The following is a 56253-nucleotide window of genomic DNA, read 5'->3' on the forward strand; positions in this document are numbered from 1 at the left end:
TCTATCACGCTGGATCGGCAGACCCCGGCCCACCGATGGCGCGGGCTTTGTCCAAGCACACCGACCAAAACACCCACAAATTACCCCCCGTATTTCCGCCAGATCGCGCCATCCCCGATATCCTGCACAAATGCCGCATGCGCGGCGCGCTCTTCCTCGGTCAGGCGCGGGGGCAGGGGACTGGGGCGTTTGGGCAGGGGCTGGCGGGACTGGTTCGCGCTGACATTGCCAGAGGACGAGCTTAGCCCGAAATCCGGCTGCTGCCCGCCCAGAAGTTCCAGATACACCTCTGCCAGAATTTCACTGTCCAACAGCGCGCCATGCAGGGTGCGCGACGAATTGTCGATGGAGAACCGGCGGCACAGTGCATCCAGCGACGCGGGCGAGCCGGGAAATTTCTTGCGCGCCAATGTCAGCGTATCAAACGCGCGGTCATCGGGCAGGGGCGGCAGGTTCAGCCAGCCCAGTTCGGCATTGATGAACCGCATATCAAAACTGGCATTGTGGATCACCAGCCGGTCATCCCCGATAAAGGCCAGAAAATCCTTCACAATATGCTTGAACACCGGCTTGTCGCGCAGAAATTCATCTCCCAGCCCGTGCACGTCAAACGCCTCTTTCGGCATGGGGCGTTCGGGGTTGATATACTGATGATAGGTGCGCCCCGTGGGCATCAGGTTCACCAGTTCGACCACACCGATTTCAACAATCCGGTGCCCTTCGCTGGGTTCAAACCCTGTGGTTTCGGTGTCCATTACCAGTTCACGCATCACCTGCCCCCAATTTGGCAATCACGTCCCGCACTTTGGCGCGGGCGCTGTCCATATCAACTGTTTCAATGATAAAATCCGCGCGCGCGCGTTTATCTGCATCGGACATCTGGCGCGACAGGATCAAGTCGAACTGCTGCGCCGTCATGCCATCGCGGGCCAGCACGCGGGCGCGCTGCACCTCAGGCGGGGCGGTGACCACCAGCACCCCGTCAACGGGTGTGCCCCCTTCCAGCAACAGCGGCACATCCAGCACAACCAAAGGGGCATCCGTGCCCGCAATGAACGCGGCCCTGTCGGCGGCAACCAGCGGGTGCACCACCCCCTCCAACTGGCGCAGGGCTGTGCTGTCCTGCGCAATCCAGTGTTTCAGCCGCTGTCGGTCAATCGCGCCGTCGACCACCGCTTGCGGGCATAGCGCGCCGACAGGGGCCACCGCCGCACCGCCTTTGGCATATAGCGCGTGCACGCTTGCATCGGCGTCCCAGACGGGCACCCCTTCGTCGCGGAACATTTGCGCGGTGGTCGATTTTCCCATACCAATGGACCCCGTCAGGCCCAGCACATAGGGTGTCATTGACCCAACACCAGCGCACGCAGATCAGCGGTGACCTGCGGCCTGTGCCCGAACCAGCGTTCAAACCCCGGCACAGCCTGATGCAGCAGCATGCCCAACCCGTCAACAACGGCGTTGCCACGGTCCTGCGCCTGTTGCAGTAGATCCGTCATCAGCGGCGTGTAGACAATATCGGTGACCAATGCATCAGCGGCCAACCCGTCAAGCGGCATGTCCAGCGCAGGGTTGCCCACCATGCCCAGTGACGATGTGTTCACCACCAAGCCCAGATCGTCCAGCCCCTGCGCACGTTCGGACCAGTCCCGAACAACCACCTGCGGCCCGAAGTCGCGTGCCAATGCCGCAGCGCGCGCATGGGTCCGGTTGCACAGGCGTATTTGCGGAACACCCGCTTCCAGCAGCGCCACAATAATGGCCCGCGCAGCACCGCCCGCCCCCAGAACCAGCGCCGGACCACCATCCGCCCGCCAGTCGGGCGCGGATTGCTGCAAATTCGCCAGAAAACCATAACCGTCGGTGTTATCCGCATGGATACGCCCGTCCGCACCAAATGTCAGCGTATTCGCCGCCCCGATACGGGCTGCGACAGGCGACACGTCATCTGCCAGCGCCAGCACCTGTTCCTTATGCGGAATGGTCACATTTGCGCCCACAAACCCCATATGCGGCATGGCCCGCAAGACCTGTTCCAAGGCGTCCGGTTCAACATGCAAGGGCACATAATGCCCGCGCACCCCGTAGTCCTGCAACCATGACCCGTGCACCAGCGGTGATTTGCTGTGCCCGACCGGACTGCCGATAACGCCTGCCAGTGGTATTATACTCATCCCTCGATCACCCCGCGCAAGGACAGATAGTTCAGCAATTCCAGCAGGGGCAGGCCAAGTATGGTGAAATAATCACCCTGAATCTGGGCAAACAGCCGCACGCCTTCCTCCTCCAGCTTATAGGCGCCGACAGACTCGGAAATACCGGGCCAGTTGCGCGTAACATAGCTGTCCAGAAAGCTGTCGGAAAACGGCCGCATCGTCAACCGCGCCACGCCCACATGCCGCCAGACAGGTTCACCGCCATGATACAACACCGCCGCGGACAGAAGCTGATGTGTCTGGCCCCGCAAACGGGCCAGTTGATCGCGGGCATCCTGTTCGGTTTCCGGCTTGTTCAGGCAGGCACCTTGCAAGGACAAGACCTGGTCACACCCCAAGACATAGGCATCAAACCGGCGGCCAGCGACCTTGCGCGCCTTGGATTCGGCCAGCGCGTCGGCAATGTCACGCGGCGTTGCCCCCTCAAGAAGCAGGGCATCGCGAATAGCGGATTCATCGACACGCGCAGACTGCACGTCAATATCAAGTCCGGCATTTCGCAACATCTGCGCCCGAATGGCCGAACCGGAAGCCAGAACAAAAGACATGTGGATAACCTTGTGTGAATCCCGCCTTGAAACAACAGTACAATGTCGGGGTAACCCCGTCACTGCGGCTGTGCTGTCACTTTACCCACCCTCGTGCAAGGGTCCATGCGAAAAAACCCACATGTGGAAACGGCTTTTTCGCGCATGTGGATAAATATTTTCATGTTCTGGAAAAATCACGATATTCCATTTTTGTTCTATCTTAAAGCATTGATATTATGTATATTTTCGTCCGAAATATAAAAGTGTTCTGCTGTTTTGCCTGTGTGTATAAGTGTGGATAACAATCTTATCCCCATATCAACAGGCCCTACTACATCATCATTTCCTTTCTATATTTCTTTATTTAATTTAGATGCAGGTATCGAAAGGCCCAATAATGCTCTCTACCCTCTATCCTTGGATCAAGGCACTGCACATCATGGCTGTTATCAGCTGGATGGCAGGGTTGTTCTATCTTCCACGATTGTTTGTCTATCATGTGGAACGCGGCCAAGAGGCGCAGGGCATGGCCGGCATATTCGAGACGATGGAACTGAAGCTGCTGCGCGTCATCATGAACCCTGCCATGATTGTTGCATGGCTGACAGGTTTGACACTGGCTGCCATGCCTTGGGTGCTGGATACAGGGGCAATCTGGCCCTATAGCAAGTTTATCGCGCTGATCGGTATGACATGGTTCCACATGTGGTGCGCCAGACGCAGGCGCATCTTCGCCTTGGGGGAAAACACCCTGACCGGCCGCAACTACCGCATGATGAATGAAGTGCCGACTGTGTTGATGGTCGTCATTGTCTTGTCGGTGGTTGTGAAGTTCTAGGCAGATTGACTCAACCTTGATTTGGGTATAAGGCATTCTTGCTGTGCCGTCCGGCAATAGCGTTTCACGTGAAACATAAACAGATGACCGCGCCACCCGAATAATACGGGTATGCGGGCAAGCAGGATTTCCCATGTCTGATGTCATGACCCCCGATGAAGAATTCGAGTCCGAAGAGGCTGGAAGTCTTAACCTAGCCGATCTGAAGGCGAAAAGCCCGGCTGAACTGCTGTCGATGGCTGAGGATCTGGAAATCGAGAATGCACCGTCCATGCGCAAGGGCGAGATGATGTTCTCTATCCTGAAGGAACGCGCAGAAGATGGCTGGACCATCTTTGGTGATGGCGTGATCGAGGTGTTGCAGGACGGGTTCGGGTTTTTACGCTCGCCCGAGGCGAACTACCTTCCCGGTCCTGATGACATTTATGTTTCCCCTGAAATGATCCGGCAGTATTCGCTGCGCAGTGGTGACACGATCGAAGGCGAAATTCAGGCCCCCGCCGAGAATGAGCGCTATTTCGCGATTACAAAAGTCACGCAAATCAATTTTGATGTTCCGGAAAAAGCGCGCCACAAGGTCCATTTTGACAACCTGACGCCGCTTTACCCTGATGAGCGTTTGTGGATGGAAACGAATGATCCTGCGACCAAGGATCGTTCAGCGCGCATCATCGATATTGTCTCGCCGTTGGGCAAGGGGCAGCGTGCCTTGATTGTGGCGCCGCCGCGCACGGGTAAAACCGTTCTGCTGCAAAACATTGCCCATAGCATCGAGAAGAACCACCCGGAATGCTACTTGATCGTCCTGCTGATTGATGAACGCCCCGAAGAGGTGACGGACATGCAGCGTTCGGTCAAAGGGGAAGTGATTGCCTCGACCTTCGATGAACCAGCAACACGCCACGTAGCCGTGTCCGAAATGGTGATCGAGAAGGCCAAGCGCCTTGTCGAACACAAGCGCGATGTGGTCATTCTGCTGGATTCCATCACACGCCTTGGGCGCGCGTTTAACACGGTTGTGCCCAGCTCTGGCAAGGTGCTGACGGGTGGGGTCGATGCGAACGCCTTGCAGCGCCCCAAGCGCTTCTTTGGGGCCGCACGCAACATCGAAGAAGGGGGGTCGCTGACGATTATCGCAACGGCCCTGATCGATACAGGGTCGCGGATGGATGAAGTGATCTTTGAAGAATTCAAAGGCACAGGTAACAGTGAAATCGTGCTTGACCGTAAAGTTGCTGACAAGCGCGTGTTCCCCGCTATTGATATTCTGAAATCCGGCACCCGTAAGGAAGATTTGCTGATCGAAAAGATCGATCTGCAAAAAACATTCGTATTGCGCCGCATCCTGAACCCGATGGGCACGACCGACGCGATCGAGTTCCTGATATCCAAGTTGAAGCAGACCAAGACGAACAGCGATTTCTTCGACTCAATGAACACATAAGGGGGCCGCGATGGACACGATTTTCGCGCTGGCCTCTGCCCGCGGGAAATCGGGCGTTTCGGTCATTCGCATTTCCGGCCCGCGCGCACATGCTGTTTTGCGCGCGGTGGCGGGGGATGTGCCGCCATTCAGGCAAGCTGCGCTGCGCAAGCTGGTGAATCAGGCAGGCGAATTGCTGGACCATGGGTTGGTGATTGCCTTCGCCAAGGGGGCAAGTTTCACCGGCGAGGATGTGGCCGAACTTATGGTGCATGGCAGTCTGGCGACGGTTTCGGCGGTCGAATCCTGCCTTGCGCAAGATCATGGTTTGCGGCTGGCGCAGCCCGGTGAATTTACACGCCGCGCGCTTGAAAACGGCGTCATGGACCTGACGCAGGTTGAAGGGCTGGGCGATCTGCTGGACGCCGAAACCGAAAGCCAGCGGCGACAGGCGTTGCGGGTTCTGGATGGGGCAATCGGCAAACTGGTGAATGGCTGGCGCGCGCATTTGCTAAAAGCCGCCGCACTGATCGAGGCTGGCATCGATTTCGTCGAAGAAGATGTTGGCAATTGGGATGACCAGATCCTGTCCGAACTGAGGATCGTGCAAGACCAGTTGCAGGTGGAAATCGCAGGGCAGGGCGCGCGCGAACGTGTCCAGACGGGTTTTGAGATTGCGATCATCGGGTCCGTGAATGCCGGGAAATCCACGTTGCTAAATGCGCTTGCGGGGCGGGATGCGGCGATCACATCCGACATTGCGGGCACAACGCGCGATGTTATCGAACTGCGCATGGATATTGGCGGATTTGCCGTTACCCTGCTGGATACCGCTGGCTTGCGCGACACGGATGAGCAGATCGAATCCATCGGTATCGCGCGCGGGCAGCAGCGTGCCAGACAGGCGGATTTGCGCATCATATTGTGTGATACACCAGACACACCCCCACCAGTAGATGTTTTAACAAATGATATCGTCATGTTCGGCAAGGCAGACCTGTATCCTGACCATACTGGTGGCGTGTCCGGCGTGACGGGTGAAGGGCTGGATATACTTCTGTCGCGCATCACCGATACCCTTTCACAACGTGTTGCGCGCGATGGGGTTACCGTGCGGCGCAGGCACCTTCAGGCGATGATATCAGCGCAAGCAGCGCTGACCGATGCGATTGATAAATTAACCGCACAGGATTATATCGCAGAGTTACTGGCAGCGGATATTCGACAAGCCATCGATGCGCTTGATTCGCTGATTGGCAAAATAGATGTCGAGGATCTGCTGGGGGACATTTTCAGTTCCTTCTGTATCGGCAAGTAGGAGTGTTTCACGTGAAACATTACGATGTCATTGTGATTGGCGGCGGGCATGCCGGAACCGAGGCAGCGCTGGCCGCCTCTCGGATGGGGGCGCAAACCGCGTTGGTGACCTTTCGCAAGGACGACCTTGGGGTGATGTCCTGCAACCCCGCCATTGGCGGGCTGGGCAAGGGCCACCTTGTGCGCGAGATTGACGCGCTGGATGGTTTGATGGGGCGCGCAGGCGACTATGCGGCGATACAATACAGGCTGTTGAACCGGTCCAAAGGGCCAGCCGTTCAAGGCCCGCGCGTTCAGGCCGACCGCAAGCGGTATCGTGAATTTGTCGGGCGGGCGGTTATGAATACCGACCGGCTTGATATTATTGAGGCAGAAGTGACAGCCCTGATAGTGCAGGGAACGCAGGTCACAGGCGTGACATTGAATTCCGAAACCAGCCTGCATGCAAAATCCGTTGTGTTGACAACCGGCACTTTCCTTGGGGGCAAGGTCTTTATCGGCGACGTGACCTATCCGGCGGGGCGTATGGGCAATGCGGCCTCCAGCATCCTTGCGCAGCAGTTGCGCGGCCTCGGGTTGCCTATGGGGCGTCTGAAAACCGGAACCCCACCGCGACTTGATGGCAAAACCATCAACTGGGACCAGCTTGAATCGCAACCGGGGGATGATGATCCGGAATTCCTGTCGTTTCAAACGAAGCAGGTGATCGCGGATCAGGTATCTTGTGCGATCACGCATACGAATACACAAACCCATGATATTGTTCGTGAAAATCTGTCGCGTTCCGCCATGTACGGGGGGCAGATTGAAGGGGTGGGGCCGCGGTATTGCCCGTCAATCGAGGATAAGATTACCCGCTTCGCCGATAAATCGTCGCATCAGGTTTTTCTGGAACCGGAAGGGCTGGACGATGACACAGTATATCCGAACGGTATTTCCACATCGCTGCCCGCCGAAGTGCAGGAAGCCTATGTCCGCACCATCAGCGGGCTGGAGCATGTCCGCATCATCCAGCCCGGTTATGCGATTGAATATGACTATCTTGATCCGCGCGCGCTGAAGTCGTCCCTGCAGCTTAAGGCGCTGGATGGTTTCTATCTGGCAGGCCAGATCAACGGCACCACCGGATATGAAGAAGCGGGCGCGCAGGGGCTGGTTGCCGGTCTGAACGCCGCGCTGTATGCGCAGGACCGCGCGCCAGCCAGTTTTAGCCGCACCGACAGCTATATCGGGGTTATGATTGACGACCTGATCTTGCGCGGCGTTGCAGAACCCTATCGTATGTTTACATCGCGGGCCGAATATCGGCTTTCGTTGCGTGCTGACAATGCGGATCAGCGGCTTACGCCGGTCGGGTTGACGCTTGGCTGCGTGTCGGATGAACGCAAACGCGCGTTTCAGGACAAACTTGACCGGCTGGAAGGTGCGCGGACCAGAATGCGCGGCGTCACATTCACGTCCCGACAACTAAACGCCAGCGGACACAAAGTCAGCGAGGATGGCGTTCGTCGGGATGCCCTGACATTACTGGGCCTGTCGGGTTTCGACTTTGCCGCCCTTGAAAAACTGGCGCCGGAATTGGCGGGAATCGACGTCGCGACGAAAGCCCAGCTTCAGAAGGAAATGGTCTATCATGCCTATCTTGAACGGCAGGACTCGCAGATAAAAGCCCTGAAAGCGGACGAAAACCGGCGCTTTCCGGACGGGTTTGATTTTGAGAGTGTCAGCGGCTTGTCGAATGAATTGATGGGCAAACTTCGTCGTGCGCAACCTGAAACCCTGTCGCATGCCGCCCGCATAGAGGGGATGACCCCTGCGGCGCTTGTTCTGCTGCTGTCGCGAATCCAGCAACATGAAAAGCGCCTGACAGCATGACGGCGCAATGTATCGCGGGTGTCGATGTTTCACGTGAAACAATGGACGACCTGACACAATTTGCGGACCATCTGAAAAAGTGGAACAGCAAGATAAACCTTGTTGCACCGGCCACGATTCCCGATCTGTGGTCGCGACATATCGCAGATTCAGCGCAGGTTTTCGCTACCGCCCCGCGACAGGCCAAAACCTGGGTCGATCTGGGATCGGGCGGGGGGTTGCCGGGTGTTGTTTGTGCGATTCTGGCCAAACAGTATATGCCGGAATGTGCCTTCACATTGATTGAAAGTGACAAGCGAAAAGCCGCATCCCTGATGGTTATTGCGCGCGCGTTGGACCTGAAAATGACCGTTCTGGCCGAGCGTGCGGAAGCTGTCGCCCCGTGCAATGCCGATATTGTTTCTGCCCGTGCCCTTGCGCCCTTGCCGCAATTATTGTCATGGGTGCATCGCCATGTCGCCAAGGGTGGAATAGCCCTTTTGCCAAAGGGAAAAACATGGGAAGAAGAGGTTGCCGCCGCGCGCACTGACTGGATGTTCAGCGCATCGTCCCATGTCAGCAAGACCGATCCGGCGGCACGTCTGCTAGTGATAAAGGAGCTTTCGCGTGCCTAACCCAGGAACCACCCGAATTATCGCGATTGCCAACCAGAAGGGCGGCGTGGGGAAAACCACAACCGCGATCAATCTTGCCTCTGCCCTGGCAGAACAGGGTATGCGCACGCTTCTGATCGACCTTGACCCGCAGGGCAACGCCTCGACCGGATTGGGGGTGGAGCCGGGCGCGCGGAAATATACCACCTATGACCTTATTTTTGCAGAAGTTTCCGCCGAAAAGATCATTGTCCAGACCGAACAGGACGGCCTGTATCTGGTGCCTGCCACGACGGACTTATCTTCAGCTGATATTGAATTGATGTCGCGCGCGCGGCGGTCGCATTTGCTGCATGATGCACTGCGCCAGCCGGATATCCTGCATCAGGGGTTTGATTATATTCTGATCGATTGCCCGCCATCGCTTAGTTTGCTGACCGTCAATGCGATGGTTGCGTCGCATTCGGTCCTTGTGCCCCTTCAGGCCGAGTTCTTTGCGCTGGAAGGGCTGTCGCAGCTTATGCTTACGATCAGGGAGCTAAGGGATACAGCGAATCCGCATCTGCGGATCGAAGGTATTTTGCTGACCATGTATGACAAGCGCAACAATCTGGCCCAGCAGGTGGAAGAAGACGCGCGTGGTAATCTGGGTGATCTGGTGTTCAAGACCATTGTGCCGCGCAATGTCCGCATAAGCGAAGCGCCGTCATATGCGGTGCCGGTTTTGCAGTATGACACGCAGTCAAAAGGTGCGATGGCCTATCGTCAGCTTGCTGTGGAACTGCTTGAAAAACATAACAAAACCCTGAAGGAAAGGGCAGTATCATGACTGAACGCAAGCCTGAACGGCGCGGATTGGGCCGCGGTTTGTCCGCCTTGATGGCCGACGTGGCAGCAACTGCGCAGACCGATGCCCCCAGCGCAGGCGCGAAACCCCGTGATCAGAATATGCCTGTTGAGAAGCTGATACCGAACCCCGATCAGCCGCGCAGGCATTTTGACGATACAGCGCTGGCCGAACTCGCGGCGTCCATCAAGGAAAAGGGTGTCATTCAGCCGCTGATTGTCCGGCCCAAGGGTGATATGTTTGAAATCATCGCAGGTGAACGCCGGTGGCGTGCCGCGCAGCGGGCGCAGGTGCATGAAGTGCCTGTAATCATTCGGGATTTTACCGATACAGAAGTGTTAGAAATCGCGATTATCGAAAATATCCAGCGCGCCGACCTGAACCCCGTAGAGGAGGCGATGGGCTATCGGCAGTTGATTGAACGGTTTGGCCATACGCAGGAAAAACTGGCCGAGGCGATGGGCAAAAGCCGGTCGCATATTGCGAACCTGATGCGCCTGCTGAACCTGCCAGACGATGTGCAGGCGTTGCTGCGTGACGGACGCCTTAGCGCGGGGCATGCGCGCGCGCTGATTACAGCAGACTTGCCGTCCACCCTGGCGCGCAAGGTCGTGGCCGAAGGGTTAAGCGTGCGCCAGACCGAAGCATTAGTCAAAAAACCGGATTCGCCCACTGCGAAGAAAGCATCCGCGCGCAAGTCCGAGAAGGATGCCGATCTTATTGCATTGCAGAATGATCTATCTGCGGCGCTGAAACTGCCTGTTGATATTTCCTATGATGGTGGCGGCAAGGGGCATGTGGTCATCAAATACCGCTCGATCGAGGAAATGGACCGCCTGTGCAAGGTGTTGGGGAACCCTATTGTATAAGTAGTTCGCGCAAGAGGGCGTTCAGAACGGGGCGCCCTGTTGCAGTTGCGGCGATGCGGTCGCCAACTCGGGTGATGAACCCGTCAGACACCAGCGCCTGAATACGGTTTTCGGGCAGTGAATGCCCTGCAAGTGACTGATATCGCGTAATATCAGCCCCTTCGGACAGGCGAAGTGACATCATCAGGTATTCCAGCGCCTGTTCATCGCGTGGAATGGTCTGGGGCGGGCTTTCGCCATGGCCCAGTGTGTTGACCTGATCCAGCCATGTTTGCGGGTGCAGCGGCGTTTGTGTGGCAATTCGTGCGCCACCCTTGGTCAGTCGCCCGTGCGCGCCGGGGCCAATGCCGGCATAATCCCCATAGCGCCAGTAAATCAGGTTGTGACGCGACTGCGCGCCATCGCGGGCATGGTTGGAAATTTCATAGGCGGGCATGCCATACGCATCACAAATTTCCTGTGTTATCATATACATATCGGCTGAAATTTCGTCATCAGGCAGGCCCTTCAGCCCGCCTTGTGCATGACGCGCCCCGAAGGCTGTGCCGGATTCAATGGTCAGTTGATACAGTGACAAATGGTCAACAGCCATGGACAGGGCCAGCTTCAATTCATCCTGCCATTGTGTCAGGGTCTGGAACTGGCGCGCATAGATCAGGTCGAAACTGACGCGGTTGAAGGCCGCGCGTGCAATATCAAACGCAGCGCGCCCTTCGGCCACAGAATGCAAACGGCCAAGGCGCGTCAGGTCGGCATCATTCAGGGCCTGAATGCCCATGGAAATGCGGTTGACGCCCGCGTCGGCATAGGCGCGAAAGCGACCTGCCTCGACCGATGACGGGTTTGCCTCCAGCGTGACTTCGAAATCATTGGCGGTGGTCCATCGGGCGCGGATACGGTCCAGCAGGGCAGCCACAATGTCGGGGTCCATCAGGCTGGGGGTGCCGCCGCCAAAAAACACGGTGTTCAGCAGCCGGTCGCCGGTGGTTAGTGCAATACGGTCGATTTCCGACAGATAGGCCGCCGCCCATGCGCGTTGGTTGATATGGGCGGCGACATGGCTGTTGAAATCGCAGTAGGGGCATTTCGACTGGCAAAATGGCCAATGAATATACAGGCCAAAGCCGCCATTCTGCCAGTCTTGCATTCTTCAGCCTTTCAGTGCGGTGACTTCGATTTCAATCAGCATTTCAGGCTTGATTAGACCCGCGATAACCATTGTGGCGGCGGGGCGAATGTCGCCCATCGCCTCGCCCAAGGCGGGCAGCAGGTCATCCAGCAATGCGGCATCGGTCAGGGTGTATTGCACACGCACAATGTCGGTCATGCTGAAGCCGCCTTCGGACAACGCCTTGGCGATGGTGGCGAAACAGTTGCGCGCCTGATCGGCGACGCTTTCGGGCATTGTCATGGTGGCATAATCATAGCCGGTGACACCAGAGACGAAGCACCAATCCCCTTTGACCACAGCGCGGCTGTAGCCCATGGTCTTTTCAAACGGGGACCCGGTCGAGATGCGTTTCACGTGAAACATCCTTTCAGAAGGGCGGCAATGGCTGCGCCGCGGTGGGAAAGCGCGTTTTTTTCATCAGGCGTCATTTCCGCGAATGTGCGGGTATGGCCGTCAGGTTGGAACATGGGGTCGTATCCATGGCCGGTCTGGCCACGGTAAGGCCAGACAAGCTGGCCATTGACGAAGCCTTCAAACACCTCGTCATGGCCATCGGGCCAGGCCAGAACCAATGTGCAGCAAAACCGCGCCTGCCATGGTTGCGGGGCGCCAGATCCCACAAGTTTGGCATGGGTCTTTTCCATGGCCATGATGAAATCACGCCCGTTGGGCGTTTCGGCCCAATCGGCAGTGTACACGCCGGGCGCGCCGTCCAGGGCCATGACTTCCAGCCCGGAATCGTCGGCCAGTGCGGGCAGACCCGTGGCGCGCGCGGCGGCATGTGCTTTGATCCGCGCATTGCCGATGAATGTGGTTTCCGTCTCATCAGGTTCGGGCAGGGCGTGTTCAGCGGCTGATGTCACGGAAATACCCAGCGGAGCCATGATCTGGCGGAATTCCTCCAGCTTGCCGGCGTTATGTGTGGCGACCAGCAAGGTGCTTTCGGAAAAGCCCCTCATGCGATGGCGGCTTTCTGGGCGGCGACCAGTTCGCCGACACCTTTTTCGGCCAGATCCATCAGCTTATCCATTTCCATACGCGAGAAGGTCGCGCCTTCCGCACTCATCTGCACCTCGACCAACCTGCCAGAGCCAAGCAGGATAAAGTTTCCGTCAACGCCTGCGCTGCTGTCCTCGGCGTAGTCCAGATCAAGGACGGGCTGGCCTGCATAGATGCCGCAGCTGACCGCCGCCAGATGGTCGGTGATCGGGTCCGACACGATATCGCCGGCCTTCAGCAGTTTGTTCACCGCAAGCCGCAGGGCCACCCAGCCGCCGGTGATGGCCGCGCAGCGCGTGCCGCCATCGGCCTGAATAACATCGCAATCAATGGTGATCTGGCGTTCACCCAGTGCCGAACGGTCCACGCATGCGCGCAAGGAACGTCCAATAAGCCGTTGAATTTCAACGGTTCTACCTTGTTGTTTGCCAGATGCGGATTCGCGGCGCATGCGGGTATTGGTGGACCGTGGCAACATGCCGTATTCTGCGGTCACCCAACCCAGACCGGTGTTGCGCAAAAAGGGTGGTGTGCGGTCTTCAAGGGAAGCGGTACAAATGACCTTCGTATCGCCAACAGTGATCAGGCATGACCCTTCGGCATGTTTGGTCACATTGGGTTCGATTGAAATTTCGCGTAAACTGTCTAAGTCACGTCCAGAGGGGCGCATGGCAGGTGTCCTTTGCTGTTTCACGCCACGCATACAGGGACGCATAGCCCGTGTGCAAGCCTGATACCCCTTGAATTATACGCTGATTTAAAGTCGATTTATGCTGTCCTTAACCTGTATCCGCCATAAGGTGGCCCATGCCTGAAACCCGAAACTCTGCCGAACTTCTGTCAGAAATGAACGACCGCTCTCGCGAGGTGTTTCGCAGGGTGGTGGAATCCTATCTGGGAACCGGCGCGCCTGTGGGCTCGCGCAGTCTGACCCGCGATATGAGCGAGAAAGTCTCGGCTGCGACTGTGCGCAATGTGATGCAGGATCTGGAATATCTGGGCCTGCTGGACAGTCCGCATGTCTCGGCGGGGCGGGTGCCTACAAATCTGGGGCTGCGCCTGTTCGTGGATTCCCTGTTGGAGGTTGCACCGCTGGACAATGCCGACCGCGCCAAACTTGACAGCACGATGGGCAGCAATGAACGCGATGTGGCCAGTTTGCTGGATGCGGTCGGCGGCGCGTTAAGCGGGGTGACGCAAGGCGCGTCATTGGTGTTGTCGCCCAAACACGAAGCGGCGCTGCGTCATATCGAATTTGTCAGCCTTGCCCCTGATCGGGCGCTGGTGGTGTTGGTTTTCGTGGATGGCCATGTTGAAAACCGCGTCTTTACCCCGCCGCGCGGGTTGACCCCTTCGGCCCTGAGGGAGGCGGCAAATTACCTGAATTCCATGGTCGAAGGGGCCAGCGTTACCCAGCTTCTGGCACGGTTTCGCCGCGAGATCAGCCGCAACAGGCGCGAGATTGATGTGCTGGCCGCCAGCCTTGTGGAACAGGGTCTGGCCGTTTGGGAAAATGAAGGCGAACCGCAGGAACGCCTGATTGTGCGCGGGCGCGCGAATCTGCTTGACGAAGGGGCCGGCACTGAAGATATCGACCGCATTCGGACCCTGTTCGATGATCTGGAACGCAAGCGCGATATTGCGGAATTTCTGGAACTGACAGAACAGGGCGAAGGCGTGCGCATTTTTATCGGGGCAGAAAACAGACTTTTTTCACTTACGGGTTCAAGTCTGGTGGTTTCCCCTTATATGAACGCAGAACGCAAGATTATTGGCGCTGTCGGCGTGATCGGTCCTACGCGGCTGAACTACGGGCGGATTGTGCCGATTGTGGATTATACTGCGCAGCTTGTCGGCCGGATCCTGTCCGACCGGCAGGCAGAGTGAAGGAAAGTAAACAGATGGCCGAGCCGAAACCGACACTGCATCCGGAAACCGAAACAGAGTTTTCACAAGACCAGACGCCCGAGCAACAGGCCGACCTGCCACCGGATGCGGACCCGTATCTGGCGCTGGAGGCAGAGCTGGATGCCACACGCACCGAGCGTGACGAAATGCGCGACCGCATGATGCGCGCACTGGCCGAGGCCGAGAACAGCCGCAAACGCGCCGAGAAAGACCGCCGCGATGCGCAGCTTTATGGCGGGTCCAAGATCGCGCGCGATATTCTGCCGGTCTATGACAACCTGTCGCGCGCGCTGAATGCCGTGACAGACGAGACGCGCAGCGCGGCTGGCGGTCTGGTTGAAGGTGTGGAACTGACCCTGCGTGAATTGACGAATGTCATGCAGAAACACGGCGTCGAACGTATCAGCCCCGAAGTGGGCGACATGTTTGACCCGCATGCCCATCAGGCAATGTTTGAAGCGCCGGTCCCCGATTTCAAGGCGGGCCAGATCATTCAGGTCATGGCGGACGGTTTCAAACTGTATGACCAGTTGCTGCGCCCTGCACATGTGGGCGTTTCATCGACGCCCGCGGGGTAAAGGGGCATTCTGCCCCTTGTTTGAGTATTTTTGGCAAGATGAACCCTATGTCTGGCCAAGGGCCTTCAGTTCATACAGCAGTTCAAGTGCCTGTTTTGGTGACAACTCGTCCGGATTGATCCGGGCGAGTTTTTCTGTGGCGGGGTTTGGTTTTTCCGGTTGCAGGGCAGGGGCGCGCGCGGCCGAGAATAGCGGCAGGTCATCTATCACAGCTTTGGGGTTCTTGCCGGTTTCGCCTTGTTCCAGTGCGCTTAGCACTTCGCGGGCGCGGGTGATGACGCTGTCGGGCAGTCCGGCAAGGCGCGCGACCTGCACCCCGTAGCTGCGATCAGCAGCGCCACGCTTGACTTCGTGCAGGAAGATGACGTCGCCTTCCCATTCCTTGACGGTGACAGTGGCGTTTTCCACGCCGGACAGCCGGCCGGCAAGGGCGGTCATTTCATGGTAATGCGTGGCAAATAATGCGCGCGCGCGATTCACGTCATGCAGATGTTCCAGTGTGGCCCATGCAATGGACAGCCCGTCATAGGTGGCCGTGCCGCGCCCGATTTCGTCCAGAATGACCAGCGCGCGGTCATCGGCCTGATTCAGGATTGCGGCAGTTTCGACCATTTCAACCATGAAGGTTGACCGGCCGCGCGCAAGATCGTCGCTGGCCCCCACGCGGCTGAAAACCTGACTGACAAGGCCGATATGCGCATCGGTCGCGGGCACCCATGCGCCCATTTGCGCCAGAATGGCAATTAGTGCGTTCTGGCGCAGGAAGGTCGATTTACCCGCCATATTGGGGCCTGTCAGCAGCCAGATCGCAGCGCCGTCAGTGGCGCCAAGGTCGCAATCATTGGCAATGAAGCTGTTGCCACTGCGCGCCAGTGCATCCTCGACCACCGGATGGCGCCCGCCCGTGACCGCGAAAGCGCGCGAGGTGTCAAGGCGCGGTGCGCACCAGTTCTGCGCGCGCGCCAGATCGGCCAATGCGCTGGCCAGATCGATTTCGGCCAGTGCGCGGGCGGTTTGGGCCAGATGGTCCGCGCGGGAAAGAATTGCGTTACGCAGCGTGGTGAAAAGGCGCTTCTCGATCTCCAGCGCGCGCGAGCCTGCATTCAGGATGCGGGTCTCCATTTCAGAAAGTTCGACCGTGGTGAAGCGCACCTGATTGGCGGTGGTCTGGCGGTGTATATAGCGCGCGGAAAGGGGGTCGGACAGCATGCGGTCTGCATGGGTGCTGGTCACTTCGATGAAATAGCCCAGCACATTGTTATGCTTGATCTTGAGTGACGTGATGCCGGTGTCCTGCGCGTAGTCCGCCTGCATCTGCGCAATGACGCTGCGCCCTTCGTCACGCAATTTGCGGGCCTGATCAAGGTCCGTGTCATGGCCCTGCGCGATGAAGCCACCATCGCGCGCCAGCAGCGGGGGGTCTGCCACAAGGGCGGCGTCCAGCAGGTCCAACAGCGCGTCATGTCCTGTCAGCGCGCCTGCCGCATCTGCCAGAAGGCGCGGGGCCGTGTGTTCGGCAAGACATGCGTTGATCGCAATGGCCTGTGTCAGGGTGTTGCGAATGGCGGCCATGTCACGCGGTCCGGCGCGGTCCAGTGCCAGACGCGACAGGGCGCGGTCCAGATCGGGCACTTCCTTCAATGCGGCGCGCAGGTCGGCGCGCAGGCGGTTCTGCCCGTGCAGGAAGGTCACCGCAGATTGACGTTCAAGGATCGTATCCAGCCGTGCCGAGGGCGAGGACAGCCGCCGTTCCAGCAATCGCGCCCCCGCTGACGTGACTGTGCGGTCGATCGCATGGAGCAGCGCGCCGTCACGCCCGCCGGTCAGCGATTGCGTCAGTTCCAGATTGCGGCGGGTGGCCGCGTCAATCTGGACAAGATCACCGGCGGCATCGCGGACGGGCGGGTGCAACAGCGGCAGTTTGCCGCGCTGGGTCAGGTCCAGATAATCAACCAGCCCCCCAAGGGCCGCGCGTTCTGCACGACTGAATTGGGCAAATCCGTCAAGGGTTTGCACCTTGTAGAGATCGCACAGCCGCTTTTCGGCGGCGATGCTGTCGAAACTGGCGGGTGCAAGCGGTGTCAGGGCCGCGCCCATATCATCGGCAATCGGGCGCAGGGCGTCCGCCTGTGTGTCGCTGACCAGTATTTCACGCGGGCCAAGGCGGGCCAGTTCAGGCCCAAGGCGTATTCGGGCGCAGGGCATGACGCGCAGCTGTCCGGTGGATATGTCGGCCCATGCCAGCGCGCCCTCGTCGCGCATTTCGATGAAGGCGGCCAGATAATTGTGGCGCCGCGCATCCAGCAAGGATTCCTCGGTCAGGGTGCCGGGGGTGACAAGGCGCACGACATCGCGCTGCACCACCGACTTGTATCCGCGTTTTTTTGCCTGTTCGGGCGTTTCCATCTGTTCCGCGATGGCCACGCGAAACCCCTTGCGGATAAGGGTCAGAAGATAGCCTTCTGCGGCGTGGTGGGGCACACCGCACATGGCGATATCCTCGCCCAGATGTTTGCCGCGTTTGGTCAGGGCAATATCAAGGGCGGCAGCGGCGGCGATGGCATCGTCAAAGAACAATTCATAAAAATCGCCCATACGGTAGAACAACAACGCATCGGGGTGCTGCTGTTTGACCTGAAGATATTGGGCCATCATCGGCGTGACGGTTTCGTTCACTGGGGCGTTCCTTGCGGGGCGTGTGTCGTGTGTGTGGGCGCGTTTGCGCGAAGGTAACGAAAGCTGCGTGCGGGGGAAAGGGGGCGCGCGCGCCCCCTCTTGCGCGCGGGGGCGCGCGCAATTCACCCCCTGCGGATATTTAAACCAGACTGAAACAGGTGTTGACAGCGCTAACAGTCCCGTTCCCTTTGTTTACCGCGCCCGTTCAACTGGGTATGAGGGGCGTATTCAGGAGGAGCCGCATCTATGTCCCGCAAGTCGAAATTCACCGCCGAAGAGGCCTTGGCCTATCATCATGCGCCCGCGCCCGGCAAGTATGAGATCACTGCGTCAAAGCCGATGGCCACGCAGGCGGATCTGTCGCTGGCCTATAGCCCCGGTGTGGCGATACCTGTTCAGGCCATCGCGGACGACCCGCAGGCGGCGTATGATTACACGACCAAGGGCAATATGGTGGCTGTGGTGTCGAACGGCACAGCCATTCTGGGTATGGGCAATCTGGGCGCGCTGGCGTCCAAGCCCGTGATGGAAGGCAAGGCGGTTCTGTTCAAGCGGTTTGCCGATGTGAACGCGATTGATATCTTGCTGGATACAGAAGACCCTGACGAGATTATCAATGCGGTCAAACTGATGGGCCCGACTTTTGGCGGGGTGAATCTGGAGGATATCAAGGCGCCGGAATGTTTCATTATTGAAAGCCGGTTGAAGGAAATCATGGATATTCCGGTATTCCATGACGACCAGCATGGCACGGCCGTGATTTGTGCCGCAGGATTGATCAATGCGCTGGAATTGTCGGGCAAGCGGATCGAGGATTGCAAGATCGTGCTGAACGGCGCAGGCGCTGCGGGGATTGCCTGTCTGGAGCTGATCAAGTCCATGGGTGCATTGCACGATAACTGCATCATGTGCGACACCAAGGGTGTGATCTGGCAGGGCCGGACCGAGGGGATGAACCAGTGGAAATCCGCCCATGCCGCGCGCACCGATGCGCGCACGCTGGAAGAGGCGATGGTGGGCGCGGATGTGTTTCTGGGCGTGTCGGCCAAGGGTGCGGTGACACCTGCGATGGTGGCGGCCATGGCCGATAATCCGGTGATTTTCGCCATGGCGAACCCCGATCCTGAAATCACACCGGAGGAAGCGCAATCTGTGCGTGCCGATGCGATTGTGGCAACGGGGCGCAGTGATTACCCCAATCAGGTGAACAATGTTCTGGGGTTCCCGTATCTGTTTCGCGGTGCACTGGATATCAATGCGCGCGCCATCAATGACGAGATGAAGATCGCCTGCGCGCGTGCGCTTGCCGAACTGGCGCGCGAGGATGTGCCTGACGAGGTTGCCATGGCTTACGGGCGCAAGCTGAGTTTCGGGCGCGATTATATCATTCCCACGCCGTTTGACCCGCGCCTGATCTATACAATACCGCCCGCAGTGGCGCAGGCGGGGATGGCGACAGGCGTGGCGCGGCGTCCGATTGTGGATATGGACGGCTATGTGCAATCGCTGAAGGCGCGGATGGACCCGACGGCCAGTGTGCTGCAATCCATTCATGCACGGGCCAAGCAGGCGCAATCGCGCATGATTTTCGCCGAAGGCGATGATGAACGGGTGTTGCGGGCCGCTGTGGCCTATCAGCGTGGTGGCTACGGGCAGGCGCTGGTTGTGGGGCGCGAGGATGACGTGAAGGCCAAGCTGGAGGCCGAGGGTCTGGGCGATGCGGTGCGCGAGCTGACAGTGGTGAACGCCGGAAACACGCGCCATCTGGGCAGCTATAAGGATTTCCTGTATGCGCGTTTGCAACGGCAGGGCCATGACCTGAAAGATGTTCACCGTCTGGCCGCGCGGAACCGGCATGTCTTTGCCGCGCTGATGCTGGCGCATGGCCATGGTGATGCGCTGGTGACAGGGGCCACGCGCAAATCGGCGCATGTTCTGGGCCTGATAAACCATGTCTTTGATGCCCGCGCGCAAGATGGCGCGGTGGGCGTGACTGCGTTGCTGCATAAAGGCCGTATCGTGTTGATTGCCGACACATTGGTACATGAATGGCCGTCAGAGGTTGATCTGGCCGATATCGCCACGCGCGCGGCGTCTGTTGCGCGGCATCTGGGGTTGGAGCCGCGTGTGGCCTTCGTCAGCTTTTCCACTTTCGGCTATCCGGTGTCCGAACGCGCCGAGAAGATGCATCTTGCGCCGCGTATTCTGGACAAGCGCGGTGCGGATTTCGAGTATGAAGGCGAAATGACGGTCGATGTGGCCCTGAACCCCAAGGCTGCGGCGCATTACCCGTTTTCGCGGCTGACCGGGCCTGCGAATATTCTGGTGGTGCCTGCGCGGCATTCTGCGTCGATCAGCGTCAAGCTGATGCAGGAAATGGCGGGGGCCACAGTGATTGGCCCGATTCTGGCAGGCGTGCCAAGGCCCATCCAGATTTGCTCAACCGGGTCCACAGTCAGTGACATTGTCAACATGGCGGTCATGGCCAGTTGCGAGATTGTCTGACCATGGGGCGGGGCGCGGATATCTGGTGTTTCGGGTCAATCAATATCGACCATGTGCACAGCCTTGATCACCTGCCGCTGGCTGGTGAAACGCTGGCCAGTGGTGCCTATGCGGTGCATCTGGGGGGCAAGGGGGCGAACCAGTCGGTTGCGGCGGCGCGTGCGGGTGCCACTGTGCGCCATCTGGGGGCGGTCGGTGCGGACGGGCTGGACATGCGCGATGTGATGGCGGGCTATGGCGTTGATTGCAGTGCTGTGCAGGTGCTGGATGGTGCCACGGGACATGCCATCATCATGGTGGACCAATCGGGCGAGAATGCCATTGTGCTGCATGGCGGGGCCAATCACGCGCTGGCGCTTGACCCTGTGCTAACTGCGCTGGAGGGCGCGCGTGCAGGGGATTTCCTGTTGATGCAGAATGAAACCGCATGGCAGCGTGAAACTGCCGCTGCCGCCAGCGCCCGCGGAATGAAGATTGTGTATTCCGCGGCCCCGTTTTCAGCGGATGCCGTGCAGGCGGTGTTGCCCTATATCTCCATGCTTATGATGAACGAGATTGAGGCGCAGCAACTACAGCAAGCGCTGGGCGTCACGATTGCCGATTTGCCCGTAGATGTTGTTGTCATAACCAAAGGGGCCAAAGGTGCCAGCTGGCATGAACGCGGGCGCGCGGAGGTGTTTGTACCGGCGCTGCCAGTCCGCGTGCTGGATACCACTGGCGCAGGCGATTGTTTTGCAGGCGCGTTGGTTACCGCATTATCCGAAGGCCAGGACCCTGCTGATGCGATGCAATTTGCAACACGCGCTGCGGCCTTGCAGGTGTCATGTGCCGGCGCGGCGGCTGCAATGCCCAGCCGTGCGCAGATTGACGCGCTAGCCGGTGAAGGGCGCTGAACTGCCCCAGATTTCGCGCACACGCTGGTCACGCCCGCACCCCTCGCGGTAGCTTTTGTAAGCGACGCGCCGCTCGATCCAGCCGAAACGGGTTAATGTGCGTTGCTCGGAATTGGCATAGTTCTGATGGAAGTCGTCGGCTTCATAAAAAGTGGTTGCCGTGCGGACGGGGGTGACAACGCTTGCGCCCAGTTCGGCCTCGGCCGCAGCAATGGCGGCGTTCGCCTGTTCCGTTTGTTCGGGTGTGGCGAAAATGGCCGTGGTGTAATGCGCGCCCCGGTCACAGAACTGGCCGCCCGCATCCAGCGGATCAATGGACCGCATGAACATGTGCAGGATCTGGTCGTAACTGACGCGCGCGGGGTCAAAGCTGATGATTGCCGCTTCCAGATGGTCGGTGCGCCCGCGTGCGACATCTTCATAAATGGGGTCGGGTGTTGTGCCACCTGTGAAGCCCACGCGCACATCCACCACGCCATCCACGCGCCGGAAATCTGATTCCACGCACCAGAAACAGCCGCCCGCGACAATGGCGGTTTCAACCTGTTGTGCGGTGGCGGGCAGGGCGGGGGCAAACATGGCGATCAGCCAGAATGCAAAAGCGTGCAGCTTCATATCCGAAATCCTTTTGCTTGTTCCTGCGATGATACGTCACAAGCGCGGGATTTGGTCAGTTTTGTTTATCACAAGGGGGTGAAAGCCCTGAAGGCCCTGTGCGGAACTGCCAAACGTCCCGCCTGCGCCACAGGGGGCGTGATCAACCTCAGATGGGCAATCCACGCATCAGGCGGGGCAGATCGCCCGTAAGACCGGCGGCTTCGCGGATGAACCGGCGGCGCAGCCCCGGCAGCGATTGAACAACCCCCATGCCCAGACCCCGCACGCCGCGCAACAGCGCGGAATCGTTGGAAAACATGCGGTTCACGCTATCGGTGCCAACGGCCATCATCATGGTGTCAAACCGCCGCCACTGTTGATAGCGTTCCAGCACAATCGGGCTTGCGATATCCTCGCCGCGCCGCGCGGCCAGGATCAACACCTCGGCCAGGGCGGCAACATCGCGCAGGCCGAAATTGAACCCCTGACCTGCAATCGGGTGCATGCCATGCGCGGCATCACCCACCAATGCCAGACGCGGGGCAATGAAACTGTTGGCAATGGTCAGCCGCAACGGATAGGCAAAACGCTTGCCGGCCAGCGCGATCCCGCCCAGAAAATCACCGAAGCGCGGGCGCAGGGCGGCCAGATACTCCGCATCATCCATGGCGTGAATTTCTGCGGCGGTGTCTGTGCGTTCGCTCCACACAATAGACGACCGGTTGCCGGGCAGCGGCAGAATGGCCAGCGGGCCTGCGGGCATAAAGAACTGATGTGCGCAGCCGTGATGGGGCTGTTCATGGGCAATGGCACAGACCAGTGCGGTCTGCCCGTAATCCCAGCCGGTACGTTTGATACCCGCGCGCTGCGCCACGGCACTGTCGCGCCCGTCGCAGCCCACCAGAATGCGCGCGCGCAATATCTGCCCGTCATCCGTGGTGGCGCTGGCACCATGGGCGTCCACGTCCTGTGCGATGACGCGGCGCCCCTCGATCTGGGTAATGTTTGGGCTGTTGTCCATTGCATGCAACAATGCGCGGCGCAAAAAACGGTCTTCCAGCATGTGGCCCATCGGGCCTTCTTCAATCTCGGCATGGTCGAAATGCAGGAAAAACGGTGCCGCCCCTTCGCCTGCGCGCCCGTCGCTGGCCTTGATCTGCAACATGGGCTGTGCATCATTGACCACTGCGTCCCAGATGCCGATCCCTTGCAGAACGCGTGTCGATGCCAGTGCCAGCGCATAGGCCCGTCCGTCAAATTCCGCATCCTTGCGCGTGTCGCGTGCCAGCGCATCCACCACGATCACCCGCAAGCCGCCCTGCGCCAGCGCCAGCGCCAATGACGGGCCGTTCAGCCCGCCCCCTACGATCAAAATATCAGCATCATATGTCATACTGCAGTTATGGCATGGCACACAGACTTGTCCATGCGGCAAAGCGGCAAATTTGCGGTTCCCATTTCATCTTGCCCAAAATACTCTCTGGGGGTCCGGGGGCAGACAGCCCCCGGTTGGCCACAGGATCAAGGATGCCCTGACATGACAGAAAACTGGCTGACCAGACCCGCCGCAGAACAGGGCCGCGCGATCGGTGCAGGGGATTTATGTCCGCTTGCGCTGACCGAAGCCTATCTGGCGGCCATTCAGGCACATTCCGCCGGAACGCGCATCTACGCACGCCTGACCGAAAGCCGCGCATTGGATGAAGCCATCGCCGCGCGGGACCGCGCGCGCGCGGGTCTGCGCCGCCACCTGCTGGACGGTGTGGCCCTGTCATGGAAAGATCTGTTCGACACGGCTGGCGTTGCCACCGAAAGCGGGTCTGCGGTGCTGAAGGGGCGCGTGCCCGACCATGACGCGGACCTGTTGCAGACCATGACGCGCGCGGGGACCATTTGTCTGGGCAAGACCCATCAGACGGAATTTGCCTATTCCGGTCTGGGGCTGAATCCGGTGACCGCCACGCCGCCTTGCGTGAATGACCCTGACGCGGTTCCGGGCGGCAGCTCATCGGGGGCGGCGGCGTCGGTGGCGTTCGGGCTGGCGGCTGCGGCCATCGGGTCCGACACGGGCGGGTCGGTGCGTATTCCGGCGGCGTGGAATGATCTGGTGGGGTTGAAAACCACGCATGGGCGGCTGACGCTGCAAGGTGTGGTCCCGCTTGCGCCGAAATTCGACACGGCTGGCCCGCTGGCCCGCAGTGTCGAGGATTGCGCGCTGCTGCTGTCAGCGCTGGAAAACGGGCCAGTGCCGGATTTGCGCGGCGCCAGCCTGTCGGGGCGGCAGTTTCTGGTTCTGGACGGGGCAGCGTTTGACGGCATTCGCGACCTGCCCGCGCAAGGGTTTGAAGCGGCGGTTGACAAGCTGGCCAAGGCGGGCGCGCAGATTACCCGCAAATCGCTGTCCTGTGTCAGTGATGCACTGGCGCTGTCGGCGGTCATATATACGCCGGAATGCTACGCCGTGTGGCGCGACCGGATCGAGGCCGCGCCGGACGTTATGTTCGCGCCCGTGCTGGAACGTTTCCGGTCGGGGCGTGACCATCTGGCCACGGATTACATTGCCGCATGGGATGCGTTGATGCGCCACCGCGCCGCTTATCTGGCACAAACGGCTGGATATGATGCGGTTTTGCTGCCGACTGCGCCGAACATGCCGCCCAACGCGGAACGCCTGATGCAGGACCATGCCTATTTCACCACGGAAAACCTGCTGACGCTGCGCAATACACGCATTGGCAATATGCTGGGGCTGTGTGCGTTGACATTGCCGACTGCTGTGCCCTCGGTCGGTCTAAGTCTGATGTGCCCGCCCATGGCCGAGGAACGATTATTGCGCCTTGGGGCGGCGGCAGAGTTGGCGCTGTCGGTGCGGTAGGCACGCTTGCCGCAGATCAACCGCAACAAATAGCGGGTATCACGCAAGGCTACCGCCATATATGGTGGTGCTTTTGGGTTATCTACGAAAATGCCACAATTTCGCGGGGTTATTGGCAAAACTTCAGTCGTTTTTCTGGACGGGGCGGCCCTTGCGCGTTATCCTGCGGTCAATAATGGGGCAAAAGACCCCGAGCAGTCGAGGCAGTCCATGGCATACCCAGAGCGGTTTTCGAACCTGCCTGAATACGCATTCCCGCGCCTGCGCGCGCTTCTGGATCACCACCAACCCGGTGGTGAGCCTGTCGCCATGACCATTGGCGAGCCGCGCCATGACATGCCGCCATTTTTGGCGGATGTGCTGAATGCGAATATCGGCAGTTTTGCAAAATACCCCGCGAATGAGGGGATTCCCCCCCTGTTGCAGGCAATTCAAGGCTGGATTTCAAGGCGTTATGGCGTGTCCTTGATGCCCGAGAACCTGATGGTTCTGAACGGCACGCGCGAAGGGTTGTTCAATGCCGCCCTTGCGCTGTGTCCTGAACGCAAGAACGGGCAAACGCCTGTTATCCTGACGCCCAACCCGTTCTATCAGGTATATGCCGTCGCCGCGCTTGCCGTCGGCGCAGAGCCGCGTTTTATTTCTGCAACCGAGGCTACGGGCCATTTGCCTGATTATGCCGGCCTGCCCGCTGATGTGCTGGACCGCGTGGCGATCGCCTATGTATGCTCGCCCGCCAATCCGCAGGGATCGGTTGCCGATGCGGAGTATTGGCGCACGCTGATCGCGCTGGCCGAAAAGCATGATTTCCGCATTTTCGCCGATGAATGCTATTCCGAGATTTACCGCGACACGCCCCCCCCCGGCGTGCTGGAAATTGCCGCCGAGATGGGCGCGGACAGTGAACGCGTGTTGTCGTTCCATTCGCTGTCGAAACGGTCGAACCTGCCGGGGCTACGGTCGGGCTTTGTTGCGGGGGGCGTGGAATGTATACGCCGCATCCGGCAGTTGCGCGCCTATAGCGGTGCGCCATTGCCCGAACCCTTGCAACATGTTGCCGCCGCTGCCTGGGCAGATGAGGCGCATGTGGACCGGTCGCGCGCGCTGTATCAGCAGAAATACGCGCTGGCAGATCGTATTCTGGGCAATGTGCCCGGATATGCGGGACCGGCGGGCGGGTTTTTTCTGTGGTTGCCTGTGGGTGACGGCGAGGCGGCGGCGCTGAAGCTGTGGACCGAAACCGGCATCAGGGTGCTGCCGGGGGCGTATTTGTCGCGCGATGTGGACGGGTTTAACCCCGGTCACGGGTTTATCCGCGTGGCGATGGTGAATTTGATTGATGAAATGCAGGATGCGCTGATCCGCTTGCGCACCTGCCTGTATAGTTAAACCCAAGGGGCGCGTCAGATGGCATCATACAATATTGACAAGCGCGATCCGCTTCTGGACAGCAAATTGCAGGCGATTTTGCAAAAACGCGGGCGCGAACTGGCTGGGATCGGGCTGGGTGTGCTGGCCTTTGTCGTCGCGCTGATGCTGGGGTCCTACTCGCCTGCTGATCCGGGCTGGATGGCGTCGAGTGATGCGCCGGTGCAGAATTCACTTGGGCGCATCGGCGCGGCAATCGCATCGCCCCTGATGGTTATTGCAGGCATCGCGTCCTGGGGGATTGTGCTGTTTCTGGGCGGCTGGGGTCTGCGGCTGGTTCTGGGGCGCGGGCATGATTCCGTGATGGCGCGCGGCGTGTTCCTGCCGCTGGCGATTGCCGTAACCTCTATCTGGTGCGCAAGCTTCGTGCCTTCGGCGCGCTGGGACATGCTGTATGGCATGGGCGGTGTGTTTGGCGATACGGTTCTGGGGGCGGTGCTGAACGCGTTGCCCATGTCACCTGCCGCCGGTGTCGTGTTCATGTCGCTGATGATGCTGATTGCAAGTCTGGCAGTCTGGGGTTTTGTCATGGGCGTCAACCAGCGCGAGGCGTTCACCTTCGCGCGGTTTCTGCTGACGGGCGTTATTCTAAGCTATGCGGGTGTGATGACATTGCTGCGCGGTGGTGTGTCCGGCGGGTTGCGCGGGGCGCAACTGGCAAGCGGGGCAGTTCTGCGCAAGGTGCAGGAAAACCACCATGCGCGTGCACAGGCAGCCGCCTATGACCACCCCGCGCCCGCGCATGGCGGGTATCATCACGACCGCGAACCTGTGATCCAGCGGTCGCAGGCGATGGACGAACCTGTTCTGACCCGTCGGGCCGCGCCGGTTATCCGCCCTTCGGGACATGCAAGCGCGCAGTGGCAGCACCATGATGATACGGTTCTGGTTGATCCGATGGTCGCCGATATGCCGCCCCCCGCCGATATGCGCCAGCCCGCGCCACAGCCCCAGTATTATGATGATGAACCCCGCAGTGGTGGTCTCTTGTCCAAGCTGAAATCGCTTAGCATGCGCGGTGCCGAACCGGCCCCCATGCCCGAACCCGAACTGGTCGAGCGTCACCCCCACGATGCGGCTATGGCCACACAAGCGCCTGCGCCCGACCGCATCAGCAGTCGTATCGCGGATGCCGTGCGCCACCGCAGACATGCCAAGCCCGCACAGGTGTTCAACCCGAACCTGCGCCCTGCATCTGTTTCGGGCGGACCGCGCATCGTGGCCGAACCGCCCTTGCAAGCGCCTGCGCGGCCTGCCCATGGTCCTGCGCCGGATGCGGTGTCCCCGCAGCCCCTGACTGCAAGCCTGACCGCCCAGATGGCCGCGCCGCCAATGGGAAATGTCCCGATGCCTGACTGGATGATGGCTGCCCGCCCTGCGGTGCCCGACCCCGACCCTTCGGCGGTGTTTGCCACACCGCAACCCGTCGCGCCGGTGTCGCATGACCCCGCAATGGCCGTGCGCCCCGGTCAGGTGTTGCAGCGCCGCGTTGTGGCCACCCCATCCGCAAAGCCCCAGACCTCGCGGCAGGCCCGCGCCGAGGCAGAACCGACATTCCCCTTCGATACGCGCGAACAGGTCAGCTATGAACTGCCGCCCCTGTCGCTGCTGGAAAGCCCTGCGAATGTGCAGCGCTATTCCCTGAGTGATGAGGCGCTGGAAGAAAACGCACGGATGCTGGAATCGGTGCTGGATGATTACGGCGTGCGCGGCGAAATCGTCAGCGTGCGTCCCGGTCCGGTTGTCACGCAATACGAACTTGAACCCGCACCGGGGCTGAAGGCCAGCCGCGTCATTGGTCTGGCCGATGACATTGCGCGGTCCATGTCGGCGCTGTCGGCGCGGGTCTCCACTGTGCCGGGCCGCTCCATCATCGGGATTGAATTGCCCAATGCCCACCGCGAAAAGGTGGTCTTGCGCGAAATCCTGTCGGCGCGCGATTTTGGTGACACCCAGATGCGCCTGCCGCTGGCGCTGGGCAAGGCGATTGACGGCGAACCCGTTGTCGCCAATCTGGCCAAGATGCCGCATTTGCTGATCGCGGGGACCACGGGTTCGGGCAAATCGGTGGCGATCAACACCATGATCCTGTCATTGCTGTATCGTCTGACGCCCGATGAATGCCGCATGATCATGATTGACCCCAAAATGCTGGAACTGTCGGTCTATGACGGCATTCCGCACCTGTTGTCGCCTGTTGTCACCGACCCCAAGAAAGCGGTTGTCGCGCTGAAATGGGTCGTAGGCGAGATGGAAGAGCGCTATCGCAAGATGTCCAAGATGGGCGTGCGCAATATTGAAGGGTATAACGGCCGCGTCCGCGAAGCCCTTGCGCGCGGCGAGATGTTCAAGCGCACCATCCAGACAGGGTTTGACGATGAAACCGGCGATCCGCTGTTCGAATCCGAGGAATTCGCGCCGGAACTGCTGCCCTATATCGTTGTCGTCGTGGATGAGATGGCCGACCTGATGATGGTCGCGGGCAAGGAAATCGAAGCCTGCATCCAGCGCCTTGCGCAGATGGCGCGCGCATCGGGCATTCACCTGATCATGGCCACGCAGCGCCCGTCGGTCGATGTGATCACCGGCACCATCAAGGCGAACTTCCCCACGCGCATTTCGTTTCAGGTGACGTCCAAGATCGACAGCCGCACCATTCTGGGCGAACAGGGGGCGGAACAGCTGCTGGGCATGGGCGACATGCTGTATATGGCGGGCGGTTCGCGCATTACCCGCGTGCATGGTCCCTTCGTCAGCGACGAGGAGGTGGAGGAGATCGTCAACCACCTGAAATCCTTTGGTCCGCCCGATTACAAATCCGGTGTGGTCGATGGCCCCGAATCCGACAAGGAAGCCGATATTGACGCGGTTCTGGGTCTTGGGGGCAACACCACCGGCGAAGATGCGCTGTATGATCAGGCTGTGCAGGTGGTTATTCAGGACCGCAAATGTTCCACCAGCTATATCCAGCGCAAACTGGGCATCGGTTATAACAAGGCCGCGCGTCTGGTGGAGCAGATGGAGGATGAAGGCCTTGTCACACCCGCAAACCATGTCGGCAAGCGCGAGATCCTGATCCCCGAACAGGGGTAGCCTGTGCTGATCGGCAACTCTCTGCCTTGTCAGGGCGCGTGATCAGATCGTGGCTTTGCCCTTGGCGCATCGTGCATTATTTAGGGTTTCATGAGTATCACACGCCGTTCCCTTTTCCTGTCCCTGCCAGCGCTTGCGCTGGTCCGGCCAGCCATGGCCCAGGCTATTCCGCTTGCGGAAATCTCGGCCTATTTCAACAGTTTCACCACCGCCGAAGGGGAGTTTACGCAGATAAACCCCGACGGGTCGCTGGTGACAGGGCGGCTGTATATCCGCCGCCCCGGCCGCATGCGGTTTGAATATGACCCGCCCGAAAACGCACTGGTCATGGCGGGCGGCAGTCAGGTGTCGGTGTTTGACGGGCGGTCCAATCAGGGGCCGAACCAATACCCGCTGCGCCAGACGCCCCTGAATATCATTCTGGAACAGAATGTGGATTTCCAGCGCGCGCGTATGGTCGTGGGTCACACCGTGGACGGCGATGTGACAACCGTGGTCGCCCAAGACCCCGAAAACCCGCAATACGGGTCCATCCGCCTGAATTTTTCCGCCAACCCCACGGAATTGCGCCAATGGGTCATCCGCGATGACACCGGCGCGGAAACAACCGTTATTCTGGGCAATATGCGCTTCGGCGGTCAGTTGTCGGCGCGGTTGTTTGACGTGGTGGCGGAAACGGAACAGCGGCGGCGGTGATCAGGGTTTGGTCAGGGCCTGTTCCAACGCTTCGCGGATGAGGCGCTGATAGGGAATGCCACGATCCTTGGCGCGCGCTTTCAGCGCCGCAATCAGGGGTTCAGGCAAGCGCATGGTCACACGCGCGGATTTCGGCAGTGCCTCGAATCGCATGGGTTTGAACTGTGCGAAGTCCAAACCGGACAGGTCTTGATCAAGGAAATCTTCGGCCTGCTTGTCAGTTGTCAGGACGGGGACGTATGTGGGCGAAGGCTTCGGCATAGCGTGTGACCTCTCGGGCGTGCATATAGCGGGCGCTGATGGGGCGAATTTTACCGTCCCGCCAGCAGAAAGCGATGAAGGCCGCGCGACCTTCTGGCGTCAGGCCGAGCGCGATGAAGCGCTGTTCGGCATTGGTGGAATGTTCCGGATCGGGCGCAACAGACAGGCCCGCGCGGAACATCTTCTCGATCTGGGCGCGGGTCAGGCCGTGCTTTTCACATTTGGCGCTATTGCCATGGTCCCAGTCGAAGTTGATCATAATGTATGTACAAATGTGCGGACGGTCAAGTGAGCGCTATTCGTAAGAAACAAAATTTGCTTGCCAAGAAGTTATCCCGAGAACCGTAAAACGCCAACAGATAGTTCGCTTGTCTACCTTTTGCTAACATGTATGGTATCTGTACTACGACATTGTAAGGCTCGTACGCATGCTAACGTCAGCTCAATCCTTGAACCAGATACTTGTGCAATGCGCGCAAGAAAAAGATAAAGCGAAACGCTTTGCCTTAGTTTTGGCGAAGGTTTTAGATACAGATAACCCGTCAGAAATATTTTCTGCCCAGCGTTTATTTTCAATAGCTTCAAAAGTTGAAGCTGATATTGCAGCGCTGCCACACACTGAGGACGAAAAGAAGCATCTTCAGAAACTCTATCAACCGTTTCGCAATATTCTTGACCTATCGGCATTTAGCATGAATATGCAGACAGCAAAATCACATTTCTTAAAAGCAGAAAACCTCACAAACCTTGTTTCGATTCATATGGGTTTGAAAGGGTTCGCAGACATCAACGAACCAAAGGCGGAAACAATCGAATTTTCAACGCGTTTACGCGAGATTAGAATGGAAATTTCGAGTTCTGACCTGCCTCTCGATTTGCGTTTGAATGTCTCTGAACGTCTCAGGCAAATTGAAAACGCTTTGGAGAAATACTATGCTTTCGGCGCAGATTTTATCGAGCGTGAGTTGAACGAATTAACAGGTGCAATTGTCATTCATCTGACAGAGGTGCCTAAAGATCGCAATATATTGGAAAAAACTCTGAGCGCTATCGGGGTTGTTCGACGTGGTGTTAGAGAAACAAAAGGTGCAGTGACCGAGATAAACGAGATTGCCGAAGCCACCCGTCCGATCATCGAACTTCTAGGGAAAGGAGGGGGATAACCCCCCTCACCTCGTAAACTTCTTATACTTCACCCGCTTCGGCTCCAGCGCATCCGGTCCCAGCCGCCGCTTCTTGTCTTCTTCATAGGCCGCGAAGTTGCCCTCGAACCATTCCACATGTGCCTCGCCCTCAAACGCCAGGATATGCGTGCACAGGCGGTCAAGGAAGAAGCGGTCGTGGGAAATGACCACGGCGCAGCCTGCGAAATCTTCCAGCGCCGCTTCCAGCGCTTGCAGGGTTTCCACGTCCAGATCGTTGGTCGGTTCATCCAGCAGCAGCACATTGCCGCCTGCGCGCAGCAGTTTGGCCATATGCACGCGGTTGCGTTCGCCCCCTGACAGCAGGCCCACCTTCTTTTGCTGATCGCCGCCCTTGAAGTTGAACGCCCCGACATAGGCGCGGGAATTCACCTCTGCATCGCCAAGCTGGATGATGTCCAGCCCGTCGCTGATTTCTTCCCAGACGGTTTTATTCGGGTCCAGCGCGTCGCGCGACTGGTCGACATAGGACAGTTGCACTGTGTCGCCGAACTCGATCGTGCCTGCGTCGGGCTGTTCCTGTCCGGTCAGCATACGAAACAGCGTGGATTTGCCCGCGCCATTGGGACCGATCACGCCGACAATGCCGCCCGGTGGCAGCGCGAAGGACAGGTCTTCGATCAGCAGGCGGTCGCCATAGGCTTTTTGCAGGTTCTCGATCTCGATGACCTTGCCGCCAAGGCGGGGACCATTGGGAATGATGATCTGCGCGCGGCCGATCTTCTCGCGTTCGGACTGGCCTGCCTTTTCTTCATAGGCGGCAATCCGTGCCTTGGATTTGGTCTGCCGCGCTTTCGCCCCCGCCCTGATCCATTCCAGCTCTCGTTCCAGCGACTTCTGGCGGGCCTTGTCCTCTCGGGCCTCTTGCGCAAGGCGCTTGGCCTTTTGTTCCAGCCAAGCAGAGTAATTCCCCTCATAGGGAATGCCGCGCCCGCGGTCGAGTTCCAGAATCCAGCCGGTGATGTCATCCAGAAAATAGCGGTCATGGGTGACGATCAGGATGGTGCCCTTGTATTCGATCAGGTGCTTTTGCAGCCATGCAATGGTTTCGGCGTCAAGGTGGTTGGTCGGCTCATCGAGCAGCAGCATGTCGGGCGCTTCCAGCAACAGCTTGCACAGCGCCACGCGGCGTTTTTCGCCACCCGACAGCGTGTCGACATTGGCCGTGTCGGGCGGGCAGCGCAGCGCCTCCATGGCGACATCGATCTGGCTGTCCAGATCCCACAGGTTTTCCGCGTCGATCTGGTCTTGCAGGGCGGCCATCTCATCGGCGGTTTCGTCCGAATAGTTCATCGCCAGTTCGTTATAGCGTTCCAGCTTGGCCTGTTTTTCGGCCACACCCAGCATGACATTGCCGCGCACGTCCAGATCGGGGTCAAGGTCGGGTTCCTGCGGCAGGTAGCCCACGCGCGCGCCCTTGGCGGCCCATGCCTCGCCGGTGAAGTCCTTGTCGGTGCCGGCCATGATGCGCAGAAGGGTGGATTTCCCCGCGCCGTTGACACCCACAACCCCGATTTTCACACCCGGCAGAAAGGACAGGCGTATATTCTCAAAGCATTTCTTGCCGCCGGGATAGGTTTTGGACACACCATCCATGTGGTAGACATATTGATAGGACGCCATGTGCTTTCCTTCGTGTGAAATGGGGGTTTTGCCTTCCCTAGCGCAAGGACGGGCCGTGCTGCAAGCCGGACAAGGCGGAAACGGAAAAACCCCCGCGGTTTGCGCGGGGGTATATTATGGGGGCAGGCCGTGCCTTAGTTGGCGACGGGTGCTTCGCCCTGCTGGGCACGCAACGCGGCCTGACGCTGGATCTCCTGCTTATACAGCGCCAGAAAGTCCACTGTGTCCAGATTCAGCGGCGGGAAACCGCCATCGCGCGTGACATCGGAAATGATGCGGCGCGCGAAGGGGAAGATCATGCGCGGGCATTCGATCAGCAAGAACGGGTGCAGCTGTTCGGCGGGCACGTTTTCAATCAGGAAAACACCGACATAGTCCAGCTCCACGATGAACAGCGCCTGGTCATCTTCCTTGTTCTTGGATGTGATCTTGAACTTGGTCGCGACTTCATACTGGTTTTCCACGTCACGCTTGTTCGCATCAAGGCTGACTTGCACCTGAATGTCAGGCTGGACATTGTTGCCTTGCAGTTTCTTCTGCGCGGCGACATTTTCAAACGACAGGTCGCGCACGAATTGTGCCAGAACGCGCATGTTCACTTTGGGGGTTTCGGCTGGCTGTGCGCCGTTGGTTTCTTCTGCCATGATTACCAGGCTCCTGTTGAGGGTCAGTTATTCTTCGGCGCGCTTGTAGCAGGGGGGGGCGGGTGGCTCAATCCCGCTTTTGGCGAGGGGGCAGGTGCTGTGTGTTTTGCTGCACATCGGGCTGGCGTTCATAATCGCCGTCAATAACGTCGTCACGCGCAGGACGCATCGATGGCGCGGCCCGCGCGTTCAGAACCAGACGCTGCAGGATCAGCGCCCGCACCGGCGGCAGCAACAACAACAGCCCCAGCCCATCCGTGAAAAACCCCGGCAGCAGCAGCAGAAGCGCCCCGATCATGCGCAGGGCCGAATGTGCCATGGGGCTGGCGGGGCTTGCATCGCGTGCAAGGGCCGCGCGCACGCTTTCGGCATTGCGATAGGGTTCCAGCCGCATCAGCACCAGTCCCAGCGCGCCGCTCAGGAAAACCCATGCCAGCGTTCCGATAACGCCTATTTCACTTCCAAATTGAACGAAAAGGGCAATCTCAATGACCGGAATGGCCAGTATGGCTATCAGAATCCACATCTTTCGGCCTCTCGTGGGGAATCATGTTACTTTGGAAGGTAGACTTGGCGACCAACGCGCCTTACATAAGCATTTGAACCGCCATACCAACCCCTGGCCGAGGTAACAATGGAACCCGCCGTGATCCAGCTACTTATTCTTGCAGGCATTGCTGTCTTTCTTATTCTGCGCCTGCGGGCCGTTCTTGGAACCCGCGACGGTTTTGAATCAAAACCTGTTCAGCGTGGCGATGGAACGGCAGAACCCCTGTCGAAACCGCGATTCGAGGTTATCGACGGTGGTCCAGATACCGATATTACAGACCATGTTCCCGAAGGGTCCGACATGGCAGACGCGCTTGCACGCATGAAAGCGGTCGATCCCGATTTCAGCGTGGGTGAATTCCTTCAGGGTGCCCGTGGCGCCTATGAGATGATCCTGATGGCGTTTGAATCCTCTGATATGGACTCCATCCTGCCGTTTCTGTCGCGTGATGTGTTCAACAGTTTTGACGAAGTTGTGCAGTTGCGTGAACAGCAGGGCGTTCGGGTAGACGCCTCTTTTGTGGGGCTGCGCGAAATGGATCTGGTTGGCGCCACGTTTGACGAAGACACCAAAGAAGGCGAGATCACAATCAAGTTTCTTGGTGAGCTGACATCTGTGGTGCGCAAGATCGACAGCGGTGAGGTTGTCGAAGGCGATCCGAACGAGATCAAGCGCCAGCGCGATGTCTGGACCTTTGCGCGCGACATGACAGCCGACAGCCCGAACTGGAAACTGGTCGCCACCGGCGAGTGACATTCGGAGGCAGGGGATGACCCGCAAATCCCGCAGGTTACATCCCGATGATCTGGAACTTTGGGGCCGCGTCGCGAAAAGCGCGCGGCCCTTGCGGTCCGATCTGGCCAAAGCATTCGACACCCCGGAGATGACCGAGCAGGCGTTTGCCCCTGCGCCCAAGAAGCCACGCCCGAAGGTGCGACCGCAGGGCAGCACGATTTTGCGGCCAAGCCCGTCAGGTGGCACCGCCATGCATGACCTTGCGCCCGCGCTGTCGGATGCGTTGGCGGGTGCCACGGTCAGCATGGACAAGCGCAAGTTCCAGCGCATGACCAAGGGGAAACTGCAACCAGAAGCCCGCATTGACCTGCATGGCATGACATTGTCACAGGCGCATGCAGCGTTGAACGGGTTTATCCTGCGCGCCCAGTCACAGGGTTTGCGACTGGTTCTGGTGATCACTGGCAAGGGCAAGACCGTCGCCGATGACGGCCCGATCCCGCGCAGACGCGGGGCGCTGAAACATGATGTGCCGCAATGGTTGCGTATGGCACCCCTGTCCGGCGCGGTGCTGGAACTGCGCGAGGCGCATCTGCGCCACGGGGGCAGTGGCGCGTATTATGTATATTTGCGCAAGTCGCGCCCCTGACGGCGGTATTGAGTATTTTTTGCAAGATGAACGGGCAGGGCGGCCCCTTGGCAAGCGCGGGGATTTGCGGCAAAGGGGCATGTCCGAGCAAGAGGCCAGACAGATGACATTCCGTTTCGACATTTCCGCCCGTGACGGCCGCGCCCGCAGCGGCACGATTCATACCCCGCGCGGCGACATTCGCACGCCTGCCTTCATGCCAGTGGGTACGGCGGCGACGGTCAAGGCCATGATGCCCGAATCGGTGCGCGAAACGGGTGCGGATATTCTGCTTGGGAACACATATCACCTGATGTTGCGCCCCACCGCCGAACGCATCGCAGCCCTTGGCGGGTTGCACAAGTTCATGAACTGGGACCGGCCCATATTGACGGATTCGGGCGGGTTTCAGGTTATGTCGCTGGCCAGCCTGCGCAAGCTGACAGAGGAAGGCGTGCGCTTTGCCAGTCATATAGACGGGTCGCGCCATATGCTTAGCCCCGAACGGTCCATGGAAATCCAGCGTTTGCTGGGGTCTGACATTGTCATGTCCTTCGATGAATGCACCCCCTTTCCCGCTGATGAGAAAGTGGCGCGTGCGTCGATGGAATTGTCCATGCGCTGGGCGGCGCGGTCGCGTGCGGCGTTTGGCGACCGGCCCGGCCATGCGCTGTTTGGTATCCAGCAGGGGTCCATCTATCGTGACCAGCGGGGCGAGAGTGCCGAGAAGCTGCGCGAAATCGGATTTGACGGCTACGCCATTGGCGGGCTGGCCGTGGGCGAGGGGCAGGAGCTGATGTTCGATGTGCTGGATTATGCCCCCGCGCAACTGCCCGATGACAAGCCGCGCTACCTGATGGGTGTGGGCAAGCCCGATGACATTGTCGGCGCGGTCCAGCGCGGGGTTGATATGTTCGATTGCGTTCTGCCGTCGCGGTCGGGCCGTACGGGGCAGGGTTGGACGGCGCGCGGGCCAGTGAACCTGCGCAATGCGCGCCACCGTGATGACCCGCGCCCGCTGGAAGATGGCTGCACCTGTCCTGCCTGCCGCAATTACAGCCGTGCCTATTTGCACCATGTCATCAAGGCGGATGAGATCATCGGCTCCATGCTGCTGACATGGCATAATCTGGCTTATTACCAGCGGTTGATGCAGGGGTTGCGGGACGCTATTGTAGAAGGCAACCTTGACAGGTTCGCTGCGTCCTTCCATGCGAGGCGTGCCGAGGGTGATATAGACCCCATCTGACATAACAGGAGGGCCGTATGGCCGCTGACATGCTTTCGACCGTGGTGAAGCCGATCCACAAGGAGGGATATAAATTCATCCCGATATTTGCCGTGGTCACGCTGGTGTTGTTCCTGATCTGGCAGCCGCTGGGCTGGGTGGGCGTTGGCCTGACAGTGTGGTGTTACTATTTCTTCCGTGACCCTGACCGTCAGACCCCTGTGCGCGAAGGGCTTCTGGTCAGCCCCGCTGACGGGGTGATTTCGCTGATCGAACCCGCCGTTCCCCCCGCTGAACTGGAAATGGGCGACCAGCCCCTGACGCGCGTTTCGGTGTTCATGAATGTCTTTAACTGCCATGTGAACCGTGCGCCCATTGCAGGGCGGGTGGCCAAGATCGCCTACCGGCCCGGCAAGTTCCTGAATGCGTCACTGGACAAGGCGTCGGTTGACAATGAACGCAATTCCATGGCGCTGGAAATGGCTGACGGGCGCAAGATTGCCGTGGTGCAGATTGCCGGACTGGTGGCGCGACGCATCCTGTGCGAGGTGGAAGAAGGCCAGATGCTGGACACCGGCGCGCGTTTCGGGATGATCCGGTTCGGGTCGCGTGTGGATGTGTATCTGCCCGATGGTGTGGAACCGCTGGTGGCGCTGGGTCAGACAATGATTTCCGCAGAAACCGTGATTGCCGACCTGACAAGCGGCGAGCCGCGCCGCATGGCGGCGATTCGCTGATATGCCATACCGTCGCGATACCCTGTCATTCGTGCAGCTTGTGCCCAATCTTGTCACCATTCTGGGCATGTGTGCGGGGCTAAGTGCCATTCGCTATACGTTTGACGGGCGCTTTGAACTGGCGGCGGCGCTGATCATACTGGCGGCCATCCTTGATGGCATTGACGGTCTGTTGGCGCGCAAGCTGAATGCGGCAAGTTCCTTCGGGGCGGAACTGGACAGCTTTTCGGATTTTGTCAGTTTCGGTGTGGCGCCCGGTATTCTGGTGTTCGGGTATGCGCTGACTGGTCCCATGGCGGGATTTGGCTGGGTGTTTGTTCTGGTGTTTGCTGTTTGTGCCTGTCTGCGTCTGGCGCGGTTCAATATAAGTCGCGCAGGCCCCGATACGGCAACGCGCCATTTTGTGGGCGTGCCTGCGCCAGCCGGTGCGATGCTGGGCCTGTTGCCGGTCTATGCGGGGTTGGCCGGTCTGGTGGACCCGTCGCGATTTCCGGTTCTGACGGCGTTTTATTTGTCGGTGGTGGGCTTGCTGATGGTGTCGCGCCTGCCAACCCCGTCATTGAAGGGAATCAGGATCAAGCGCGAATACGCCATCTGGGTTCTGGTCGGGATGAGTGTTTTCGTGGGTTTCCTGTTCTTGCGGACATGGATCACGCTGGTTGTTGCGGATCTTGTTTATCTTGGTGTTCTGGCCAGTTTGGCGCTGCGTCATTTCCGTAAACAAAAAGACACCGCCTAGCGGGTCTTTTTTGCCGATAGCCGCTTGACGCGGGCAGACGCTTCGCATAATTGGACGCCATAGCGCGGTTGTAGCTCAGTTGGTTAGAGTACCGGCCTGTCACGCCGGGGGTCGCGGGTTCGAGCCCCGTCAACCGCGCCACTTAAAAAACCCCTGCCCTTTCGGGTGGGGGTTTTTTAGTTCCGGAATGCCTGCGGGCCAGTGGTCGCGGTCTTATCGCGCGGTGACAGCCGCAACCGCCTGCGGGACCAGCGCGCCACGATGGCCGATGACCTCTCGGCTAAGGGCGTGGCCTGCACGAATGGCGGTCGCGCAATTCGCACCGCGCAGCCATGCGGCCAGATAGCCCGCATTGAAACTGTCACCGGCCGATGTGGTATCAACCGGGGTTTCGGGCGTCAGGTCAGTGATGTCACCCGCGCCATGCGCGCCGCCGAAGCACATCGGGCCGCCCCCGTTCTTGACGACCACATGACCGGCCCCAAGCGACAGGTAGCGCGCGATTGTGGCCTGCATGTCGGCATCGCCGAAATGGGTGGCTTCGTCGTCGAAACTGGGCAGGACCAGATCGGCAAGGGCGGCTGTGCCCTCGATCCCGCAGCGCATGACGGCTGTATCGTCCCACAGGCGCGGGCGCAGATTGGGGTCAAACACCACCGTTGTGCCCGCAGCGCGCGCGGTTTTCAGCGCTGCATGCAGGGTCTGGCGGGCAGCAGGGGAAAGGATGGCGATTGTGATGCCGGACAGATACGCGATCTTGCACCCCTCAAGCGCGCGCTTCAGCAGGGTGGGGTCATCTGCCAGGGCCTTGGCTGCAGATGTGTCGCGCCAATAGCTGAAACTGCGTTCGCCGTTGTTCAGGCTGATGGCATACAGGCCGATTTCGCGTGCAGGGTCACGGCTGACATGGGTGGTGTCGATCCCCTCAGTGTTCAGGAAATCCAGCATGCGTTGCGAAAAATCGCCCTGTCCCACCCGCGACATATACCCCACACGCCAGTCATTTCCCAAAAGGCGGCGCAAATACCACGCTGTGTTCAATGTGTCGCCTGCAATGCCAAGCCGCCATTGGTCGGGTTGTCCGGTTTGGGACAGTTCCACCATTGCTTCGCCGATGGACAGAATAAGCGGTTTTGTCATGTGTCATGTCCCGTCTTGAGTATGGTTTCAGTTCTGCGGGGTGGGGCGCAGGTTTGGGGGCAAAACTGGAATATTAGCTGAACACCTATGTCCACTGCGGCGATGCAGATGTCAATCTTTCGGCGGGATGGGCAAACGCTGCGGTATATGGGAATGACGCATTTATCGGCCTGAACGGGGCGCAGGGGTATGCGCCCCACGCTGCAGGCATTGACCCGCGCGTCAACGCCAGTATCAAGCCGCGACTGCACAGCGCTGCCGCAACACATGTTTTGTGACGTCTACAGCGCGATATGCGGCTGCGATTTTGTCAGATCATCCAGCGCGCGCAGCTGGCCTATTAGCTGCTCCATCCTGTCCACCGGAATCATGTTCGGCCCGTCTGACGGGGCGGTGTCGGGGTCTTGATGGGTTTCGATGAACAGCGCCGACACACCCACGGCGACAGCGGCGCGCGCCAGAACAGGCGCGAATTCGCGTTGCCCGCCTGATGTGGTGCCTTGCCCGCCGGGTTGCTGCACCGAATGGGTGGCGTCAAACACCACAGGATAGCCGGTTTGCGCCATTGTGGGCAGGCCACGAAAATCGCTGACAAGCGTGTTATAGCCAAAGGACGTGCCACGGTCGCACAGCATGATGCGCGTATTGCCGGTGGACGCGATCTTGGCGGCGACATTGCCCATGTCCCACGGGGCCAGAAACTGCCCTTTCTTGACATTGATGGCCGCGCCGGTTTCGCCAGCGGCCAGCAGCAGGTCTGTTTGCCGGCACAGAAACGCGGGAATTTGCAACACGTCGCAGACTTCGGCGGCAGGGGCGCATTGGCGCGCGTCATGCACATCTGTCAGCACCGGCACACCGAATTCGCGTTTGATCTGGTCCAGAATGCGCAACCCTTCATCCATGCCAAGCCCGCGCTGCGTGCCGATGGATGACCGGTTTGCCTTGTCATAGCTGGCCTTGAAAATGAAGCGGGTTGCCGTGGGCGCGCAGGCGGCGGCAATGCGTTCGGCCATCATGCGCGCGTGATCCAGGTTTTCCAACTGGCACGGGCCGGTGATCAGGGTGAAGGGATGTGTGCCGCCGATGCTGATGTCACCGATCTGGATGGGGGTTGTCTTGATCATGGTGCCTCCTGCAATGCAGACTCAATCCGTGCCACGTCCATCGGGTTGTTCAGTTCCCAGAACACCCGCCCGCGCGCATCCACCTCGACGCAGCGCACGGGTATCCCGCCATACAGGAAGCGCAGCTGTTCCAGCCCTTCCAGATTCTCCAGTGTGCAAGGCGGAATCGCGGCATATTGCGCCAGTGCCGACGGGCGATAGGCATAGACGCCGACGTGATGGAATACGGGAATCGGGTCGGGCACTTTGCCTGCATCAATGAAGGGCAGCACTTCCTTGGAGAAATAAAGCGCGTTCATATTCTGGTCAAAGACAGCGGTGGTGCCGCCGACACGCCCGTTGCGCCGGTCGTCGATGAAATTTTCATAGGTCTGGCGGTCACAGCGCAGCACAGGCGTGGCCATGCCCACGGACGGGTCGGCCTGCATGGCGTCGATCAGGGCCTCGACAAACCAGGGTGGTGTCAGCGGCGCATCGCCTTGCAGGTTGATGACCAGATCGGGCGCAATGGCCAGCCGTGCCAGCGCATCAGCGCAACGTGCCGTGCCGTTTTCGCAACTTTCGGATGTCATGACCACATCGGCCCCGAACCCGCGCGCGGCATCTGCGATGCGGTCATCGTCAGTGGCGACATAGACGGCATCGACGCCGCGCACTTGCAGGGCGGCTTCCCAACTCATCTGGATCAGGGATTTGGCGGACCCGTCGCGCTGGCGAAGTGTTACCAGCGGTTTGCCGGGGTAACGGGTGGACGCATAGCGTGCCGGAATGAACAAAACGGTTTTCACATGACCCCCGCGCGTAAGAAATCGTGGATATGAACAATGCCTATAGGTGTACCTGCTGGCGTGGCAACCAGCAACACGCTGATCTTGCGCGCATTCATCAGTGCCAGCGCTTCGGCGGCCAGCATGTCGGGCTGCACGGTCACGGGGCTGGGGTTGGCCACATCAGCGGGTCGCACACTCATCAGAGCGTCCATGTTGCGGCGCAAGTCGCCATCGGTCATGACGCCCACAATGCGCGGCCCATCCATCAGAACCGCCACGCCGAACCCTTTGGATGTCATGGTCAGCAGGGCGGTTTGCATATCTGCGCTGTGGTCCAGCAATGGCAGCGAGTCGCCTTCATGCATGAAATCGGCGACGGTTTTCAGCTGTGCGCCCAGCTTGCCGCCGGGATGATACAGGCGGAAATCTTCGGGCATGAAACCGCGCACTTCCATCAAGGCCACGGCCAGCGCATCGCCCAATGCCAGTGTCAGCGTGGTAGATGTGGTGGGGGCCATGCCGATGGGGCAGGCTTCGGGCAGCTGCGGCAATGTCAGGCGGTAGGTCGCGGCCTTCATCAGCGTGCTGTCCGGACGCGAGGAAATGCCGATCATGGGAATTGAAAAGCGCTTGATGTGAAACAGCATGTCGCGCAATTCGGTGGTTTCACCGGAATTCGAGATCAGCAGGCAGATGTCGTCATTGGTGACCATGCCAAGATCGCCATGGCTGGCTTCGGCGCAATGCACGAAGAAGGCGGGCGTGCCCGTTGACGCCAGCGTGGCCGCAATCTTGCGACCGATATGGCCGGATTTGCCAATGCCCGATACGATCACACGGCCCTTGATGTTCAGGATATGGTGGATCGCGGGTTCCAGATCAGCGGGCAGGTTCTGCGACAGGTAGTCCAGCGCGCGCGCCTCTACCGCGACGGTATCGGCTGCCGCCTTGCGGATAATGTCCGGTGCCTCTTCCGGGCCGGGGGCGGTGCTTGAAATATGTGCCATTTGCTGGCCTTTCGCGTCATTCATGCCGGTATCAGCGCATGTTTGGTTTGTTTCAGATTGTGGGCGTGACGACAAGCCATGTCCACCCCGCGCTATAGCGGGCCGCTTTGGAACAGCTGCACTTTCAGCCCGCCATGGGGAATGGGGGGACCGGATTGCAGGTTCAGGCCCGTGGCATGGGCCAGTTTGCGTTCCGATGTGACAAGCCCCAGCCGCCAGCCTGCGAAGTGTTCACGCAGCACTTGCCCCAGCGTGGCATACAGCCCGAACAGTTTGGCCGCGTTCCCGATCCGCCCGCCATAGGGCGGGTTGACCATGATCAGACCGGCGGGCGTGTCGGGCCGTGTCAGCGCGCTGATGGGCTGGCAGGCAAAGGCGGTGTAGTCCGCCACGCCCGCGCGGGTCGCATTGGCGCGGGCGTTCTGGATCGCGCCCTGATCGCGGTCGAAGCCGAAAAACTGCAAGGGCGGGGTTTTGGGGGCGTGCGCCTGTAGTTTCGTCCACGCCCTGGCGTCAAAGCTGGCGAAGTTCTGGAAGGCAAAGGGGCGTGTGCGACCGGGCGGCAGGCCAGCGGCGCGTTCGGCAGCTTCCAGTAGGAACGTGCCCGACCCGCACATTGGGTCGATCACGGGTTGTGTGCCGTCAAACCCCATCTGGTGCAGGAACGCCGCGGCCATGGTTTCGCGCAAGGGCGCCTTGCCGGTGGCCAGTTTATGGCCGCGTTTGTGCAACCCCTCGCCAGATGTGTCCAGCGAGATGGTGACCATGTCATCATCAATGCGGATCATCACACGCAGCTCGGCTTCGGCGGTGACAGGCGCGCCAAGGGTTTCGGTGATTGCGGTTGCAATGCGCTGCGCCGCAGCTTTCTGATGATAGATGCGCGAGCGGGTGCAGGTCACATCAATGCGCAGCGGCGTGTCCGGTCGTAGAAAGTCGACCCATGGAAACTTGCGCGCGCGTTTGTCCAGTTGGGCCAGATGCAGCGCGCGAAACTGGCCTATGCGGATCAGAACGCGGCTGGCGCTGCGCACCCACAGATTTGCACGCCAGACATCGTGCCATGCCCCCGTTGTTTCCACCCCGCCGGCTACAATGACAGGCGACGGCAGGCCCAAGGCCTGCGCTTCTTGCGCCACAACAGGTTCAAGCCCCGGCAGGCAGGCAAGGAACAGGGGGAAAGATGTGTTTTCCATGGCTGTCGCATAGGGGGAATTGCGCGTCTGTGCCAGAAGAAAAAGGAATGCGCCCGACCAACGTGGCCCACCCGCCCGCCCCCGTGCACCGCGTGGCGCGGTGCACTTGCCACGCTGGCCGGGCGCAGGGCCGGTCTGTGATGGATGGTCCCCGTCAATTGGCGGCGAACTGGTCCATCTTGCGGGCCAGTTTCACGTCCAGATCGGTCAGCCCGCCCGCGTCATGTGTTGTCAGCACCACAGTCACATGTTTGTAGACATTGGACCATTCGGGGTGGTGATCCATCTTCTCGGCAAGGATTGCGCAGCGCGTCATCCAGCCGAAGGCTTCGGCGAAATTGGCAAAGGTGAATTTCTTTTCAATCGCATCGCGCCCGTCCGTCCTGTGCCAGCCATTGGCCAGCAGTGCGTCTAGGTACTGGGTGTCGGTCAGTTTTTCGGCCATGTCATTTACCCCCTATCTGTCAGGTCTGTTTGCGAAACGGCGCATGGTCGCGCAGGATGTCCATTTCATCATTGATGGCCTGCGTTTCATCCGCCAGATAGCGTGCAACTGCCTTTTGAAACCCCGGTTGCGGGAAATAGTGCAGGGAATGCACGCGCGACGGCATATACCCGCGCGCCAGTTTGTGGATGCCCTGCGCGCCCGCTTCCACCCTGTGCAAGCCATGGGCAATGGCGAAGTCCATGGCCTGATAGTAGCACAGTTCGAAATGCAGGCAGGGGTGGTCCTCGATGCAGCCCCAATAGCGCCCGAACAGACAGTCACGACCAATGAAATTCAGCGCCCCCGCAACAGGCCGGCCACCCTGTTCCGCCAGCACCAGCAAAATGTCATCGCGCATCGTATCATGGATATGATCGAAGAACGCGCGCGTCAGATAGGGCGTGCCCCATTTCCGCGCGCCAGTGTCCTGATAAAAGGTCCAGAAGGCGTCCCAATGCGCAGGCTGGATGTCCGCGCCCGTATAGTGCCGGATGTCCCCGCCAAAGCCCTGCGCCTGTGCGCGTTCCTTGCGGATGGTCTTGCGCTTGCGCGAGGATAAATCCGCCAGAAAATCGTCGAAACCGGCATAGCCGCGATTTTCCCAGTGGAATTGTTCGGTGACGCGCGGCAGGAAGCCAAGCTCCGCGCCCGCCGCCGACTCGGCTTCGGTGCAGAATGTGACATGCGCGGATGACAGCGCATTGTCGCGGGCAATCTGCGCAAGTGCCTGAAGCAGGGCCGCGCGCCCTGCGTCGTCCATATCGGGCGCGCATAGTAAACGCCGCCCCGTTGCGGGCGTGAAGGGCACCGCGATTTGCAGTTTGGGGTAATAGTCGCCACCCGCACGGCCATAGGCCTGCGCAAATGCGTGGTCGAAAATATATTCGCCCTGCGAATGCGATTTCACATACATGGGGGCGGCGGCAACCAGCTGGCCGCCGTTTCGCACGATCAGGTGACGCGGTTCCCACCCCGCAGCCGCACCCACGGAACCCGATGTTTCCAGTGCACGCAGGAAACGGTGTGTTGTAAACGGGTCCAGCGGGCGGCCAAGGGCCGCTTCCGGACAGGCACAGGCGTCCCAATCCTGCGGGCTGACATGCCCCAGATCAGGAACCAGCGTGACCGAAAGCGCGCCCCCGTCCATGGATCAGATCGCGGCCAGCAGCGCCTCGCCACCTGATACGTCGCAGGTGCCCGGGCTTTCTTCGGTGTGCAGCACACTGACCTTGCCATCCTCGACCAGCATCGCATAGCGTTTGGACCGGCCCATCAGGCCGACAGGTGGTGCGTCGAAATCCATGCCGATGGATTTCGTGAAGGCCCCTGTGCCATCGGCCAGCAGGGTCAGGCCCGCCTCGGTCGCGCCTGTCGCTTCGCCCCATGCCTTCATCACGAAGGGGTCGTTGACGGCAATGCAGATAATCTCGTCCACGCCCTTGGCGGCGAAATCATCCTTGGTGCGGATGAAGCTGGGCACATGCGCGGAATGACAGGTGGGCGTGAATGCGCCCGGCACTGCGAAAATTGCAACCTTGCGGCCTTTGGTCAGGCTGGACAGGTCAATCTGTTCAGGCCCTTCTGCGCCGATCCGGCTGAATGTGGCGGCGGGCAGGGTGTCGCCGGTGGTGATTGCCATTATATATGCTCCTTGCTGTGTTGTGTTTGCCACTTACCAAGATATAGGGTCCAACACAGATTAAGCCAGAGGCAGCGGGGCAGCGTATGGAAAGAATAGTCGTCATTGGTGCCGGACAGGCAGGTGCATCCCTTGTGGCGAAATTGCGTGCATCGGGGTTTGCGGGCAAGATTACCCTGATCGGGCAGGAAGCCGTGCCACCCTATCAGCGCCCGCCCCTGTCCAAGGCCTATCTGCTGGGGGATATGGCGCTGGAACGGCTGTATCTGCGCCCTGCCAGTTTCTATGACGAACATGATATTGACCTGCTTCTGGGCGCGCCTGTCACTGCGATTGACCGGATCGCGCGCACGGTCACGGTGGGTGGGCAGGCGATTGCCTATGACCAGCTTGCACTGACAACCGGCACGGTGCCGCGCAATCTGCCCGCAGCCATGGGCGGGGCATTGGCGGGCGTGCATACTGTGCGCACCCTGGCCGATGTGGACGCGATGGCACCGGAATTCGTCGCCGGTCGCCAGCTTGTCATCATCGGTGGCGGTTATATCGGGCTGGAAGCGGCGGCAGTTGCGGCCAAACGCGGGCTGGGCGTGACGGTTGTCGAAATGGCGCCGCGTATTTTGCAACGTGTGGCAGCGCCCGAAACATCAGATGCGATTCGCGCGCTGCATCAGTCGCACGGGGTGCGGATACTGGAAAATACCGGACTGGCCGCGCTGGAGGGGGAAGACTGCGTTACCGCTGTGCGTCTGGCCAACGGGGACGTGCTGCCCGCCGAATTTGTGATTGCGGGTATCGGCGTGGTGCCTGACACGGCGCTGGCTGACGCGGCGGGCCTGTATCTGGAAAACGGCATCGCGGTTGATGCACAGGGCCGCACATCCGACCACAAGGTATGGGCCGCGGGCGATTGCGCGTCCTTTCCGTGGCGTGGCCAGCGGTTGCGGCTGGAATCGGTGCAAAACGCCATAGATCAGGCTGAACTGGTGGCGCAGAACATGCTGGGTGCGGGGCTGGACTATGACCCCATGCCGTGGTTCTGGTCCGATCAGTATGACCTGAAGTTGCAAATCGCAGGGCTGAATCTGGGCTATGACCGTGTGGCGGTGCGCGATGCAGCAGGGGTGCGCAGCCATTGGTATTACGCGGGCGACAAGCTGCTGGCGGTGGATGCGCTAAATGATCCGCGCGCTTTCATGCTGGCCAAACGCCTGATTGCAGCCGGCCGCAGTCCTGATCCCGCACAGGTGACAGACCCCGCCATCGACCTGAAATCCCTGTTGCAGCCATGAGGGTGATTGGCGGGCGGTTTCGCGGCACCAAACTAGCCGATCTGGGCAGCGGTGATGCGCAGGCGCATCTGCGACCCACATCGGACCGCGTGCGCGAATCGATCTTCAACCTGCTGGTCAATGGCGGCTATGGCGATGTGCTGCAAAATGCCCGCGTGCTGGACCTGTTTGCAGGCACTGGCGCGCTGGGGCTGGAAGCGCTGTCGCGCGGGGCCGCGCATGTCACATTTGTGGATGATGGCGCAGTGGCGCGCGGGTTGCTGCGCCAGAATATTGAAAAACTCCGCGCCATGGGGTGTAGCAAAGTGTTCCGCCGCGATGCCACAGCTTTGGGTGAAAACCGCGCTGCGGCCTTCTCGCTGGTGTTTCTGGACCCGCCCTATGGTCAGGGCTTGGGCGCATTGGCGCTGGCCAGCGCGCAGGCGGGCGGCTGGCTGGCAGATGACGCGCTGATCGTCTGGGAAGAAAACGCCCCCCAACCCGCCCCCCCCGGCTTGCATCTGCTGGACCAGCGCCGTTACGGGGACACATATGTTTCACTTCTCACATGTCAGGGGACAACATGACACCCGCATTGGTGATCTTCGATTGCGACGGCGTTATCGTCGACAGCGAAATCCTGTCCAACAGGTTTATCCGCGATGAAATGGCCGCACACGGGCTTGACCTGCGGCTGGACCAGATCATGGGGCTTTTTGTCGGCGGCACGATTGCGGGTGTCGCGGAACGCGCCCGGGAACTGGGCGCAGGTTTGCCGCCCGACTGGGTGGAAACATTCTACCCGCGGCTTTGCGACCATCTTGCACTGGGCACGCCCATGATCCCCGGTATCGTGGATGTGCTGCAAGCGCTTGATCGCGCGCAACGCCCCTATTGCATCGGCTCGAACGGGCGGTATGCCAAGATGAAGGTCACTTTGGGCCAGCACCCCGAACTGACCGCAAGGTTCACAAACAATGTCTTTGCCGCGCAGGATGTGGCGCATCCGAAACCCGCGCCTGACCTGTTCCTGCATGCCGCAGCGGTCATGGGCCATGCACCCGATACCTGCGTCGTGATTGAAGACAGCGCAACAGGCGCGCGCGCGGCGCGTGCCGCAGGCATGCGGTGTTTCGGTTACGCCCCCGATTGCGACGGGGCCCATCTTGCGGCGCAGGGCGCAACCGTCTTTCACAAAATGCCCGACCTGCCAGCGCTTTTGTCCATCTGATTTCATTCTGGCCCAAATATCCCGGGAGCGCGAGGGCAGCGCCCTCGCCCCCCTTATGAATTCAGGACCCCGCCAGCGCCTGTGCCTTCGCCACGGTCAGCGATGGCGATAATGCGTCAGGGTCCAGCACCAGTTCCACAATCGCGGGACGCCCTGCCGCCATCGCGCGGTCAAAGGCAGGCAGGAAATCTTCTGTACGTTCCACCCGTTCGCCATGCCCGCCATAGGCCGTCGCCAGTGCGGCATAATCGGGGTTGAACAGCCCTGTGCCACTTACCCGTCCGGGATAGGTTTTTTCCTGATGCATGCGGATGGTGCCATACTGACCGTTATTGCATACGATCACGATGATATTCGCGCCATGCTGGCGGGCGGTGGACATCTCGTTCAGGGTCATCTGGAAACAGCCGTCGCCTGCAAAACAGACCACCGCCCGATCACGGTGTTCCAGCTTGGCGGCAATCGCGGCCGGAAACCCGTAGCCCATGGACCCCGAAGTCGGTGCCAGATGGCCCGGAAAGGCGCGTGCGCGCAGGTAACGGTGCAGGAAGGCCGCGTAATTGCCCGCCCCGTTGGTCACAATCGCATCTTCGGGCAGGTGGTCGGACAATGCATGGATCACCTGTTCCAGTTTCACAGCACCCGGTGTTTCAACAGGGGTGACCCAATCCAGATAATCGGCGTGTGCCGCGCGCGTCCAGTCGGCCCAGTCGGCATGCGTGGGGGCATCGCGCTTTGCCAGTTTGGCAATGAAATCCACTGCAGGGGCCGCCAGCGCCAGATCGGGGCGATAGACGCGGCCCAGCTCGTTGGGATCGGGGTGAATATGGATGACGGTCTTGTTCGGGCTGGCGGGGTCCACCAGTTCATACCCGCCGGTCACGATATCGCCCAGCCGTGACCCCAGAACCAGCAGACAATCGGCATCGCGCAGGCGCTGCGCCAGTTTGGGGTTCATGCCCACGGCCAGATCGCCCGCATAATTCGGGTTACGGTTGTCGATGCGGTCCATCCGCCGGAAGGTCGCGCAAACCGGCAGGCCGAAATTTCCCGCAAACTGCGCAAGGGCATGCGCCGTGTCGCTGGACCAGACCGACCCGCCTGCAATCACCAGCGGGCGTTTGGCCTTGCACAACATGTCCAGCACGGCATCAATCTGTTCGGAACACACTGCGGGCGGGGTTGGGGCCACGGCAGGCAGGTCGGGCACATCGGCGCGGGCGGACAGGATATTTTCGGGCAATGCCAGCACCACAGGGCCGGGGCGTCCCGAACCAGCCTGATGAAAGGCGCGGCTGATATATTCGGGCAGGCGGTCGGTGTGGTCCACCTCGGCGGCCCATTTGGCGATGGGCTTGAAGAATTCGCGGTAATTGACTTCCTGAAACGCCTCCCGGTCGCGGTGGCGGTTGTCGATCTGGCCCACGAACATGATCAGCGGTGTGGAATCCTGCATGGCGACATGAATGCCGCTGGACGCATTCGTGGCCCCCGGTCCGCGGGTGACAAAAACAACGCCCGGCTGGCCGGTCAGTTTTGCATGGGCCTCGGCCATCATGGCGGCGCCCCCTTCATGGCGGCAGACAATGTTTTCAATGCCGGACTCATGCAACCCGTCCAGTGCCGCAAGAAAACTTTCGCCCGGCACGGAAAAAACGCGGCGCACGCCTTGGGCCTTAAGTTGATCCACCAGAATTTGCCCGCCATGTCGCATGGTCATGAATGCCTCGCCTTGCTTGTTGTTCCGCGCCAGTTTGGGAGATTGCAGCCCTATGTTCAACCGCGATGATTGCTATTCGCCGGTTCTTCCCTAGCTATGAACACATATGCCTGAAGGAGGTTCCATGTCGGATTTGAAACTTGTCGGTCTGTGCGGGTCGCTGCGCGCGCAATCTTTTAATCGGAAATTGTTGCTGGAGGCTGCGCGCCTGTTTGATGGCGCAGGATTTACCGAAGGCGATTTGCGCCTGCCGCTGTTTGACGAGGATCTGGAGGCGCAGGGCATGCCCCCCGAAGTCACCCGCCTGAAAGACCAGATCAAGGCGGCGGATGCCGTTGTCATTGCCTGCCCCGAATACAACAAGGCCCCGCCCGGTGTTCTGAAAAATGCACTGGACTGGCTAAGTCGCGGGGGCGCGCCATGGACGGGCAAGCCTGTGGCGATCGTGTCGGCCGCAGCGGGGCGCGCAGGCGGGGAACGGTCGCAATTCGCGCTGCGCCTGATGATGGTGCCGTTTCGCCCGCGCCTGCTGCAAGGCCCAGAAGTGTTGGTCGCTGGCCCGAAGGACCATTTCGACGCTGACGGGCGCTTGATCACGGAAAGCTATGTCAATCTGCTGTCGGACCTGATGGGCGCGCTGCGCCAAGAGGCGGAACTGACCCGCGACTGACAAATCCGCGTATGGGCGTGCGACAAGGGTTTGAAACCTGCACGCCGCGCTTCTATACCAGAACAAGGCAGTTAGATCGGAGATACGAATGTCCAACCCCACCGCCGCGATGCTGGTCATCGGTGATGAAATCCTGTCGGGGCGCACCCGTGATGCGAATATGCATTATCTGGCGGGACAGCTAAGCACGCGCGGCATTGATCTGGCAGAAGTGCGGATTGTGTCCGACACACATGAAAAGATCGTATCAAGCCTGAATGCACTGCGGGTGGAATATGACTATGTGTTCACATCCGGCGGCATTGGCCCCACGCATGATGATATTACTGCCGATGCGGTGGCGGCAGCCTTCGGGGTGAATGTCGATATACGCGACGATGCGCGCGCCATTCTGGCTGCGCATTACCAGCGCACGGGGCTGGAGTTGAACGCCGCAAGGCTGCGTATGGCGCGTATTCCGGACGGGGCCAGCCTGATTGAAAACCCCGTTTCCTCGGCGCCGGGGTTCAGCATTGGCAATGTGCATGTGATGGCGGGTGTGCCCGCAGTGTTTCAGGCGATGGTGGCGTCCGTGCTGCCGCTGCTGACATCAGGGCAGGCGCTTTACAGCCAGTCCCTGTGCGTCAACCGTGGCGAGGGCGAGATCGCGGCCGATCTGTCCACGCTGGCCGCCGCCTATCCCGATTTGTCCATCGGGTGCTATCCGTTCCAGCGTGACGGGGTTTACGGGGCGAATGTCGTTGTGCGCGGGCAGGCGCGTGCGCAGGTCGATGCGGCTATGGTGCGACTGTCCGAATTGTTCCCCGAGGCCGTTGCGTGACACTGCCTGACCCTGACGCGCTGTTCGCTGCGCTGGAGGGGACATGGCCCGCCTTGTCGCACAAGGCGGTGTCGGGCTGGATCATCCGCGATGGCGCTGGCGGCGGCAAGCGCGTCAGCGCGGCCACCACGACAGATGAGGGCGCAAGCATTGAAGAAGCCGAGGCCGCCATGCGCGCCCTGTCACAGGCCCCGCTTTTCATGCTGCGCGCGGGTCAGACATTGTTGCAGGACCGGCTGGCCGTGCATGGGTATCGCTGTGTCGACCCCAGTGTGATCTATGCCGCGCCGATTGCCGCCATTGCACAAGAACCCCCTGCCATCAGCCTGTATCCGGTCTGGCCGCCGCTGGCGATCATGCGCAGGATCTGGGCTGACGGGGGTATCGGGGCGGCGCGGGTGCAGGTGATGTCGCGCGCGCGCGGGCCGAAAGCGGGTTTGATCGCGCGCAGTCAGGACCGCGCCGCTGGGGCTGCCTTTTGTGCTGTCCATGACGGTATTGCCATGGTGCACGCGGTCGAAGTGGCCCCCGCCTTGCGCCGCAAGGGCGTTGCGCGCAATATCTTGCAAGGGGCCGCATTCTGGGCGCAGGCACAGGGCGCGCAATGGCTGGCACTGGCCGTGACCGAAGCAAACGCACCGGCGCGCGCGCTGTATGACGCACTGGGCATGCAGGTGATGGCACAATATTCCTATCGTCAGAAGGGGGACTGACATGTCCAAGCAAGTGACAAAGCTGAACCTGCCAGCGGTTGACCCATTGCCGGAACGCACACAGAAATATCTGGACCTTGCACAGCAGAAACTGGGCATGGTGCCGAATGTCTTGCAGGCCTATCTGTTCGATGTCGCAAAATTCGACGCTTTTGTGGGTATGTATAATGACCTGATGCTGGGTGACAGCGCCCTGAGCAAGCTGGAGCGCGAGATGATTGCCGTGGTCGTGTCGTCGATCAACCGGTGCTGGTATTGTCAGGTCGCCCATGGCGCAGCCGTGCGCGAATTGTCGGGCGATCCGGCGCTGGGCGAGGCGATGGTCATGAATTACCGCGCCGCGCCGCTGGATGCACGCACCCGCGCCATGCTGGATTTTGCGGCCCTTGTCACCGAGGCCAGCGCCAAGGTGGGCGAGGGGGACCGCGACGCCCTGCGCACGCATGGATTTTCCGACCGCGATATTTTTGACATTATCGCAGTGGTGGGGTTCTTCTCGATGTCCAACAGGGTGGCGTCGGCTACGGGAATGGAACCGAACCCCGAATATCATGCCATGGCGCGAAAGGCCTGACCGGAAGGGGGGACGGGGGGCGGCTGCCCCCCGGCATCACGGGTCTGCGACCCGTGCTGAACCCCCCGCCCCAAGGGGGGCACGCCCCCCTTGGGCAACCCCGTGGATATTTGGGCCAGCGTGAAATTACGAAACATTGTCGAACAGACCGCTGACGGCGCGGCGCATTATGGCGGTTGTGCGCGGTGCGGGTAGTGTCTGGAAGGGCAGGGGGCGGCAGATTTCGATTGCGGCAATGCCAAGTCGCGCTGTCAGTGCGCCGTTCACGACCCCTTCGCCAAAGCGGCGCGACAGTTTCGAGACGATCCCGCCCGAGGCCAGCGCGCCGACCATATCCTCGCCCACGGCGACGGCCCCTGTTGCGAGCAGATGGGTGATAACCCCGCGCAGCAGACGCAGACTGCCCAAGGTGCCTGCCCGCCCGCCATAAATTTCAGAGATCCGGCGGATCATGCGCAGATTGGTGATCAGGGCGGCGATCACATCGACCAGGGCAAGGGGGATCATGGCGGTCAGCAGCGCCACCTGCCGTGCGGAGGTTTCGACCTGAAGGCGCGCTGCGGCATCAAGCGGGGCGAGAAGCGTGGCCTCGGCCTGATCCAGCAGGGCCTCGGCATCCGGCTGGTCGCCTGCGATTTCGGTCATGCGGTCAACCGGCCAGCGCATGTCGGGCCGGTCGGCATACAGCGCCATAAGCGCCGCGAGCGTCGTTGCCGCTGCGGGGCGGTCCTGCGTGGTTCTGGCGCCCTGCGCTTGCTGGCGCAGCCTGTCGATGCGACGCAGACGGCGGATAGCTGTCCATTCGCGCAGTGCCATCACGCAGCCCGCCGCAAGAATAAGGCCCATCAGCCCAAATGCGAGATAGCCAAGTGTGGGGTTTCTGCTGACAAGGCCCGTCACAAAATCCCATGCTGTTACCGTGAGGGCGAGTGTCACAAAGCCTGCAAATGCGGTCCAGCCCAGTTTCGCCCAGACTGTGAATCTTGCACGCGCGCCCAGCATGGCAAGCTGCATTGCGCGTCCGCTGCCGGCCTGCCCGGGCGGGCCGTCATCATCCGGCAGGGGGGGCGCGGTGTCTGGGCTGGCGGGGGGGACCACCCCATCAAGTTCGAGGAGGACGGGTTTTCTGTCAGTCATGTCAAAAGATCCCCGATCAGGAATTCGGCAGCGCTGTCCATCCGGATATGGGGCAGCCCGTCGCCGGGTGCGCGGGTCAGGGGGGCGGGGGCAAATCGCATGAACTGGTAATCCGCATCCAGCCAGCGCGGTGTGTCGCGCCCCGATTGGCCGATGATCCGGGCGGGGTCTGTGGGCAGATCGCCTGCGTAAAAAGCGGCCTGCTTGCCGCTGTCAAGAAGTTTGCCGCGCACGCAATCCAGCATCTGGCCATTCTGTTCGTGCTGTTCCTCGACGGTGGCGCGCAGGGCTGCAAGGGAAACAGCATGCGTGTTCGCGCCTGCAAAATCGGCGCGGTCGCGCGACTGGCGCAGCAGCGCGGTGGTGATCGCGGTCAGGCGGGGGTGCTGGCTGTGGTGCAGGTGGTCTGCCTTGGTGGCGGCAAACAGGATACGTTCGACCCGTTTGCCGCCAAGAATGCGGGCAAGCCATGCTGTGCGACCGGGGCGAAATGTTGACAGAAGTTCCGTCATTGTCTGCCCCAGACGGTCCACCGCATCCGGCCCCGCATGGATTGCGCCCAGCACATCGGCCAGCACGACCTGACGGTCGATGCGGGCGAAATGCGTGCGGAAAAAGGGGCGGACCACCTGTGCCTTATAGGCGTCGAACCTGCGCGCCATTTCACGCGCCAGTGACCCGCGCGGGCCTGTGCCGGTCATGGGCACGAATGTCAGCACGGGCGATCCTGCCAGATCGCCGGGCAGCAGCAAACGGCCGGGGGTGATGTCGGGCAGCCCCTTCGTGCGGGCTGTGTGCAGATAAGCGGTGAAGGAGTCGGTCAGGGCCAGCGCTGTCGCTTCGTCATGTGGCGCTGCGGGGTCGGTTGCGGCAAGTCGGGTCAGGAACGTCTGTGCATAGGGGCGGTTTTCCAGCCGTGCCAGTGTTTCGCCGGACCATTGCGCATAGGTTTTGTCCAGCAGCACCAGATCCAGCAACCATTCGCCGGGATAGTCGATGATGTCGATATGCTGGATACGGCTGCCCCTGATGCCCGACAGCAACCCCGCAGGGCGCACCCGAAACGACAGCCGCAATTGCGAGATGTGGCGCGTCCCTTCGGGCCAGTGGGGCGCTGGGCCGGTCAGCGCGGCCAGATGCTTTTCGTACTCAAAGCGCGGCAAGGTGTCATCGGGTTGCGGTTGCAGGAAGGCCGCTTCGATATGGCCACCTGCCACGGCCTGCATCCGGCCCATACGCCCGCGATCCAGCAAGTTGGCCACCAGCGAGGTGATGAACACTGTCTTGCCTGCGCCTGACAGACCGGTGACCCCCAGCCGCAGCGCGGGTTCGGAAAACACCCCTGAAATTGCGCCTGTGACTGTGGCGCCAGCGCGTTCAACCTGATCGGCGAGCCTGTATGTCAATCTGCCGGATGCCATGCCTGCCCCTTATCTGATGGATCATAGATAAGGGGCGTGTGCGCAACTTGCCAGTGATCGCGTGAAACGGCGCAGTCAGGCGTCCTTATGTTTCCCTGTGGCGTATCAGTGCCAGTCAAAAAAACCGGCAGGCGCGCGCGCGCGCAATCTTGCGGCCATGTCCTGCCCCAGCAGTGCCGCATCGGCCAGTGGTGCGCGCACTTCGTCAAACAGCCGTTCGGACCCGTCAGGTCGCAGGATCTCGCCGCGCAACCAGATTTCGCCGTCCTCTATCACGGCAAGCCCGGCGATGGGCGTTTCACAAGACCCGTCCAGCCCCGCCAGAAAGGCGCGTTCCGCCGCCAGCCGTTGGGCCGTGGGTATATCATGCAGTCGCGCCAGCATTTCGGCAGTGCGGTCGTCTGTGCTGCGCCATTCAATGCCGATGGCCCCCTGGGCGATGGCGGGCAGCATGTCTTCGGGGTCGATTGCGGAACTTGCGACATGCGCCATGTCCAGCCGGTTCAGGCCCGCCATCGCCAGAAAGGTGCAATCGGCCACACCATTGTCCAGTTTGGACAGGCGGGTTTGCACATTGCCGCGGAATTCCACCACGTTCAGGTCGGGGCGGCGGTTCAGCAACTGCGCCCTGCGCCGCAGGCTGGATGTGCCGACAACCGCACCCGCAGGCAGCTGGGCCAGCGATGCGACCCCGCGCCGAGAGACGAACGCATCGCGCACATCCTCGCGCGGCAAATAGCAGTTCAGCACCAGCCCGTCGGGTTGTTCGGTCGGCATATCCTTCATGGAATGCACGGCAATGTCGATGCGGCCTGCCAGCATGGCCTCTTCGATTTCCTTGGTGAACAGGCCCTTGTTGCCGATTTCCTTCAGCGGGCGGTCGGCGTCGATCATGCTGCGGTCGTCGCCTGTTGTTTTGATGGGCACAATCTCGAATGCCTGTTCGGGCAGGTCGAATGCGGCCATAAGCCGCGCGCGTGTCTCATGGGCCTGCGCCAGTGCCAAAGGCGAGCCGCGTGTGCCGATTTTCAGGGGTTGGTCGGGGGTCGGGTATAC

The 56253-nt window shown here is 60.3% G+C and carries 56 protein-coding genes and 1 tRNA gene (1 of these 57 only partly in view); 29 read left to right on the forward strand and 28 right to left on the reverse strand.

Translation table 11 applies throughout. The features are described 5' to 3' along the window. Positions 1–80: 80 nt before the first annotated feature. The 4 genes from dnaQ to ACTIE1_RS12240 are packed head-to-tail and all read right to left on the reverse strand — an operon-like array spanning position 81 to position 2764. Positions 81–770, reverse strand: coding sequence for a DNA polymerase III subunit epsilon (gene dnaQ, locus ACTIE1_RS12225; protein ID WP_439562680.1), 690 nt, complete (start codon positions 768–770; stop codon positions 81–83). Continuing rightward, entirely contained in the window at positions 763–1347 is a 585-nt protein-coding gene (coaE, locus tag ACTIE1_RS12230; protein ID WP_439562681.1) for a dephospho-CoA kinase, read from the reverse strand. The genes dnaQ and coaE overlap by 8 nt, the downstream gene beginning before the upstream one ends. Then, positions 1344–2174 carry a shikimate dehydrogenase gene (locus tag ACTIE1_RS12235; protein ID WP_439562682.1) on the reverse strand — a complete coding sequence of 277 codons (831 nt, stop codon included), beginning with the start codon at positions 2172–2174 and terminating at the stop codon, positions 1344–1346. The genes coaE and ACTIE1_RS12235 overlap by 4 nt, the downstream gene beginning before the upstream one ends. Beyond that, on the reverse strand, positions 2171–2764 hold the full coding sequence (locus ACTIE1_RS12240) for a Maf family protein (RefSeq protein ID WP_439562683.1): 594 nt from the start codon (positions 2762–2764) through the stop codon (positions 2171–2173). Before ACTIE1_RS12240 ends, ACTIE1_RS12235 begins: the two co-directional genes overlap by 4 nt. Positions 2765–3143: 379 nt before the next feature. Here ACTIE1_RS12240 and ACTIE1_RS12245 point away from each other — a divergent pair, with 379 nt between their 5' ends. The 7 genes from ACTIE1_RS12245 (at position 3144) to ACTIE1_RS12275 (ending at position 10508) form a co-directional block, all read left to right on the forward strand. After that, positions 3144–3584: a CopD family protein gene (locus ACTIE1_RS12245; protein ID WP_439562684.1), complete on the forward strand. Its 441-nt coding sequence runs from the start codon at positions 3144–3146 to the stop codon at positions 3582–3584. A 145-nt stretch (positions 3585–3729) separates the two neighbouring features. Continuing rightward, positions 3730–5028, forward strand: a complete 1299-nt coding sequence (rho, locus tag ACTIE1_RS12250; protein WP_439562734.1) for a transcription termination factor Rho — start codon at positions 3730–3732, stop codon at positions 5026–5028. A 10-nt stretch (positions 5029–5038) separates the two neighbouring features. Beyond that, positions 5039–6325 (forward strand): tRNA uridine-5-carboxymethylaminomethyl(34) synthesis GTPase MnmE, encoded by a 1287-nt coding sequence (gene mnmE, locus ACTIE1_RS12255; protein WP_439562685.1) that lies wholly within the window; start codon positions 5039–5041, stop codon positions 6323–6325. Positions 6326–6327: 2 nt separating this feature from the next. Next, complete coding sequence (mnmG, locus tag ACTIE1_RS12260) at positions 6328–8199, forward strand: tRNA uridine-5-carboxymethylaminomethyl(34) synthesis enzyme MnmG (protein ID WP_439562686.1); 1872 nt, start codon at positions 6328–6330, stop codon at positions 8197–8199. A 41-nt stretch (positions 8200–8240) separates the two neighbouring features. Then, entirely contained in the window at positions 8241–8813 is a 573-nt protein-coding gene (rsmG, locus tag ACTIE1_RS12265; protein WP_439562687.1) for a 16S rRNA (guanine(527)-N(7))-methyltransferase RsmG, read from the forward strand. Beyond that, the gene (locus tag ACTIE1_RS12270) at positions 8806–9621 is read left to right on the forward strand and encodes a ParA family protein (RefSeq protein WP_439562688.1); all 816 of its coding nucleotides are present in this window, start codon (positions 8806–8808) and stop codon (positions 9619–9621) included. The genes rsmG and ACTIE1_RS12270 overlap by 8 nt, the downstream gene beginning before the upstream one ends. Continuing rightward, positions 9618–10508 carry a ParB/RepB/Spo0J family partition protein gene (locus ACTIE1_RS12275; protein WP_439562689.1) on the forward strand — a complete coding sequence of 297 codons (891 nt, stop codon included), beginning with the start codon at positions 9618–9620 and terminating at the stop codon, positions 10506–10508. Before ACTIE1_RS12270 ends, ACTIE1_RS12275 begins: the two co-directional genes overlap by 4 nt. Here the strand turns inward: ACTIE1_RS12275 and hemW are convergent. Genes hemW through rph form a run of 4 tightly spaced genes read right to left on the reverse strand, consistent with a single transcriptional unit; the run spans position 10498 to position 13348 of the window. After that, positions 10498–11655, reverse strand: coding sequence for a radical SAM family heme chaperone HemW (gene hemW / locus ACTIE1_RS12280; RefSeq protein WP_439562690.1), 1158 nt, complete (start codon positions 11653–11655; stop codon positions 10498–10500). The two genes, ACTIE1_RS12275 and hemW, sit on opposite strands and share 11 nt — an antisense overlap. A gap of 3 nt (positions 11656–11658) precedes the next feature. Beyond that, positions 11659–12033, reverse strand: coding sequence for a RidA family protein (locus ACTIE1_RS12285; RefSeq protein ID WP_439562691.1), 375 nt, complete (start codon positions 12031–12033; stop codon positions 11659–11661). Continuing rightward, entirely contained in the window at positions 12030–12638 is a 609-nt protein-coding gene (gene rdgB / locus ACTIE1_RS12290; RefSeq protein ID WP_439562692.1) for an RdgB/HAM1 family non-canonical purine NTP pyrophosphatase, read from the reverse strand. Before rdgB ends, ACTIE1_RS12285 begins: the two co-directional genes overlap by 4 nt. After that, entirely contained in the window at positions 12635–13348 is a 714-nt protein-coding gene (rph, locus tag ACTIE1_RS12295) for a ribonuclease PH (RefSeq protein WP_439562693.1), read from the reverse strand. The genes rdgB and rph overlap by 4 nt, the downstream gene beginning before the upstream one ends. A 137-nt stretch (positions 13349–13485) precedes the next feature. Between rph and hrcA the strand changes: the two genes are divergently transcribed. Together hrcA and ACTIE1_RS12305 are read left to right on the forward strand one after the other, a co-directional pair. After that, the gene (gene hrcA / locus ACTIE1_RS12300) at positions 13486–14565 is read left to right on the forward strand and encodes a heat-inducible transcriptional repressor HrcA (RefSeq protein WP_439562694.1); all 1080 of its coding nucleotides are present in this window, start codon (positions 13486–13488) and stop codon (positions 14563–14565) included. A gap of 14 nt (positions 14566–14579) precedes the next feature. After that, positions 14580–15164, forward strand: coding sequence for a nucleotide exchange factor GrpE (locus ACTIE1_RS12305; RefSeq protein WP_439562695.1), 585 nt, complete (start codon positions 14580–14582; stop codon positions 15162–15164). Between the two features lie 45 nt (positions 15165–15209). Here the strand turns inward: ACTIE1_RS12305 and mutS are convergent, their stop codons facing one another. Next, on the reverse strand, positions 15210–17819 hold the full coding sequence (mutS, locus tag ACTIE1_RS12310; RefSeq protein ID WP_439562735.1) for a DNA mismatch repair protein MutS: 2610 nt from the start codon (positions 17817–17819) through the stop codon (positions 15210–15212). A gap of 267 nt (positions 17820–18086) precedes the next feature. On the opposite strand from mutS, the gene ACTIE1_RS12315 reads away from it, so the two are divergent. Then, positions 18087–20345 (forward strand): NADP-dependent malic enzyme, encoded by a 2259-nt coding sequence (locus tag ACTIE1_RS12315; RefSeq protein WP_439563423.1) that lies wholly within the window; start codon positions 18087–18089, stop codon positions 20343–20345. A gap of 2 nt (positions 20346–20347) precedes the next feature. Continuing rightward, positions 20348–21238: a ribokinase gene (locus ACTIE1_RS12320; protein ID WP_439562697.1), complete on the forward strand. Its 891-nt coding sequence runs from the start codon at positions 20348–20350 to the stop codon at positions 21236–21238. Here ACTIE1_RS12320 and msrA read toward each other — a convergent pair. Both msrA and ACTIE1_RS12330 read right to left on the reverse strand, forming a co-directional pair. Continuing rightward, on the reverse strand, positions 21218–21853 hold the full coding sequence (gene msrA / locus ACTIE1_RS12325) for a peptide-methionine (S)-S-oxide reductase MsrA (RefSeq protein ID WP_439562698.1): 636 nt from the start codon (positions 21851–21853) through the stop codon (positions 21218–21220). The genes ACTIE1_RS12320 and msrA overlap by 21 nt on opposite strands. Before the next feature lie 148 nt (positions 21854–22001). After that, positions 22002–23228, reverse strand: coding sequence for an FAD-dependent monooxygenase (locus tag ACTIE1_RS12330; protein WP_439562699.1), 1227 nt, complete (start codon positions 23226–23228; stop codon positions 22002–22004). A 144-nt stretch (positions 23229–23372) separates the two neighbouring features. Here ACTIE1_RS12330 and ACTIE1_RS12335 point away from each other — a divergent pair, with 144 nt between their 5' ends. The 4 genes from ACTIE1_RS12335 (at position 23373) to ACTIE1_RS12350 (ending at position 29927) form a co-directional block, all read left to right on the forward strand. Beyond that, the gene (locus ACTIE1_RS12335) at positions 23373–24710 is read left to right on the forward strand and encodes an amidase (protein ID WP_439562700.1); all 1338 of its coding nucleotides are present in this window, start codon (positions 23373–23375) and stop codon (positions 24708–24710) included. A 210-nt stretch (positions 24711–24920) separates the two neighbouring features. Next, positions 24921–26099 (forward strand): aminotransferase class I/II-fold pyridoxal phosphate-dependent enzyme, encoded by a 1179-nt coding sequence (locus ACTIE1_RS12340; RefSeq protein ID WP_439562701.1) that lies wholly within the window; start codon positions 24921–24923, stop codon positions 26097–26099. Positions 26100–26117: 18 nt separating this feature from the next. Next, positions 26118–29231 (forward strand): DNA translocase FtsK 4TM domain-containing protein, encoded by a 3114-nt coding sequence (locus tag ACTIE1_RS12345; RefSeq protein WP_439562702.1) that lies wholly within the window; start codon positions 26118–26120, stop codon positions 29229–29231. Between the two features lie 90 nt (positions 29232–29321). Beyond that, positions 29322–29927: a LolA family protein gene (locus ACTIE1_RS12350; protein ID WP_439562703.1), complete on the forward strand. Its 606-nt coding sequence runs from the start codon at positions 29322–29324 to the stop codon at positions 29925–29927. Here the strand turns inward: ACTIE1_RS12350 and ACTIE1_RS12355 are convergent, their stop codons facing one another. Continuing rightward, a complete protein-coding gene (locus tag ACTIE1_RS12355) occupies positions 29928–30188 on the reverse strand; it encodes a CopG family antitoxin (RefSeq protein WP_439562704.1) in 261 nt (86 codons plus the stop codon). Then, positions 30145–30447: a BrnT family toxin gene (locus tag ACTIE1_RS12360; protein ID WP_439562705.1), complete on the reverse strand. Its 303-nt coding sequence runs from the start codon at positions 30445–30447 to the stop codon at positions 30145–30147. The genes ACTIE1_RS12355 and ACTIE1_RS12360 overlap by 44 nt, the downstream gene beginning before the upstream one ends. Positions 30448–30616: 169 nt before the next feature. On the opposite strand from ACTIE1_RS12360, the gene ACTIE1_RS12365 reads away from it, so the two are divergent. Beyond that, positions 30617–31351 (forward strand): hypothetical protein, encoded by a 735-nt coding sequence (locus tag ACTIE1_RS12365; protein ID WP_439562706.1) that lies wholly within the window; start codon positions 30617–30619, stop codon positions 31349–31351. A 6-nt stretch (positions 31352–31357) separates the two neighbouring features. Here the strand turns inward: ACTIE1_RS12365 and ettA are convergent, their stop codons facing one another. The 3 genes from ettA to ACTIE1_RS12380 form a co-directional block, all read right to left on the reverse strand. After that, a complete protein-coding gene (gene ettA, locus ACTIE1_RS12370) occupies positions 31358–33013 on the reverse strand; it encodes an energy-dependent translational throttle protein EttA (RefSeq protein ID WP_439562707.1) in 1656 nt (551 codons plus the stop codon). Positions 33014–33147: 134 nt separating this feature from the next. Continuing rightward, positions 33148–33657 (reverse strand): protein-export chaperone SecB, encoded by a 510-nt coding sequence (secB, locus tag ACTIE1_RS12375; protein ID WP_439562708.1) that lies wholly within the window; start codon positions 33655–33657, stop codon positions 33148–33150. A gap of 67 nt (positions 33658–33724) precedes the next feature. After that, positions 33725–34183: an FxsA family protein gene (locus ACTIE1_RS12380; protein ID WP_439562709.1), complete on the reverse strand. Its 459-nt coding sequence runs from the start codon at positions 34181–34183 to the stop codon at positions 33725–33727. Between the two features lie 108 nt (positions 34184–34291). Here ACTIE1_RS12380 and ACTIE1_RS12385 point away from each other — a divergent pair, with 108 nt between their 5' ends. The 6 genes from ACTIE1_RS12385 (at position 34292) to ACTIE1_RS12410 (ending at position 38415) form a co-directional block, all read left to right on the forward strand. Continuing rightward, entirely contained in the window at positions 34292–34960 is a 669-nt protein-coding gene (locus tag ACTIE1_RS12385) for a Tim44/TimA family putative adaptor protein (protein ID WP_439562710.1), read from the forward strand. Between the two features lie 16 nt (positions 34961–34976). After that, entirely contained in the window at positions 34977–35591 is a 615-nt protein-coding gene (locus ACTIE1_RS12390; RefSeq protein WP_439562711.1) for a Smr/MutS family protein, read from the forward strand. Between the two features lie 103 nt (positions 35592–35694). Then, positions 35695–36819 carry a tRNA guanosine(34) transglycosylase Tgt gene (gene tgt / locus ACTIE1_RS12395; RefSeq protein WP_439562736.1) on the forward strand — a complete coding sequence of 375 codons (1125 nt, stop codon included), beginning with the start codon at positions 35695–35697 and terminating at the stop codon, positions 36817–36819. A gap of 17 nt (positions 36820–36836) precedes the next feature. Continuing rightward, positions 36837–37535, forward strand: coding sequence for a phosphatidylserine decarboxylase (locus ACTIE1_RS12400; protein ID WP_439562712.1), 699 nt, complete (start codon positions 36837–36839; stop codon positions 37533–37535). A 1-nt stretch (position 37536) separates the two neighbouring features. After that, on the forward strand, positions 37537–38274 hold the full coding sequence (gene pssA / locus ACTIE1_RS12405) for a CDP-diacylglycerol--serine O-phosphatidyltransferase (RefSeq protein WP_439562713.1): 738 nt from the start codon (positions 37537–37539) through the stop codon (positions 38272–38274). 64 nt (positions 38275–38338) lie between these two features. Then, positions 38339–38415: transfer RNA gene (locus tag ACTIE1_RS12410), tRNA-Asp, on the forward strand. Between the two features lie 72 nt (positions 38416–38487). Here ACTIE1_RS12410 and ACTIE1_RS12415 read toward each other — a convergent pair. The 8 genes from ACTIE1_RS12415 to ACTIE1_RS12450 form a co-directional block, all read right to left on the reverse strand. After that, positions 38488–39414, reverse strand: a complete 927-nt coding sequence (locus ACTIE1_RS12415) for a sugar kinase (protein ID WP_439562714.1) — start codon at positions 39412–39414, stop codon at positions 38488–38490. Positions 39415–39695: 281 nt separating this feature from the next. After that, the gene (kdsA, locus tag ACTIE1_RS12420) at positions 39696–40541 is read right to left on the reverse strand and encodes a 3-deoxy-8-phosphooctulonate synthase (RefSeq protein ID WP_439562715.1); all 846 of its coding nucleotides are present in this window, start codon (positions 40539–40541) and stop codon (positions 39696–39698) included. After that, positions 40538–41329, reverse strand: coding sequence for a 3-deoxy-manno-octulosonate cytidylyltransferase (locus tag ACTIE1_RS12425; protein ID WP_439562716.1), 792 nt, complete (start codon positions 41327–41329; stop codon positions 40538–40540). The genes kdsA and ACTIE1_RS12425 overlap by 4 nt, the downstream gene beginning before the upstream one ends. Next, the gene (locus ACTIE1_RS12430) at positions 41326–42318 is read right to left on the reverse strand and encodes a KpsF/GutQ family sugar-phosphate isomerase (protein WP_439562717.1); all 993 of its coding nucleotides are present in this window, start codon (positions 42316–42318) and stop codon (positions 41326–41328) included. The genes ACTIE1_RS12425 and ACTIE1_RS12430 overlap by 4 nt, the downstream gene beginning before the upstream one ends. Positions 42319–42410: 92 nt before the next feature. After that, complete coding sequence (locus ACTIE1_RS12435) at positions 42411–43514, reverse strand: THUMP domain-containing class I SAM-dependent RNA methyltransferase (RefSeq protein WP_439562718.1); 1104 nt, start codon at positions 43512–43514, stop codon at positions 42411–42413. 154 nt (positions 43515–43668) lie between these two features. Next, a complete protein-coding gene (locus ACTIE1_RS12440; RefSeq protein WP_439563424.1) occupies positions 43669–43959 on the reverse strand; it encodes a 4a-hydroxytetrahydrobiopterin dehydratase in 291 nt (96 codons plus the stop codon). Between the two features lie 19 nt (positions 43960–43978). Continuing rightward, complete coding sequence (locus tag ACTIE1_RS12445; protein ID WP_439562720.1) at positions 43979–45148, reverse strand: GNAT family N-acetyltransferase; 1170 nt, start codon at positions 45146–45148, stop codon at positions 43979–43981. Between the two features lie 3 nt (positions 45149–45151). Next, positions 45152–45640, reverse strand: a complete 489-nt coding sequence (locus tag ACTIE1_RS12450) for a peroxiredoxin (RefSeq protein ID WP_439562721.1) — start codon at positions 45638–45640, stop codon at positions 45152–45154. An 86-nt stretch (positions 45641–45726) separates the two neighbouring features. On the opposite strand from ACTIE1_RS12450, the gene ACTIE1_RS12455 reads away from it, so the two are divergent. Genes ACTIE1_RS12455 through ACTIE1_RS12465 form a run of 3 tightly spaced genes read left to right on the forward strand, consistent with a single transcriptional unit; the run spans position 45727 to position 48142 of the window. After that, the gene (locus tag ACTIE1_RS12455; RefSeq protein WP_439562722.1) at positions 45727–46932 is read left to right on the forward strand and encodes an NAD(P)/FAD-dependent oxidoreductase; all 1206 of its coding nucleotides are present in this window, start codon (positions 45727–45729) and stop codon (positions 46930–46932) included. Then, complete coding sequence (gene rsmD / locus ACTIE1_RS12460) at positions 46929–47498, forward strand: 16S rRNA (guanine(966)-N(2))-methyltransferase RsmD (RefSeq protein WP_439562723.1); 570 nt, start codon at positions 46929–46931, stop codon at positions 47496–47498. Before ACTIE1_RS12455 ends, rsmD begins: the two co-directional genes overlap by 4 nt. Next, on the forward strand, positions 47495–48142 hold the full coding sequence (locus ACTIE1_RS12465) for an HAD-IA family hydrolase (RefSeq protein WP_439562724.1): 648 nt from the start codon (positions 47495–47497) through the stop codon (positions 48140–48142). Before rsmD ends, ACTIE1_RS12465 begins: the two co-directional genes overlap by 4 nt. A 61-nt stretch (positions 48143–48203) precedes the next feature. Here ACTIE1_RS12465 and ACTIE1_RS12470 read toward each other — a convergent pair whose 3' ends face one another. After that, positions 48204–49856 (reverse strand): thiamine pyrophosphate-binding protein, encoded by a 1653-nt coding sequence (locus tag ACTIE1_RS12470; protein ID WP_439562737.1) that lies wholly within the window; start codon positions 49854–49856, stop codon positions 48204–48206. A gap of 130 nt (positions 49857–49986) precedes the next feature. Between ACTIE1_RS12470 and ACTIE1_RS12475 the strand changes: the two genes are divergently transcribed. The 4 genes from ACTIE1_RS12475 (at position 49987) to ACTIE1_RS12490 (ending at position 52639) form a co-directional block, all read left to right on the forward strand. Continuing rightward, the gene (locus ACTIE1_RS12475; protein WP_439562725.1) at positions 49987–50532 is read left to right on the forward strand and encodes an NADPH-dependent FMN reductase; all 546 of its coding nucleotides are present in this window, start codon (positions 49987–49989) and stop codon (positions 50530–50532) included. An 88-nt stretch (positions 50533–50620) separates the two neighbouring features. Beyond that, the gene (locus tag ACTIE1_RS12480; protein ID WP_439562726.1) at positions 50621–51352 is read left to right on the forward strand and encodes a competence/damage-inducible protein A; all 732 of its coding nucleotides are present in this window, start codon (positions 50621–50623) and stop codon (positions 51350–51352) included. Continuing rightward, positions 51349–52065, forward strand: a complete 717-nt coding sequence (locus ACTIE1_RS12485) for a GNAT family N-acetyltransferase (RefSeq protein WP_439562727.1) — start codon at positions 51349–51351, stop codon at positions 52063–52065. The genes ACTIE1_RS12480 and ACTIE1_RS12485 overlap by 4 nt, the downstream gene beginning before the upstream one ends. Before the next feature lies 1 nt (position 52066). Further along, on the forward strand, positions 52067–52639 hold the full coding sequence (locus tag ACTIE1_RS12490) for a peroxidase-related enzyme (RefSeq protein WP_439562728.1): 573 nt from the start codon (positions 52067–52069) through the stop codon (positions 52637–52639). 126 nt (positions 52640–52765) lie between these two features. On the opposite strand, the gene ACTIE1_RS12495 is transcribed toward ACTIE1_RS12490, so the two are convergent. The 3 genes from ACTIE1_RS12495 to hemC all read right to left on the reverse strand — a co-directional run. Continuing rightward, the gene (locus ACTIE1_RS12495) at positions 52766–53776 is read right to left on the reverse strand and encodes a YcjF family protein (RefSeq protein WP_439562729.1); all 1011 of its coding nucleotides are present in this window, start codon (positions 53774–53776) and stop codon (positions 52766–52768) included. Further along, a complete protein-coding gene (locus tag ACTIE1_RS12500; RefSeq protein ID WP_439562730.1) occupies positions 53773–55197 on the reverse strand; it encodes a YcjX family protein in 1425 nt (474 codons plus the stop codon). Before ACTIE1_RS12500 ends, ACTIE1_RS12495 begins: the two co-directional genes overlap by 4 nt. Positions 55198–55302: 105 nt before the next feature. Continuing rightward, on the reverse strand, positions 55303–56253 hold the 3' portion of the coding sequence (hemC, locus tag ACTIE1_RS12505; protein WP_439562731.1) for a hydroxymethylbilane synthase. 9 nt of this gene lie beyond the right edge of the window; 951 of the gene's 960 nt are visible here — the last part of the coding sequence; the start codon falls outside the window, past its right edge; its stop codon occupies positions 55303–55305.

This window comes from Roseinatronobacter sp., assembly GCF_051859525.1.
GTDB lineage: Bacteria > Pseudomonadota > Alphaproteobacteria > Rhodobacterales > Rhodobacteraceae > Roseinatronobacter.

Coding starts and splice junctions, on each gene's coding strand:
- dnaQ (WP_439562680.1), bottom strand. CDS start 770: ATGCGTGAACTGGTAATGGACACCGAAACCACAGGGTTTGAACCCAGC.
- coaE (WP_439562681.1), bottom strand. CDS start 1,347: ATGACACCCTATGTGCTGGGCCTGACGGGGTCCATTGGTATGGGAAAA.
- ACTIE1_RS12235 (WP_439562682.1), bottom strand. CDS start 2,174: ATGAGTATAATACCACTGGCAGGCGTTATCGGCAGTCCGGTCGGGCAC.
- ACTIE1_RS12240 (WP_439562683.1), bottom strand. CDS start 2,764: ATGTCTTTTGTTCTGGCTTCCGGTTCGGCCATTCGGGCGCAGATGTTG.
- ACTIE1_RS12245 (WP_439562684.1), top strand. CDS start 3,144: ATGCTCTCTACCCTCTATCCTTGGATCAAGGCACTGCACATCATGGCT.
- rho (WP_439562734.1), top strand. CDS start 3,730: ATGACCCCCGATGAAGAATTCGAGTCCGAAGAGGCTGGAAGTCTTAAC.
- mnmE (WP_439562685.1), top strand. CDS start 5,039: ATGGACACGATTTTCGCGCTGGCCTCTGCCCGCGGGAAATCGGGCGTT.
- rsmG (WP_439562687.1), top strand. CDS start 8,241: ATGGACGACCTGACACAATTTGCGGACCATCTGAAAAAGTGGAACAGC.
- ACTIE1_RS12275 (WP_439562689.1), top strand. CDS start 9,618: ATGACTGAACGCAAGCCTGAACGGCGCGGATTGGGCCGCGGTTTGTCC.
- hemW (WP_439562690.1), bottom strand. CDS start 11,655: ATGCAAGACTGGCAGAATGGCGGCTTTGGCCTGTATATTCATTGGCCA.
- rdgB (WP_439562692.1), bottom strand. CDS start 12,638: ATGAGGGGCTTTTCCGAAAGCACCTTGCTGGTCGCCACACATAACGCC.
- rph (WP_439562693.1), bottom strand. CDS start 13,348: ATGCGCCCCTCTGGACGTGACTTAGACAGTTTACGCGAAATTTCAATC.
- hrcA (WP_439562694.1), top strand. CDS start 13,486: ATGCCTGAAACCCGAAACTCTGCCGAACTTCTGTCAGAAATGAACGAC.
- ACTIE1_RS12305 (WP_439562695.1), top strand. CDS start 14,580: ATGGCCGAGCCGAAACCGACACTGCATCCGGAAACCGAAACAGAGTTT.
- mutS (WP_439562735.1), bottom strand. CDS start 17,819: ATGATGGCCCAATATCTTCAGGTCAAACAGCAGCACCCCGATGCGTTG.
- ACTIE1_RS12315 (WP_439563423.1), top strand. CDS start 18,087: ATGTCCCGCAAGTCGAAATTCACCGCCGAAGAGGCCTTGGCCTATCAT.
- ACTIE1_RS12320 (WP_439562697.1), top strand. CDS start 20,348: ATGGGGCGGGGCGCGGATATCTGGTGTTTCGGGTCAATCAATATCGAC.
- msrA (WP_439562698.1), bottom strand. CDS start 21,853: ATGAAGCTGCACGCTTTTGCATTCTGGCTGATCGCCATGTTTGCCCCC.
- ACTIE1_RS12330 (WP_439562699.1), bottom strand. CDS start 23,228: ATGACATATGATGCTGATATTTTGATCGTAGGGGGCGGGCTGAACGGC.
- ACTIE1_RS12335 (WP_439562700.1), top strand. CDS start 23,373: ATGACAGAAAACTGGCTGACCAGACCCGCCGCAGAACAGGGCCGCGCG.
- ACTIE1_RS12340 (WP_439562701.1), top strand. CDS start 24,921: ATGGCATACCCAGAGCGGTTTTCGAACCTGCCTGAATACGCATTCCCG.
- ACTIE1_RS12345 (WP_439562702.1), top strand. CDS start 26,118: ATGGCATCATACAATATTGACAAGCGCGATCCGCTTCTGGACAGCAAA.
- ACTIE1_RS12350 (WP_439562703.1), top strand. CDS start 29,322: ATGAGTATCACACGCCGTTCCCTTTTCCTGTCCCTGCCAGCGCTTGCG.
- ACTIE1_RS12355 (WP_439562704.1), bottom strand. CDS start 30,188: ATGCCGAAGCCTTCGCCCACATACGTCCCCGTCCTGACAACTGACAAG.
- ACTIE1_RS12360 (WP_439562705.1), bottom strand. CDS start 30,447: ATGATCAACTTCGACTGGGACCATGGCAATAGCGCCAAATGTGAAAAG.
- ACTIE1_RS12365 (WP_439562706.1), top strand. CDS start 30,617: ATGCTAACGTCAGCTCAATCCTTGAACCAGATACTTGTGCAATGCGCG.
- ettA (WP_439562707.1), bottom strand. CDS start 33,013: ATGGCGTCCTATCAATATGTCTACCACATGGATGGTGTGTCCAAAACC.
- secB (WP_439562708.1), bottom strand. CDS start 33,657: ATGGCAGAAGAAACCAACGGCGCACAGCCAGCCGAAACCCCCAAAGTG.
- ACTIE1_RS12380 (WP_439562709.1), bottom strand. CDS start 34,183: ATGTGGATTCTGATAGCCATACTGGCCATTCCGGTCATTGAGATTGCC.
- ACTIE1_RS12385 (WP_439562710.1), top strand. CDS start 34,292: ATGGAACCCGCCGTGATCCAGCTACTTATTCTTGCAGGCATTGCTGTC.
- ACTIE1_RS12390 (WP_439562711.1), top strand. CDS start 34,977: ATGACCCGCAAATCCCGCAGGTTACATCCCGATGATCTGGAACTTTGG.
- tgt (WP_439562736.1), top strand. CDS start 35,695: ATGACATTCCGTTTCGACATTTCCGCCCGTGACGGCCGCGCCCGCAGC.
- ACTIE1_RS12400 (WP_439562712.1), top strand. CDS start 36,837: ATGGCCGCTGACATGCTTTCGACCGTGGTGAAGCCGATCCACAAGGAG.
- pssA (WP_439562713.1), top strand. CDS start 37,537: ATGCCATACCGTCGCGATACCCTGTCATTCGTGCAGCTTGTGCCCAAT.
- ACTIE1_RS12415 (WP_439562714.1), bottom strand. CDS start 39,414: ATGACAAAACCGCTTATTCTGTCCATCGGCGAAGCAATGGTGGAACTG.
- kdsA (WP_439562715.1), bottom strand. CDS start 40,541: ATGATCAAGACAACCCCCATCCAGATCGGTGACATCAGCATCGGCGGC.
- ACTIE1_RS12430 (WP_439562717.1), bottom strand. CDS start 42,318: ATGGCACATATTTCAAGCACCGCCCCCGGCCCGGAAGAGGCACCGGAC.
- ACTIE1_RS12435 (WP_439562718.1), bottom strand. CDS start 43,514: ATGGAAAACACATCTTTCCCCCTGTTCCTTGCCTGCCTGCCGGGGCTT.
- ACTIE1_RS12440 (WP_439563424.1), bottom strand. CDS start 43,959: ATGGCCGAAAAACTGACCGACACCCAGTACCTAGACGCACTGCTGGCC.
- ACTIE1_RS12445 (WP_439562720.1), bottom strand. CDS start 45,148: ATGGACGGGGGCGCGCTTTCGGTCACGCTGGTTCCTGATCTGGGGCAT.
- ACTIE1_RS12450 (WP_439562721.1), bottom strand. CDS start 45,640: ATGGCAATCACCACCGGCGACACCCTGCCCGCCGCCACATTCAGCCGG.
- ACTIE1_RS12455 (WP_439562722.1), top strand. CDS start 45,727: ATGGAAAGAATAGTCGTCATTGGTGCCGGACAGGCAGGTGCATCCCTT.
- rsmD (WP_439562723.1), top strand. CDS start 46,929: ATGAGGGTGATTGGCGGGCGGTTTCGCGGCACCAAACTAGCCGATCTG.
- ACTIE1_RS12465 (WP_439562724.1), top strand. CDS start 47,495: ATGACACCCGCATTGGTGATCTTCGATTGCGACGGCGTTATCGTCGAC.
- ACTIE1_RS12470 (WP_439562737.1), bottom strand. CDS start 49,856: ATGCGACATGGCGGGCAAATTCTGGTGGATCAACTTAAGGCCCAAGGC.
- ACTIE1_RS12475 (WP_439562725.1), top strand. CDS start 49,987: ATGTCGGATTTGAAACTTGTCGGTCTGTGCGGGTCGCTGCGCGCGCAA.
- ACTIE1_RS12480 (WP_439562726.1), top strand. CDS start 50,621: ATGTCCAACCCCACCGCCGCGATGCTGGTCATCGGTGATGAAATCCTG.
- ACTIE1_RS12490 (WP_439562728.1), top strand. CDS start 52,067: ATGTCCAAGCAAGTGACAAAGCTGAACCTGCCAGCGGTTGACCCATTG.
- ACTIE1_RS12495 (WP_439562729.1), bottom strand. CDS start 53,776: ATGACTGACAGAAAACCCGTCCTCCTCGAACTTGATGGGGTGGTCCCC.
- ACTIE1_RS12500 (WP_439562730.1), bottom strand. CDS start 55,197: ATGGCATCCGGCAGATTGACATACAGGCTCGCCGATCAGGTTGAACGC.